We start from the raw sequence: 57,671 nt of genomic DNA on the forward strand, positions 1-57,671 counted from the left end.
GCATATAACTATATTGTGAATTTCTTTTTTGACAGGGTTAATATAATTTAAAATAGGTAAAGCTTGAAGGTTTGGCATGATTTTTATTATCAATAAATACTGCCTTTATAATAAAAATAATAAATTAAAATGTCAACGCACACTTGGTATCATACGTAATTTAAGGATATGTTTTGATACCGGAGCACATGCTTGCCATCCGTACTGTGTTTGTTGATTTTCGTTTCGCCTTAAACTGTAATATCAATTATATAAATGGTTATAATGATCCGCAGTGGTGATTGTTAAACCGTTGAATCAACGTGGTCACCCATTTATCGCTTTTTAATTGATCTCAAAGGTCATAGAACCACAGTTTATTCAGGTTTATAAAATCATCAACAACAGAGGTGCTACCCTTTTTAGTCGGTGTGAGTTCTACTCCTAGCATGTAGAATTTCAATGGGTAGTTTTTAGGTAAACCACCAAATGCCACTTAATCATAAAGAGTAATTTTCTAGTATCTGTTTATTTTCACAGTGCTTAAAAGCGAGCACTTATGATCTTTAAATTGAAACAATTCGTGACGCTTATGGATTTGGATGATAAAAGTATCAGATTAGTAAAAGTCATCAGTCGTGGATATCAAAATTAGCCAACATAAAAACACTCTATCGTTTGACCGAATCAGTCGAGTGCTTAGTTTCATCCATTCAAACTTAAATGCTCAGTTGACGTTAGAAGACATAGCGAAAAAAAGCTGTTGGTCTCGCTGGCAGCTTCAAAGAGTGTTTCAAGCTGAAACAGGAATGACAGTTGCGAACTATGTTCGAGAGCTGAGGTTAAGCCAAGCAGCGGAAGCCTTGCTAGACACGTCTGAGCGAATTATTGATATTGCTTTAAATTTGGGCTTTAACTCTGAAATCAGCTTTAGCCGCTCTTTTAAAAACATGTTTGGTGCTAGTCCGAGCCAGTACCGAAAAGCAGGGCAACGAGTCGGATTAAAGAAACCAATTGGTATGACGAAGAGCTTTGAACCTATCGCTTCTAGTGCGTTACGTTTTGTTGAAGTTCGAATTGATACCAAGGAAGCGTTCGTCGTTAAAGGGCTTAAAACGGAAATTAGTGGGCTGTTCTCTTTGTCTCCTGATTTTGCACAAAAAGTGCCTCAATTATGGTCTTTACTTGAATCTGAATTACGTAGTGAAGATAAAGCCAGCTTAAGTGCAGTTGGAGTTATCGATATGACTCAAGCTAATTTTGATGGTACAAACATAAGGTATTTGGCTGGAGTTGAACAACAAACGTTGATTCCACTGGCACTTGGTATGGCGCTCGATGGCTCAATTTCGAAACAATTAGAAATCATGACTGTGCCTGCACAAACTTACGCGGTTGTTAAACATAAAGGAATAATCAGCGATTTACCTCATACTCTGAGCTGGTTTCTTTTGAATTGGTTACCAAATTCCGGTTACCGAGGCGTGGACGGGTATGAGCTAGAAATATACCCGAAAGATTTTGATATCGTAGGTACTAACTCAGAGATGGAATACTGGGTGCCAATCATAAAAGTGTGATTGGCTTGTTTTAGTGCAATTGGTATGTATCAGTGGTAAGGGTCTTTCTACTGATCTAGCTTATCATCAGTTTTTCTTTAGCTTGTTTCGTTTACTCGTTTTTATTCGTATCTTTTTCACCTATTCACCTATTCACCTATTCACCTATTCACCTATTCACGTCTTTACTTAGTCCTGCATTATCGATAAATGATGCTTATTTAATGAGCGTTTAATAAATTCTCCGTCAACATGCACCAAATTGTTAATTATCTTCGTTCTGAATACATACAATGCAAATGAGATTTATTACTATTTGCATAAAGTTTGGTATCGAGGGAAACATGAAGATCAACACTCGTTTTAAGTATTCATCGCTTGCATTAGCACTGCTCAGTGCTCTTTCTACTCAAGTTCAGGCTGAAGAAGCATATTCATCGGCTGAAAAGAACATTGATACAGTGACAATTTTAGGGAAAGCATATCGAAATACCGCGACTAAATCGGCTTTAGAGCCAGAAGAAACACCGCAGGGTATTACGGTCATTGACAGTGAACAACTTGAACAACGTGGTGTGAAGTCTTTAAACCAAGCGCTTCGTTATGCTCCGGGTGTTGTGACAGAGCAAAAAGGCACATCGGTGACGATGTACGATACATTTTCAATTCGAGGCTTTAGCAATAACCAAAGTTATTATGATGGCTTAATTTTACCATTCCTGACGGGTTGGAACTTACAGCCACAAATTGACCCTATTGCCTTGCAACAAGTGGAGATCTTCAAAGGTCCTACGTCTGTACTTTATGGAGCTATGCCCCCTGGCGGTATGGTCAATATGATCGCTAAATCCCCGCAGGCAGAAGGCTCGACAAGAGTTGGCTTATCGGCAGGTACTAACAATTTAACGGAAGTTTCGATAGACACTTCCGGGCAAATAGGAAACAGTGACTTCTCGTATCGTTTAGTCGCTTTGGCTCGTAAGAAAGATAGCCAAGTGGACCACGCTGAAGAAGAACGCTATGTGATTGCCCCTTCTTTAGATTGGCAAGTATCTGACAAGACACTGATTAACTTTAATCTATACTATCAGAATGACCCATCAATGGGGACAAATTCTGCAATGCCGCTAGAAGCGATTAAGTTCCATGAACCATCAGTTTCAATGGGAGATAAGAATTGGAGTACATTTGATCGTGAAGTCATAATGCTTGGCTATAAGGTCAATCATGAGATAAACAACAACTGGACCTTCCTGCAGAATGCTCGATATGCCGATGCTTCGTTAACTCAAAAGAATACCTACCATAGAGCAACGAATTTTGACTCGACTACTGGTCAATTAATTCGAAACGTTTATAGCACAGAAGAAGATTCTCAAAGTTTTACTATCGATAATCAAATCACTGGTGCGGTTATGTTGAGTGGACTTGAACATAACTTATTGTTTGGTGTGGACTATATGAAGCTGTCGGGAGACTCTCTGTATAAAGAATACACAGCTAATGCCGCATTCTATGGGTTTGATGCGTACAACCCTAACAATGACTTGTTAGACCCGAGCCAGCTCCAAGAAAATTACAAAGAAACTCACGATATCACTACTCAGCAGTTGGGCTTCTATTTCCAAGATCAAGTGAGATACGATTCGCTAATCTTACTTGCTGGTGGTCGCTATGACCTATTTGAAGCTAGTGATGATAAGAGCAGTGTACTCCCAGCTTATGATGGCAAAGATGAAGCGGATCATGACCAGTTTTCATATCGAGTTGGCGCATTATACGAATTGGATAATGGTTTCTCCCCATTTGTTAGCTATGCCACTAGCTTTGAGCCAGCAGCAGGGTCAGACATTAACGGCAACGCTTTAAAACCGCAATTGGGTGAGCAAGTAGAAGTAGGGGTGAAGTACTTATCGCAAGATATGTCACAAGAGTTAACGGCTTCGTACTTCCATATTACAAAAACAGATGCTATTGCCGCTGATCCGTCGGATCCTTCATACCGAGCAAAAATTCAATTAGGTGAAGTAAGGTCTCAAGGGATGGAGCTTGAAGGTCGTTGGTCGGTGACTGAATCATGGGACATGAATGCAAGTTATACCTATCTTGATATGGAAATCACGGAAGACTCTAATCAGAGCTTAGTGGGCACTACTCCAATTTATGTACCTGAGCATGCTGCAAACCTTTGGAGTAACTACTTTGTTTATGGTGGTGCTTTAGATGGCGCAAGAGTCAGCGCGGGCGCACGTTATATTGGTGAAATGCAAATGGATGCAGCGAATACGCAAGGTAAGGTACCATCTTACACAGTTGTTGATGCATCGATTGGTTATGATTTAGGTTCAGCAAGTGATTCTTTATCTGGCGCTACAGCTAACCTGGTTGTTACAAACTTATTCAATGAAGAATACTATACCTGCTATGACCAATCTAACTGTTGGTTTGGCGCTGAGCAATCAGTTGAACTTAATGTAAATTATGAATTTTAGTCAACTTTAACGAATTCATAATGTATTAATCAGTTTTCAGTTCGCAGGAAATTTAAAGCAGCCAATTTGGCTGCTTTTTCTGTTCTACCATTTGGTATCCGAAATTAGCTTTTATAGGCTCACCAGTATTAAATATTTTGTCTAATACAATGCTTATATAACACTTCAGTAAAGGATGAGTAATAGGTGAGTGAGCTAGTATTGATTAGATTTATAATCGTTAAATAAATCGCACCACAGAATGTTAAATACAGCTCAAAATTGAAAGCAGGTAGGCAGAGACTTCGACCTTAGTGAGATAAAGTAGCGCCAGTTATCTGTTACTGAAGTGGCAGTCATGATGCTTTGTTTCGATTTTGGAGTTTGAAATGACAGAAAAAGAAAAAATGCTCGCGGGTCTTCCTTACGATGCTTGGGATGAAACATTACTAAAAGACAGAATGAATGCCAAGGCTGCGTGTCATCAATTCAATTTGGCTGATCCCGTAAAATTAGATGAGCGAATGGCAATATTAAAAGAGCTAGTATCGTTTGACGGCCAAGCTCATATGGAGCCTAATTTTTTCTGTGACTATGGATACAACATCAAAATAGGCAATAATTTCTATGCCAACCACAATCTGACTATTGTTGATGTGTGTGAAGTATCTATCGGTGAGAATGTAATGTTTGGCCCACATGTAATGATCTCAACAGGCACGCATCCTCTTGATCCAATCGAGCGTCAAAAAACAGAATACGGCGCGAAGATATGTATAGGTAACGATGTGTGGGTTGGCGGGAATGCTTCTATTCTACCGGGTGTTACGATTGGTAATAATTGTGTAATTGGTGCAGGTAGTGTCGTAAATCGAGATATACCTGATAACAGCGTAGCGGTTGGAAACCCATGCCGAGTAATCAAATCGGTATAAGCTGTTCTAGAAGATAGAAGATAGAAGATAGAAGATAGAAGATAGAAGATAGAAAAATGGCACTCGCAATGAGTGCCATTTTTTGTATCAAACTTAATTTCATCAATGAAAGCAAAATCAGTTGCAGTCGGTAACTTTAGCTAGGCTTTGCAATACTTTCTAACTGAAGTACAGGAGCCGCATCAATATCTTCGGCGTTCATCATTGAAGATACACGCTGCATTGAAGAAAGAAGCAAACTTTGTTCCCATGCATCGAGATTCTGAAATTTGTTTACAAAGCTGTCTTGTAACGGCTGTGGTGCATTGCTCAGTAGCTCTTTACCTTTTTCCGTTAGATTCGCATGTACTTTACGACGATCTGATTCACTACGAACGCGCTGCACATAACCATTATGTTCTAAGCGGTCGATAATTGTAGTCGTAGTCGCTTGGCTCACATTCGTATGGTTCGACAATTCTTTGATTGTCACATTATGCATTTCTTGGATAGCACGCATCAAAATAAGCTGAGGACCTGTTAATCCATATTCTTTGCTTAGTTTTTTTGAATGTAAATCGATAGCTCGAATTATCTGGCGGATAGCGACCAGAATTTCTTCATGTTTTTCCAAGAGACAGACCTTTGTATAAATGCACAATTGATGGGTTTACAACGTTCGCTTCGAAGACGTGAATAATGAGAAGTGTTGGAACTTTTCAAAACGGTAAGACGATGATGTGCTGAGCTGTAAACTTTAAGATAATTTTATTAATTTCCGCATTGTACTTATGTTCATACTATTCTCAATCTTTTCTATGCACCAATCACCATCTCACTCCACAAGACAGAACAAAACAATGTAATGTAAATGTTATGTCACTCGAATAATTCCAGCAGAACGGCATTCTAAGTATTCAAATTGATTAACCATATGTATGGTTTTTAAGCTTAATGTCACAAATATCAATAAAACAAGGTGTTCATACATTTATAAATGAGAGGTCAGACCGTATTAAATTTTTGATTAAATCTAATCTTATGTTGATTTTAATCCAATCAAACAGAAGGTTATATGATAAATAGAATAATAAAACTAAGTGGAATGGCGGTATTTCTCTCTGCCAGCGCACAAGCGCAAATTCAAAATGGTAACTTTGAATCATGGGAAGGGAACACACCTGCAGGATGGTCGGTAATTGATTCTGGAGTTGCAGTATCACCAACTTCTGAACAAATTAAGAATGGTCTGTTAGCTGCAAAAGTGACAGTGAATACCGGCAGTCAAAGTAATACAGACTTCTTACAAACGGTGAATGTCGAGCAGGGTAAAACTTATAATTTCTCAGTAGGGGTTTACCATACTGAAGGAAATGTAAAAGCGAGATTGTATGTTGACGGTTACCAAGGCTACTCCAACAACGGAACAAAAAATCAATGGCAAGATGTTAGCTTTAGCTACTCTGCTACTGCAAATAAAGATATTCAAGTTGGTCTAAGGTTTTACGATGTATCCGGTTTTGATGGCTCAGAAGTCGTCTATGTAGATAATTTCCAGCCAACGGAAAGCATTACGCCGCCTGTTACCCCTGGAAGCTGTTCTGATACCAGTGTGACACTTACTTTAGTAACTGATGATTATGCGTCTGAAACAAGCTGGGCAGTAAAAACATCGGCAAACCACACTCTATACACTGGTCAAGATTACAGTAATAACACCACTAATAATGCCGAGATGTGTTTACCAAATGGTGATTACACCTTTGAAATTACCGATTCGTATGGCGACGGAATCTGCTGTACTGCGGGCAATGGATCATACAGCTTAGCAACTGCTAGCAAAACTCTGGCTTCAGGCGGTGAATTTAAATCAAATGAAATTGTAGCATTTTCAATTGGTGGTTCGACTACGCCACCTGTTACTCCACCAACGTCAGGCTTAGGTGAGTACTACAAAGCCGCTGAAGGTAAGACAGGGTATGAGCTTAAAACTGCGCTCTACAACATTATTAATAATCATAATGGACAAGGGTACGGGGCAGTTTGGACGCTATTAAAAGATGCTGATATTGATACCTATTTTGAAAATGACGGTTCAATTTTAGATATGTACTCTGAAAAACCATCAGGTAATGACAGCGTACAATTTACAAAAGTCACTGATCAGTGTGGTCAATATCAAGCTGAAGGTGGTTGCTATAACCGTGAGCACTCATTCCCTAAAAGTTGGTTTGGCGGGAAAGTTGAGCCAATGAACTCTGACGGGCACCACTTATTTGCAACAGACGGCTATGTGAACTCTAAACGAAGCAACTGGCCATTTGGTGAGGTAGGTACAGCAACCTATACTTCAAGTAATGGATCTAAAGCAGGGAGTGCGGTTTCCTCTTTAGGTTATGCAGGTACTGTATTTGAACCTATTGATGAATTTAAAGGTGATTTCGCACGTGCGTATTTCTATATGGCTACTCGCTATGAAAACGAAATCGCGAGCTGGGAAGGAAACTCAACCAGTTCAGATGCTGTTTTAGATGGGACGAATACTACGGTATTTGAACCTTGGTTACTGGCGATGCTAAAACGCTGGCATACTGCTGACCCAGTTAGTCAGAAAGAACTAGACAGAAACCAAGCGGTTCAAGATTTCCAAGGAAACCGAAACCCATTCATCGATCATCCTGAATTAGTGACTTCAATTTGGGGTAACTAAACCGTGTTGATACAGAGTCGGTTATAGCTTTAATCAGTTAGAGCTGAAATCGAACTTAGCTTTAATCAACTCTGTTTAATGCATATCGAGTGACTCGAATATAATAGCCCAAACTAGTTGGGCTATTTTTATGCGAGCTCATAAGCGCGGGCTTTATTTTGAGCCATAAGCCATAAGCCATAAGCCATAAGCCATAAGCCGTGTACTAAAAGCCTGTATAGCGAAGAAACATTGAATATAAAGTTAATACTTCGCATTAAGCCGTTTAAAATGGTTCGGTTAAGATAGAAGAGACTTCTCTTCTTGCCGTTGAAGGAGTGCGATCTGCTTTACCTAAGCGGAATAGCATTTGAACTGTGTCTGACGGCTTGATACCAAAATGCTGTTTGAACTCAGATTGGATAGGCAACATATCTTGATACTCCTGCAAAATCTGACTCATAGGGTGTTGAGCAATGCCCAAAGCCGTCGCGGTAAGGTTAAATCGGTTGTAAAGACGGCCTAGTTCAATTTGGGTCTTTCGGCTGTTATCAGACGTCGATAGCCAAGCATAATGTTGAGTATTCGCAACGGCATTTTTAACTGACTTAACACCTTCTTTACCAAACGAGGCGGGATCCGACTCTGCTTTGTCTCGGCTAATAAAAAAGTTTTGGGCGATTAACTTCTTAATGCCAGTTACGCCATTCTGCTCTAAGCCAAACCCATCCCTATACGTTGATATTTCCTGATCATTGAAGCGAAACATTGCGATGGTTTCTAAACTTCTTTCTTTATTTTGCTCTTCTATCTCCATCGAGTTTACCAAATAGTTTGCCATAGCTTCGTTATCAGTCGGTGTGTCGATAAAGCGTAATGAAACATCGCTGTTCTCTATAATGGCTCGCAATGCGCTTATCTGGTTAGCGTTAAGTTTTTCATCGCGATAAGGCGTTTTTGTTGATTGACGAATCAGTAATTGAGCAAACAAAGGGTCTGGCTCTATTTGATCACTCTTTTCAAGTTTTATGTCGGCTACAGGCAGTGACGCAATACTTTGGTTGTCATATTCGCCTTCAGGGAAGTAATCAATGGTGGCTAGTATCCCGATTTGGCTGGCTGCAATCACAAGGCTTTCAATAAAGGTCCCTTGCCCGATATGAATTTGCCTATGAATAGGGTCGGTTTGTGGTAGTAATCGTTCTTGATCGACAAACAATCTGATCGTGTCTTTGCCTATGAATGCGACTTTCCATGGCTGTTTGTTATGAGGGTTTGGGCAAAGCATGGCGTAGCTGATCAGCGTTTTTCTTAAATCATCTTGCTGATGAGATGGTCTTAAAGGGCTTGATGATCCATTAGTGAATTGAGTCATCATTAATGGCGTTGCCGCCAGAATGACTGAACCTGTACCAACGACTTTAATAAAGTTTCTTCTGTTCATGACTTTGCCTCTTTCCATTGATTTGCTAAAATACATTCCGTGGAATAAACATTACATTCCTAGGAATGTATTTTCAAGGGGTTTTATCCGTATGTCTCAAAATAAGCAGCAGCTTGGAAGTAAGTTATTTATTTCTTTAGGAATTATTCATCAGTTAACTGACGCTTGGTTAGCCAAGGCTTTAGGACCACATAACCTTACACAGTCTCAATTTAATGTTTTGACGCATTTTTCACGTCATCCTGATCAAGCACAAACCGTTAGTCAGCTTTCCGATGTGATGCAAATGAATCAGCCTGGCTTAACAAAAGTAGTGAATAAATTGTTTGATATGGGGTTGGTCGATATTGAAAAAGATGCCGATGATGGTCGAAAGAAGTGGATTAAGATCAATCAATCGGGGTTAGAAAAAGTCAGTGTGGCTTATGCGAGTTTCTCGCCAATGATGGAGAGTTGCTTTGGTGGTTGGGAAGAAGAGGAAATGTCAGACACTTTGGAGAAAATCAATAAACTAAAAGGCTGGCTGGACTCTCATCGAGATTAAAGAGTCACAATTGGTTACTCAGAAGTTTCGTGGCTAAAAATTTTAATAGCGCCAGTAATGAAAAAGCCCACGTGATGGTGAGTCACGGGGCCGTGTCATTGCTAAATACTTGTTAGTTGCTACATATTAGTATGTGAAACATTAATCGATGAAATACGCATGAGTAATAGGCTATTTATGATTTATTAAGCTGCTGTGTGTAGCTGAAAATTGCCCGTTAACGCATTGTAGAATTCACTGTTATCCAGAATACCGACTAACTGGTTATTTTCTACTAGCAGGATAGGGTGATCACTCAGTTGTTTGAGTTTAATAGCATCACGCATACCAATCTCAGGGCTCGCGATGACAAGCGTTGAATTATCAATCGCAGTAAGGTCGTTTTCAGTTTCATTCCATTCAACCATAGTAAGCTCTGGTTGACCTTTAAGACTCAATTGACCTTGGTTTTGGTTAATCCATAAATCTTTAGAATCGCAGATCTTCCAGCTGTCATTTTCTTGCTTCAAAGACTGTAAAGGTTGCATTAATGAACGACCTTTTAATACGTTGAGTGGGTTAGTATGCGCCACAAAATCTTTTACGTATTCTGTCTTCGGTGTAAGAACAATCTCTTCTGGTTTACCGTGCTGAATCAGTTTTCCTGACTCCATGATGGCAATGTTGTTGCCAATCTTTAAGGCTTCATCCAGATCATGGCTAACGAATAGAATGGTTTTATTCAACTTACTTTGTAGTAGAAGCAGTTCATCTTGAAGTTGAGCTCTAATTAAAGGGTCAAGGGCTGAGAAAGGCTCATCCATTAGTAGAATGTCGGTATCCATAGCAAAGGCTCGTGCAAGGCCTACACGCTGCTGCATACCACCAGACAGTTCATGGGGATACTTCTTTTCCCATTCAGCAAGACCAACCATTTCAATTTGTTCACGAGCTTTAGCACGTCGTTCATCTTTTGCGACGCCTTGCATTTCTAAACCAAATGCCACGTTATCAAGTACCGTCAACCAAGGCATGAGTGCGAATTTTTGGAAAACCATCGACACACGATGGGTACGCAAGTGGCGCAAAGTTGTTTCATCACACTGAGCTAGGTCAACATGGTTATCGCCATCTTTAATTTCTAATTGGCCACGGCTTATTTCATTTAAACCATTAACAGCACGCAGTAAGCTCGATTTACCAGAACCCGATAAGCCCATCAACACACAGATTTCACCTTCTTGTACTGTTAGGGAAACATTATCTACCCCAACGACTTGGCCGGTTTCATCTATAATTTCTTGACGCGTTTTACCTTGATCAAGCAGCTCTAGTGCTTGGTTTGGTTTGTCACCAAAGACCACATCTAGGTTGGTAATAGTAATGGCATCTACTGCTGGTTTATTTTCTTCTTGAGAAACCTTAGATTCTTGAGACATCATTACGCTTCCTTCTGGTTTGGAGTTTTACATAAGCGATCAAGAATGATGGCTACAAGAACAATGGCTAATCCCGCTTCAAAACCTTGCGAAATGTTTACGGTATTTAAAGCTCGTACTACCGGTTTACCAAGACCGTCTGCCCCAACAAGTGCAGCGATAACAACCATAGAAAGTGACAACATAATACATTGAGTCACGCCAGCCATAATGCTTGGTAAAGCCGCTGGAAGTTCTACTTTCAATAGTAATTTCATACGGCTAGCACCAAAGGCTTTTCCTGCTTCTATTAACTCTTCTGGTACTTTGGTTACGCCTAGATAAGTTAAGCGGATTGGTGCGGCAATCGCGAAAATAATGGTTGAAATAAGCCCCGGTACAATACCTAAACCAAACAATACCAGCGTTGGAATAAGGTAAACAAAGGTTGGTACAGTTTGCATTAAATCAAGTATGGGTCTTAACACGGTGTACAGCCATGGTCGGTGTGCTGCCATGATGCCAACTGGAACTCCAATTAATACGGAAATCGTTGTCGCTGCAAATACGAGGACAAAGGTTTCCAGCATTTCTTGCCAGTAGCCGAGGTTTAAAATCGTCAACAAGGCCGCAATGATGAAAATAACCAATGAAGGCTTGCGGTGTAAGTACCACGCAATAGCTGCGGTGATTATTATTGGTAGAGCGGGTGGCATCCACTTAAAAACATCGACTAAAAATAGAATAATGGTTTCTAAAAAAATAGAGATGGCATCGAAGAAGCCTGCTGCGTTGATTGTTAACCAGTCAACACCAGCTTCCATCCATTGACCTACAGGGATCTTGTTGTCCGTAATAAAATTCACAATGTCGCCTTTTATTATTGGTTGGGCATACCCACTAAAATTAGCCTTTATCATTTTTTACTTACGTAATCTCTGACCTTCGACTTTCTAGTTGGTATTGCCCACCTTTCTTATTTGATTTTGATATGTTTAGTTAGAAATTTTTCTAATTTGATTCTGGTGTTATTACGCTTTTACTTGCTCTAAGTAGTCAGCGACTGCTTTTGTTGCTGCGTCACCTTGCAGTGATTTCACGTTTTCTAACCAAGCTTCAACTTGTTGTGGGTTTTTGTTCAACCATTGTTGTGCTGCTTTTTCTGGCTTCACATTTTGGTTAAGAATGGCTTCCATCAACTCGTTTTCCATTTCTAGGCTGAACGTTAGGTTTTTAAGAAGTTGACCAACGTTTTGACACTCTGAAACGTAGTTTGCACGTACGTTTGTGTAGACATTAGCGCCGCCATAGTTAGGACCGAAGAAATCATCACCGCCAGATAGGTATTCCATTTCAACATTGCTGTTCATTGGGTGCGGTGCCCAACCTAGGTAAACGATCCATTGGTTACGACGAACAGCACGTGAAACTTGAGATACCATTCCTGCTTCACTTGATTCAACAAGGCTGAAGTCTTTAAGACCAAATGCGTCAGAGTCGATCATTGATTGGATTAAACGGTTTCCATCGTTACCTGGTTCAATGCCGTAGATGCGGTCTTTAAATTTGTCTGCATGCTTAACCAGGTCATCAAAGCTTTTTACGCCAGCGTCATAGACGTACTTTGGTACTGCTAGTGTGTATTTTGCACCTTCAAGGTTCGCTTTTACGGTTTCTACTGTGCCTGCTTCACGGTACTTAGCGATATCGCCTTCCATAGTTGGCATCCAGTTGCCAAGGAAAACATCAATGTCGCCGTTTGCCATTGAAGAGTAAGTAACCGGAACTGAAAGAAGGTCGGTTTTTGTTTTGTAGCCCATGCCTTTTAGCAGTTCAGAAGTAACCGCTGTTGTTGCGGTGATGTCTGTCCAACCTACATCGGCAAAGCGTACATTTTCACACTGTTGTGGCTCAAGGTTTTGGCTCGCAGAAGCGTTAAATGCGAATGAACTGATTGCTAATGTAGTAAGTGTCATCTTCGTTATAGACATAATAATTCCTTGTAATGAATCCTTTGGTTGCTCTTAAGAGCAATATTTCTGACTTTATGTGTCGCTATATTGTTTTTATATAAATGGTGTTTCTAATTTTACCGAGCCGATTATTCTTGCCTGAGCCTGAGCCTGAGCCTGAGCCTGAGCCTGAGCCTGAGCCTGAGCCTGAGCTAATTATCAAAACTAAGTCAGGCTATCGACTTCTCTTATCGGTTTACTGATTCGTTGATTTTCTTCCCATTCTGGAGCTATCCATACTGGTACTTCTTCTGTTTTTAATAACTCACTGCCTAAAATCATATCGGCTGCTCGTTCCGCTACCATGATGGTCGGCGCGTTGAGGTTTCCGTTTGGAATAGTAGGGAAAACAGAAGAATCTACGACTCGTAGTTGGCTTATTCCACGAACGCGGCACTCTTCATCAAGTACAGCCATTGGGTCGGTGTCTGCGCCCATTTTGCAGCCGCAAGAAGGGTGGTAAGCACTTTCTACGTTTTGTTTAACCCACTCATCAATCGCTTCATCAGATGTGATGTTGATTCCCGGTTGAATTTCTTCACCACGGAATTTGTCCATTGCAGGTTGAGATAAAATCTCTCGTGTTAAACGAATGCAGTCACGCCAGTCTTGGCGATCTTGTTCGGTAGAAATGTAATTGAATACGATTTTTGGTTTTGCATGAGGATCAGCAGAAGTGATAGCAACGGTGCCTCGGCTTTCTGGTTTGTTTGGTCCAACATGCACTTGGAAACCATGACCATCAAAAGCAGCTTGACCGTCATAACGCATCGCCGCTGGCAAGAAGTGGTATTGGATATTTGGCCACTTTAGCCCTTTACGAGAACGAATGAACGCACAAGACTCAAAGTGATTGGTTGCCCCAAGACCTTTGCGCGTTAAAATCCACTCTGCGCCGATTATCCCTTTACTCACTAAACCAAGTTTACTGTTTAGAGTGATATCCTCTTTACAGTGGTATTGGAAATACACTTCTAAGTGATCTTGTAAATTTTCACCAACACCAGGAAGGTCATGCACGACTTCTACATTTGCAGCATCGAGCACGGCTTTTGGACCAATACCGGATAGTTGAAGAAGTTGAACAGAACCGATAGAGCCAGCACTTGAAATGACTTCTTTATTTGCGTGAACGGTTTGCACTTTGCCTGATTTTTCAAACTCAATCCCCACGGCTTTTGTCTCTTGGGAATCTTGTGTTTGAAGCAGAACCTTTCTTGCTACGATGCCTTTCATGAGGGTTAGGTTAGAACGCTTTAATGCGCGGCGAAGATACGCATTCGATGTTGAAGCTCGAACGCCTTTATCAACCGTCATATGCATCGGACCAAAGCCTTCCTGCTGATAACCATTGTAGTCTTTTGTTTCTGGGTAACCCGCATCTTTACCCGCATCGATAAATGCTTGATAAAGTGGGTTTAGCGCCATGTCGTTACCGTTACATGTCCCTAATGGACCATTGCCACCACGGTATTGATCTGCACCTTTGCTCCAAGTTTCGGCTTTACGGAAGTAAGGCAGGCAAGCTTGATAATTCCAACCTGTCGCGCCATTTTCCTCCCATTCATCGTAGTCACAGGCGTGACCTCGAACATAAACCATGCCATTTATTGAAGAACTGCCACCCAGTACTTTTCCGCGAGGGCAGTGAAGCTGTCTTCCATCAAGACCAGATTCTTGCTGCGTTTCAAATTGCCATGCGTACTTTTCAGTATTCATTGGGTAAGAAAGGGCTGTTGGCATTTGAATAAAAATGCTCTTGTCTGTTCCGCCAGCTTCCAATAATAAGACGCTGTGTTTACCGCTTTCCGTTAGCCTATCCGCTAGCACGCAGCCAGCCGAACCCGCACCGACGATAATATAATCGTAGCGTTGTTCCATGATGTATTCTCCGTGATGTCTAGCCTAGAACGCTAGATATTCGACTTTGAAATGAACTTTGAAAAATCATTGGGCAAAGTGAATTACCCAATGACGTTTGAAGCTATGATTAAGCGTAAGGGCTCGCGTAATCACCAAGTTCAATTAAAATACTTTTCGTTTGCGTATAATGCAGAAGAGTCTCTGGTCCGTTTTCACGACCAATACCTGAATCTTTATATCCTCCTACTGGCATTTCAGCAGGGGAGTCACCCCAAGTATTTACCCAACAAATACCTGCCTGCATTTGGTGGATAACGCGATGCGCGCGCGCGAGGTTTTGGGTGAATATGCCAGCAGCAAGCCCATATTTGGTGTCATTCGCTCTGCGGATCACTTCGTCTTCATCAGTAAATTTGAGTACCGACATGACAGGGCCGAAAATCTCTTGCTGAACGTGTGGCATGCTGTCTTCACAATCGGTGAATACCGTTGGTACAACAAAGTTGCCGCTTGCTAAACCACTCTCGGTCACTTGATAGCCACCAGTAAGAAGCGTTGCTCCAGATTGTTTTGCTTGCTCAATCGCTTCTAGAACTTTGCCTAGGTGCTCTTTAGATATCAACGCACCAATCTGGGTGTCCATATCCATAGGCTGACCAACAATGAGTTTTTCAGTTCGAGTTTTTAGCTGGTTGATGAATTGGTCATAAATTGAATCATGAACAAACACTCTCGTACCATTGGTACACACTTCACCCTGAGTGTAGAAGTTAGCAACCATAGCCGCTGAAACTGTATCGTCTAGCTTTGCGTCATCAAAAACGACCATTGGTGATTTTCCACCAAGTTCCATCGTCACTGACTTAAGTGTTTTTGCACTGTCTGCCATTACGGCTTTGCCAGTGCCTGTTTCACCTGTGAAAGATACTTTTGCTATGTCTGGATGCGCAGTCAGCATTTGCCCAACTCTATAGTCACCTTGAACTACATTGAATACACCATCAGGTAGCCCTGCTTCAGTGAATATTTCAGCAAGCTTGAGGGCGGTAAGAGGGGTTTCTTCAGAAGGTTTGAAAATCATGGCGTTACCAGCTGCCAGAGCCGGCGCTGATTTCCACATTGCAATTTGGATAGGGTAGTTCCATGCACCAATGCCAGCACAAATTCCTAGAGGTTCACGTCGAGTATAGAAGAATTGGCTCTCACCTAGGGGTTGCTGGTCACCTTGCATTGCAGGTACTAGGCCTGCGAAATATTCGATAACGTCTGCACCTGATGCAACATCCACTTCGATGGCTTCTTGCAAAGGCTTCCCTGTGTCTGCAACTTCAAGGGCTGCAAGCTCATCGTTTCGTGCTCTAAGTATCTCTACTGCTTTCAGCAAGATTCGGCTTCGTTCGATGGGGGCCATTGCTGACCAAATCGCAAAACCATGCTTAGCTGATTCGATAGCGAGCTCAAGATCTTGTTGGGAGGCTTGCCCCAGAGTTGCAATAACTTCTCCGTTTGCAGGATTAATGCTAGAGAAAGTTTCTCCAGAAGTTGCCTGAATATTTTTACCGGCGATGTATAACGAGTTCATTTCCATTTGAGAGTCTGACTTAGTAATTATTATTAGTGGTTATTGAGTGTTTGTGTACTGTGTCTTTCGGTTATTTGAGTATGCTTTCTAGCTCAGCTATTACGGCTAGTTATGTTGCTGGCGTAAAAAGTCAGCTGCTTATCAAGATAATCGTTGATGATGGCATGGGCTTTATTGGCATCAATACCTTCAGGGTTAAGCGTACCCCGCAGCCAAATGCCATCAATGAGTGATGCAATTCCGTGAGCGACTAATTCAGCTTGCTCAGGAGATAACATGGATTTCAGTTCAATTTTTAGGTGAGATAACAAGCGCTTTTCATTAACTCTTTGTAAACGTTTTAATTTTTCGTCATGCATCGAATAAGACCAAAACGCTAACCAAGTTTTCGCCACTTGATTCTCAGCTTGATACCCCTCGAAATTGCCATTGATGATGGCATTAATACGTTGTTGATGAGCGTCAACAGGAAGAGCTTTTAGCTGAGTGGTGATGGTATTAGACAGCTGCCTTAGGATCTCACGCATGGTTTCTTCCAGCAGACCGTGCTTACCACCAAAGTAGTGATTGATTATCCCTGTAGAAACTCCAGCCTCTTTACTGATCAAAGCGATGCTTGCGGCGTGTAATCCAACGCGATCAATCACTGCCATTGTCGCTTTTACAAGCTGCGGTTTCCTTATGTCAGGCATCCCAACTTTGGGCATTACAAAGTCCTTTTATTTTTTATTGAACGTTCAGTTAATTATAAAATGACAGGTATTTAGTTAGAGTTCAAATCATTATTTTTGCAATATTAGCCGGGAAAGGTTGTTGCTATAGTGTTAACTTCTTTTAATACAACAAGTTATGTTTAATTTGGTTCTTTTCATAAAAAACCGAAAGGTTTGAGGTGTGATGTTTATTGCTCGAATGAATTGAGCAATTGCAATCAGTAAGTAAGTGTTGATTGTCGCGAGATGGAGGTGGGCACAGTGAGTGAGTTGAAGTGGAGAAGGTGGTTTTTGGATATTTATCCTGATAAACCCATTTATATTCCCAATAAGCTTTGAAACCTTAATGTAGCAATTAATTAACATTTAACCATAAAGGGTTATGCTTATGATTTATAAAATAAAGACAAATCTTCAATGTTTAAATAAATCATGTTGTTTATTTTATATATAAATATACATAGTCAAAAAAATGCCACTCAATGCCCCCCTCTGTTAGTAATTAATTATATTGTTAAATTTGTCATTATAGATATGAGGTAATATATATCACAAGCATGTCTTCCTAACTATTTGTTCAATTCAAGTTATTGATTTTATTGATTTTTTTTATTTTTTAGCTTATTTCATTTAACATTTTTATTTGTGCTCTAAAAGTAACAAAAAGTGATCATTGTAATACTATTTAATCTTTTATTACTTTGGTTTACAAAAACTATTGAATATCACTCGCCAAAAAACTAACATGCGCTTGATGTTATTAAGCAAGTTGTGCTTGCGGTATTTATAATAAATAAGGAAAGAAGGTATGTTTACAACGTTATTTGTTAAAACAAAGGTTGCTCTAGAAAACTACAAAAATGATGAGCAAGGTGTAACGGCAATTGAATATGGTCTAATTGCCGCTGCTATCGCTGGTGTTGTTGCTTTGGCTTTTGGTAATGCTGATAGTGGTATTGCCGGAGCACTATCTGATGTTTTCAATACAATTATTTCATCACTAGGCGGTACTGAAGTTTAATTAAACTAATGTTAAATAATCTCGAGTGGCTAATTATTTTAGCTGCTCTATTTATTTATGTTAGTGCGACTGATGTGATTTCAAGGACTATTTCAAATAAGGCTTGCTTAGCTATAGCTGCAGGTTTCTTTCTCTATGTCATTGAAACCGGAAGTTGGTTTAATATTGTCCATAGTGTGCTGATATTAGGATTCGGTATCATTCTTAGCCAATTAAAGTTATTAGCTGGCGGTGATACAAAATTATTTGCAGCGTACTCATTAGCGATACCAAGTGCTCACCTACTTAATACCATAATTTTAATCTTGTTAATTGGCGGGGTTGTTAGTGTTATCTATCTGTTATGGGTAAAGCTGGAAAAAAAAACGAATCGCGGCGTGCCTTACGGAATTGCAATTAGTTTAGGCTCATCTTTAGGAATATTAGCTTCCATTTAGGAATCCAATGAAAAAAACTCTGACACTGGCTATCGCAGTTTTGGCTATTCTTTTCGGTTTATATGGCTTAGCCGGAAATCTTGCAAGTGATAAAACGCAAGTAACGAAAGAAGCTAAGAAGCCAGCAGAACTCAATCTTGTAATTTGGCGTTTGAATCAGCCTGTTGAAGCTGGACAACTCGTTGAACGAAAACATTTTTCTGTAATTAAACTGCCTGAAAGTGAAGCGAATTCATTAGGAATTTTAGTGGATGTAGAGCTGAATTTTGAAAAAGGTGCTGTATATCAGGATGACTTGATCACTGAAAGTATCTTTTTCAAAGAGTCAATTATCAACCCTTCAGATGATGGTTATGTGGATTTAACAATAGCTAACAATCGCGTGCCTTATGCTATTAAAGTACCGCCAGAATCAGTAGTGGGTGGCGTTATTACCCATGGTTCTATGATTGATGTTTTATCGCTCTCTTTACCATCAACCTATTCTCTTGAAGCTTCCGAAACCTCCTCAAGCCGTAAGCGCAATATGTTTGTTACTCCTGTATTAATGAATGTCAAAGTACTTAAAGTAGACAAGCAAACCATTATTGGTACGCGTAATCAGGCTGATACAACAGAAGTCAGTTTGATTTTAGAGCTGACCAGAAAGCAGGTTGCGACATTAACTGTTGCAAAAAGAATTTCAGAAATTGAAGTACATAAATCAATTGGCGAATATAAAAAATCAGATTTACATGCTGATGCTGGCGATGTCCTGAACAATTTTAAGTCAGTTGTAGAATATCGTGCTGAAAAAGTAACCATTAATTAGAGACAAAGTTAAAATGAAATCTATTATGTCCATTATAGAGAAGTTAGCTTTATTCATGATTCTAGCTTCTTTGTCTCATACTGCTTTTGCTCAGCGGATTACCAATATTGATCAAGGCGGGATGATCACAGTCACTGTGTTGAGTGATATTGAGTCTGTTTTTATCTCAGATTCGAATATTGCCGATTATCAAGTTATCGATAAACGCAAAGTTGTTGTGTTTGGTAAGAATGTAGGAAGAACTTCTCTCGCGGTATACGGTGGCGAAGGTAAGACATTGGCTTCACGAAAGTTGTGGGTGAATACTTCTTTTGATGTGGTTCAGCAGCAAGTTCAAATGCTTTACCCGAATATTGAAGTCTCCATTACTAACATTGGAGATAAGGTCGTACTGAGTGGTGTTGTTCCAACAGAAAAAGTAAAAGATGGAATAAACCAATTAGTTGGTACCTACCTAGATAAAGAAAAGCAAGAATTCAAAATGGAATGGAAATCGGATGATGACGATTACGAAATCGAATTCATGAAGCGTTTTCACTACAACGGTATCGTGAACAATATCGAAGTCGCAGTCGCAAAACAGGTCAATGTAAAGCTGTCTGTTGCTGAAGTTTCTCACTCATTTCTTGAAGAATTTGGTATTGAATATGGCAGTACTGGCGCAGGTACGGGCATATTCTTAGATCAAGTCACTAGTTTTAGTGCTTCCGACATTGTTTCCGTGATCACTGCAATCGGTAATGACACTGTTGGTCAAGTACTCGCAGAGCCAAACCTTTCTGTTATTTCCGGCGAAAGTGCCAGCTTCTTGGTGGGTGGTGAGCTACCGGTTGTGACCGTTGTAGATGGTACAACAAATGTAGAATATAAAGAGTTTGGTGTACGTTTAGATTTGATGGCAAAAGTGCTGTCTGATGATCAAATTCTATTATCACTGATGCCAGAAGTGAGCTCACTTGATGCTCAGTACAGCAATGAAACCTACGATCTACCTGCTTTAAAAACCCGTCGAGCCCGTACTACTGTTCAACTGGCTGATGGTAAAAGCTTTGTGTTAGGCGGTCTATTGAGTACAGAAGATAAAGAATCACTGAGTAAAGTTCCATTGGTCGGGGATATTCCTTTACTCGGCGCTTTGTTCCGTAAAACGGGTACGGAAAGAACCAAAACAGAGTTGATTATTGTCGCAACAGTTAACCTAGTTCAGCCTATCGAACCTGCTTTAATTCAACTTCCAACAATGAAAAAAACCTCAACACTGCAACGTTTTTTCTATGTAGAAAAAGGTTACCAAACCAGCTCAGAAAAATGGGCGAGTGAGATTATGGCGACAGGAGGCTTTAAATTATGATTTTTGACCAATTCAGATCATTTAAAACGATAAAGCTGCGCCTAGTTATGAGCGTTCTTCTTGGTTTGATTCTTAGTGGCTGTGCTGAGCGAATTCAAGAGCGTGAAGGTAAAGCTCTTCATCTTGTTCCATTAACTTATAGTTTGTCACTCAGCGCTCATAAAAATGGTGCTTCTACTGCTAAACAAGAAATAGAAGTCTTTGTTACTAAAAATTTTGAAGTAATAGAAGCCAAAGGCATGCTGGCCGAATGGCATAACTTACAGGGCAAGCAGCTATCGAATTATGCACGAACGTTTGCGAAATCATTAGGTATCGATGCAAATCGTATCAGCATCCAACGTTTTGAAGTCAGAGAAGATGAACCAGTCACTGAATTTGATCTCCGTTTGACCTTTACAGACTACCAAGTGATTACCAATCTTTGCGAATATCCAGAAGTTGGTAAGTTTGGGTTTTATGAATCGAATTGCTACACCGATAATGCTCGTTGGCAGTCTATGGTGAACCCTGAAAATATGCTGCCTAAAGCTTCTAACACACAGTAGTAGGTCATTAAAATGTTTGATTTAGTCGATATTCTAAAAACGAAAAGTGACGCTAAACCTGTTACTCAAGAATTGATTACAACTGTGCTCTTTTATCAGACTCAGGAATGTATGGATCTGGTAGAAGAAGCTTTTCGATTTGAGGGGCTCGTTTCTCCTTCAATGCTTGAAAATTCGGATCAAAATATTCAGCAACATATCCGTGACTCTCAAATTTCAGTGGTCATTGTTGAGCTCAACCAAAGCTCGAACGTATCAAAAGATATGGAGCGTATAAGCCACCTGTTGCCAAATGAAGCTTCTGTCATCGTGATTGGTAGTGAAGATGCAATTTCAACAATACGAAACCTCAAAGGCATGGGCTTTTACTATGTCTTTTGGCCTATTCCTAAGCAAGAATTAATAGATTTCGTTCGTAACGTAGACAGTAACCGCAAGCGAAATAGCGGTCTTGGTAAAGATAGAACGGCGAAAAAAGTAGCGGTTTGGGGCACGAAAGGGGGAGTCGGTGCCACCTTAATGACGGCTGAAATTGCTTATGAACTTTCTACAAAGAAAAACAGTTCATGCCTTATCGTTGATCACGATTTTCGAGGTGGGAATCTAGATATCTTTTTGAGTTTAGATAAACACGAAAAGAAGCCAGTTACGCGAAGTTCCATTACGGCGAGTTTAGACGCGACTTACGCTAGCAGTATGGTAAAAAAAATAAGCGGTATGCTATCGGTTCTTTCAATCGAATCTGAAGAATTGAATGAACTTGAACTGAAAGAATACGCTAGAACCTTGTCTGATCAGCTATCAGGTCAATTTAACTTTATTCTTGAAGATTTGTCTCGTTCTTCAAACTGCAAACAAGATCTTAATTATATCTCTGAGCATTCAGACATATTGTTGCTAATGATTGAACCTACCGTTTCTAGCCTACGCGAAGCTAAGCGTGTACAGAAGCATATGGACATTATGTCTTCTAAAACGAGAACGGTTTTTGTGCTCAATTATACGATGCCTGAGAATGCAGCGACCATAACCGAAGTGGATATTAAATCGTATTTAGGGAAGTCTGCGGATGTAGTGTGTCCAAATGATCCCAAGCTAGGAAAAATGGTTTTAGACAAGAAACATATGTATGAAATGAATTCACCTGTAGGGCGAAGTGTTAATCGTATTACGCATTTATTATTAGGTCAGAATGAGCAAAAGCAGAAAAAATCCATCATTCATCGTTTGCTTAAGCGAGGCGTATAATGGATTTCGCTCAGAAAGCTTATGTCGAGATCCGATCTCAAATATTTGATGCTTTGGACGCCGAAGCGGTAAATTCACTCTCGAAAAGTGCTTTAACTAAGCAACTCGGTAATGCCGTTGAAATGCTTGTTGAGAAACTAGGTTTGTCTGTCGCTACGATAGTAAGAGCCGAGTATGTTCAAAGCTTAGTTGATGAGTTACATGGGTTAGGTCCACTGCAAGCACTGATGGATGATGAAAGCATCAGTGACATTATGATCAACGGTCACCAAAATGTATTCATTGAGCGAAATGGACTGGTTGAAAAATCTGCGGCTATGTTTATTGATGAGCAGCAGCTTCAGCAGATTGCCAAGCGTATTGCGAGCCGAGTAGGACGTCGTGTAGATGAATCCTCTCCAACTTGTGATGCTCGTTTAGAAGATGGCAGCCGTGTGAATATTGTTATTCCTCCCGTTGCAATTGATGGCACTTCTATCTCGATTCGTAAGTTCAAAAAGCAATCCATTAACTTTTCTCAACTTGTTGATTTTGGTGCAATGAGCCCTGAAATGGCAAAGATATTGATGATTGCAGCCCGGTGCCGTTTAAACATTCTCATTTCAGGTGGTACGGGTTCCGGTAAAACAACCATGCTCAATGCATTGTCCCAGTTTATCTCTGAGAAAGAACGGATTGTGACGATTGAAGATGCGGCAGAGCTGCGTTTACTTCAGCCACATGTGGTTCGTTTAGAAACAAGAACCGCCGGAATTGAAGGCTCAGGTCAGATAACCCAACGAGACCTGGTGATCAACTCACTTCGTATGCGCCCAGATAGAATTGTTGTGGGTGAGTGCCGTGGCTCTGAAGCATTTGAGATGTTGCAAGCCATGAATACAGGTCATGATGGCTCCATGTCGACACTGCACGCCAATACTCCACGAGATGCGCTCGCAAGGGTTGAAGCGATGGTAATGATGGCGACCAGTAATTTGCCTTTAGCCGCGATACGCAGAACCATTGTAAGTGCAGTAGACATTGTTATTCAGATCAGTCGCTTGCACGACGGTAGCCGTAAAGTGATGAGTATTACCGAGGTGATTGGTTTAGAAGGTGATAACGTTGTTTTAGAGGAGATCTTTAAGTTTCAACCTTCTATGAGCCAAGATACTGGAAAGGTGACAGGTAAGTATGTCACTGCAGGGTTGATGCAACGTTCTGTTTTAGTAGAAAAGGCTCGTTTCTTTGGGCTAGAACAGCAGCTTAATGAAGCGTTCTCTGTCGGTATTCCTGCATGATCTATTGGCTTGCATTGATTGGTGGTGGCTTAGCGGTAATGATCGCTTATTGGCCAAATAAAAATAAGGCAAACCGTCATTTTTATTTAGAAGAAGCGGCACAGACATTGCGCGTTGAGTCTATTGAAGAGGCACAACAAGCGGTCGATCTTGCTTCTTTGTCAGACCGAAAGTTACATGTTCGATTATTGCAAAAACTGAATAGAGTGAAACGCCAAGTAGGCAAGTTAGCGTCTATCAAGATTGTGGCTTATTTAGTTGTGCTGGGTGTTATTGCTTCTGCTCTAAATACTTATCTGATTCGCGGCAATATTCTCTACGTGACCCTAGTGTGTGAAGTAGTAGGAATGTTACTTGGCTATAGCTGGCTACAAAAACGTGAAAAAAAACAATTTGATGAAGCTTTTCCTGACGCATTAAACATGTTAGCGAGTGCGGTCAGCGCTGGTGAAAGTATCATGCATGCCATCATTTACGTTGGTAAATCATTAGAAGGTGAAGTCGGACAAGAATTTAGACGAATGGGCGAAAGGTTACAGTTAGGTGAAAGCGCTGACTCTGTTTTTCGTAAATCTTGTAGCCGTTTCCCTTACCCTGCTTTTCATTTTTTTGTAATTACTTTACGTGCCAATATGCAAAGAGGGGGACAATTAAAAGACGTAATAAGTCGATTGAACCGTTTGATGTTTGACAGCCGTGCCGTAGAAAAAAAGAAATACTCTATGACGTCAGAAGCTCGAATGTCGGCGAAAATCGTGGCCGCAATTCCTATGATATTTCTTTTTGGCTTGCAATTTGTTAGTCCGGAAAACTATGAATTTATTATGTTCGACCCTGCTGGGAAACCACTGCTTTACTATCTGATTGCGAGTGAATCTATTGGTCTTACTATTGTCTGGTTGCTAATGAGAGGGGCGCAGAATTAATGTCAACTCAAATGAACCTATTTATTGTTCTGATTACACTATCTTTTGGCGTTGGAATCATTGTTTATTTGCTATTTAGCAATTACAGACGCAAGCAAACATTTTATAGCTACTTAACACATGAAGATAATAAGCAAGAACCATTGGAAGAAAATAATACGAATGTTTTTAATTCATTAATATCTCAATTTACGTCGAGTGAAGAAGAGATAAATAAAAAATTCGCAGATGCTGGTCTAGAAGGCTTTCGATTCAAGCGTTACTACATGCACATAAAGTATGGTGTATTTTTAATTGGGGCGATTAGTTTCTATTTTCTATCAACGTTTAATGTTGTAGAAGCGAATACAGTACTGATCGCTGGCGTGGTGTGGTTTATCTTTTGTGTCATAGCACCAGACAGCTACCTTGCCTATATGAAAAAACGCTTAATTGCGCATACTTCAAGCCAATTGCCGTATTTATTAGATCTCTTGGCAATATGTGTACAAACAGGTATGACTTTGGAGTCGGCACTTAGCTACCTTGCTAATGAAATGAAGGGCTTTGATAAGAACTTAGCTAAGTTATTAGCAAAAACTAATGAACGTTCTAGAGTCGTTGGATTAGAAAGGTCGCTTGATGAATTGTACTTACGGATCCCAAGTCCTGAGATGCGCAGTTTCGTGATGACTCTCAAACAAAGCTTGCAATACGGGTCTTCAATCTACTCCGTTTTAACGACGTTAGCTGCCGATATTAGAGCGGTAAACATGCTTCATGTAGAAGAAAAAATCGGTAAGTTAGCCGCTAAAATGTCGATACCTCTAATTCTTTTTATCATGATGCCAATTGTTTTTATTATTGTTGCTCCTGGAATTATGAGGTTGATGGCTGATGCTTAAGAATATGTATCTTATTGTGGCTTTATTGTTTATTAATGGCTGCACTTCAGGCGGTACGCCTCAACCTGAGCCTTACAAAGCGACCGCTAGTAACCGTGAGTCTATGTTAATTCAGAGTAGCAATCATAATCAGCTGATCGAGCTTTATAAACAGCAATTACAAGTGGCTGAAGATGTTGAAACTCGGATTAAACTCGCCAATGTTTATCAGGCTTCGGGTGATTTTGATTCGGCGCTGTTTGTTTTAGAAAGTGTTGATGATTTGGAGACTAATACTTCAGCGCTAAAAATTAAGGCCAAAGCCAAATATCAATTACGAAAGATATCGAGTTCTCTCGCTTTGACTAAAAAAGCACTAGAGCTTCAACCAAAAGATGGCGAATTGCATAATTTGCTTGGTATTTTGTATTCTGAGCTAGGCGACTTTAATGCGGCAGAGGCTTCGTTAAACCAAGCACGCCGTTATTTTTATAATGATATAGCAGTCAAAAATAATTTGGCTACGGTTTATATGCTGCAAGGGCATTACGATAAAGCTGTTAATTTACTTACCCCGCTTTACCAAAATAAACCTGAAAATGAAATGGTCCGTTCAAACCTAGTCATCGCATTAGTTAAATCTGGTGATTCTTACCAAGCGAAAGCAATACTAAAGCAGCATTACAAACGTAAAGATCTAGACAGTGTTTTAAAGGCGATTGAAGCAAGCAGTAAAGTTATCCGAAGCGGACATTCTCTTCCCTTAGAGTCCAATTATGAATATTAAATCAAATACATTTTCGCGAGTAATTTTAAGAAAAAAACAGCGTGGTGTAGCGGCGATCGAATTTTCATTAGGCTTTATGGCTTTTTTTCTGATGTGCATGACTTGGGCTGAAATTGGGTATATGGCGCATATATCGTCAGTGACGGATGTCGCTATATCTGAAGCGGCTCGTGAAGCTAAGTTAGTTTCTCCAAGCTATGACGCTAATGGCAGATTAAGCTCTAATTCATCCAATGAATTTATGACAACATTTAAAAATGTAATCACGCAGGAGAGTGCTCAATACGGAGGTCTTGTCGACAGTAATAACTATCGATTTACCATCCAATATTTAAAAAGCATTCAAGACCTAGGTGACTATGTTGGTGACTGTCGGGGTGAGAGTGACACTAGCTCTGAATTAGAGTGTGGTTCATCGGAAGCTAGCGCAATTGCGGTTTATGCCGTTGAGTATGATTTTGAACCAATGTTAAGCCAATTCATTGCCGTTCCGGGCATGTTCAGACGTGAGGTTATTGTTGTACAGGAGTATGAGCGTGATGCATTCGATTTCTAAACAGAAAGGCAACTTTTCAATTGAGTTTGCTCTTCTTGGCGTTGTATTCGCGACCTTGATGATCTTTACGTCAGACTTAGTTATCAAACTCTCCATGCAAGGTAAATTAGATAGGCTTTCATATTCAGCCGTCAATATCTTAAAAGAACGTACACAGCTTTATTCACCTAATAACTCTGAGATAACTAATGCCAGCGCGTTAGAGTTACACCAAATAATTGCTCAGTCTTTACAGCGAACAACCGGCGATTATTCAAATGCAAATATGAGTTCTACCTTTGAGTCTTTGACATTTTCAGATAACACGACTTCTGCTTTGACCACGATAAATCAAAGTGGAGGGTGTTCACTTGCTCAAACTTTACAAGATTATGATGCTCTATCGATGATCACAAGCTGGGGGCGCAGAGCGTCTCTATATCGTGTGACTATTTGCTATGAAACAGATAATTGGGCTGGTGAATTATTAGATGCGAATTTCACGACCATACAATCCTCTTCCATTATGATGGGGCGCTAATATGTTACCTAGTTTAAGAAAGCAAAGTGGGCATGCTGCATTGCTGTTTGCTTTGATCATTCCAGGGGTATGGGGCTTATTTACATTAGCGATTGATGGTTCCCGAGCATTACAAAATAAAGCTCGTTTAGGAGATGCAGCAGAAGTATCAGCTTTGGCTCTTGCAGCTAGAAATAGTGAAAATGAACAAGAAAACAGAGCTCTTGCTACTTTGTATATTGATGCTTACTTAGARGATAAAGAAAGCATTCAATCAATTAATATTGTTAGAACAGAATGTAAAGCGAGTTCTCAGACGGACTGTGACGGTGGAACTCGTTATAACGAATATGCCATTGATATTGTGACAACCCATAATTCTTGGTTACCGACAAACGGTGACTTGGTAGGATTTGGTGAAACTTATGATGTGAGCCATGACAGTATTGCACGTAAGTACCAAGGGGATAGCATAGACATTTCTTTTGTTGTCGATTATTCGGGTTCCATGAATGAGAATTGGAAAGGGAAAAAGAAATATAAAGCGGTACGAGAGATTGTTAATTCAGTATTAGATGAGCTCGATAAATACCAAGACACGGCTTTAACGTTGAATCGTGTTTCTATCATTCCTTACTCTGAATATACCGACAAACTAGGGTCCGATGGCATTACTGAATGCAGAGATAATCAGTTGTTACAGCAGTGCAGAAACCAATGCTACAGCACTTATAGTCAGTGTTACTCCAGCTGTAATAGCTGGGATTGGAATTGTAGGAATAGATGCACTTCGACATATTATGATTGCGAAGACGATTGTTATGACCATTATGATAACCGTGGAACGATTGAGTTTATTGATGAGTTGCATTATGCCAATACTAATAGCAACACGGTTGATCCGACTGTAACTGTTAATAATATTTGGAATAATCAAGCTGATAATAGAGACATGGTTTGTAATTTTGATAAGTACGACAATGATTCTTATCCATTTTTTAACTTGAGTTTCACCGATAACTTTACCTCCATAAAAAACAGCATGAAGAACTTTAGACCGGATGGTTGGACAGGTTCCTATCAGGGAATCATCAAGTCTGCTCAGTTTTTCGGTGACTTGACGGATCCTAACCCTAGGCAATTAATGGTCATACTCTCAGATGGGCTAGACAAAGTGGGGAATGGAACATTTAGATACGGGACCCCAACTGCAAGCTTGGTCAATGCGGGTATGTGTACTGAGATAAAAGCTGAGCTAAACAGTAGACAAACTAATTCAAACCGACCCGTTAACTTCCAAATGGCGTTTGTTGGTTTTGACTATACCGTTAGTGATAATCAAGCTTTAGCGAATTGCGTTGGTATCGAAAATGTTTATGACGCAGCAGATCCAGATGAATTACTCGATATCATTCTTAATTTAATTTCAGAAGAAATAGGGCACTTAAAGTAGGAAATATGAAAATGAAACGAACTCTTATCCTAATCACAGCTTTGGGTCTGGCAAATACAGCATTTGCTTCGACTTCTTCTGAACTTTTTAATTATTACTGCGCGAAGCCGTCACTGGATAAAGCGGTGAGTGTTGAAGCCGGTGACGTGGTTACCGTTATCCCAAAAGCGGGAAGCATGAACCTAGTCGTGGCCTATGAAAATGATACTAACATTGAGCTTTCAGAGTTGATTGCTAATCAATTTAAAGTCGATAAAGATTGCTCTGAATTTCTTATCGCAAATGGACACCTTCAAAACGCCTCACAAGGGGATGTGCTAGCAAGGGTGTACTTTGATTTTGATAGTTCTACGTTGTCTAAACAATCAAAATACATACTAGATAAAATCATTCGAATTGCGCAGCACACGGATAATGACTTTTTACTTGAAGGTCACACTGATGCAAGAGGAAGTGAAAATTATAATTTCACACTTGGTCTAAAGCGAGCACAAGCGGTTGGGACACTTTTAGATGAAAGTGAAGTTAATACTTTGGCTTCTTCTCAAGGGGAAAGCAGCCCTGTAGCGAATAATACGACTCAGGCGGGCCAAGCTAAAAATAGACGAGTTGAGATTATTCTAAATTAAGTGAATTATTATAGTAGAGAGAAAAATGACTGAATACTAAGGTCATTTTCTCTCTGTTAGTTCATCGAAAGTTACTTAAAGATAGAAAGTTACTTAAATAAAAACTCCTGCTGGCTTTCAACCCACTGCGGATATTGCTTCACTATTCTTGTATATAAAGCACTCTCATAATGGGTCTTCAACCAACGACCAACACCTGAATATTGAGACTGAACAAACCACTTCTTTTCAACTCTTGAAAACTGACTGACAAAAGGCATTAATGCGTAGTCAGCAAGGCAAGGCATCTCACCAAATAAATAGGCGTGCTTTTTCAAGCGCTTTTCTAAGTCGGAGATGAGTTCTTCACATAGGTTTCTACGTTGCTCTAGGTCATCATTATGGTATCTAGCGGATGCTCTATATTGTTCTAGAAGAGGTATGAAATGCGTATCGCTTTGACTGACTAATTCTATAATTTCGCTTGCTATTAAAGGCTCATCCAAACGAAGTAAATTGTGCGGATCACTATTGGATAAAGCCCATAACATAATATCTAGGCTTTGCTCTATCACTTCTCCATTATCTAGAACGATCACAGGCACAGTGCCCTTTGGTGAGGCTTCTAATAACTCCTTGGGCTTATTGCGAGTAACAATATCTCTTAGCATTACGGATTGCTCTGCTAGCAGTAATCCCATTCTTGCCCGCATCGCGTATGGGCAACGGCGTAATGAGTATAAAGTGGGTAGCGACATCATTCCCTCTAGCGGTTTGGTTTATTAAAGTAAGTGGTAAAACAGATCTGCCTTTTAGCATATCTAATTACGGATAAAATTATTCACTATATATTTAATTTCAAAGCCTATTTGCTAAATAATTAATGTGATTCAAGTCAATAAAAGCTAGATCTGTGGTAATGAATAGGTGATGTCGTTAGAATACGCGCTCAAAAAAATTATAAGTTAAGCAAGTGAGCGGTTTCAAATGAGCAGAAAAATTGAGTTATTAGCCCCTGGTGGCGATGTAGAAGCAATTAAAGCGGCCATCGTTGCGGGAGCAAACGCGGTTTATTGTGGTTTAGACACCTTCAACGCTCGTAACCGAGCATCCAACTTATCATTAGATGAATTGAACGGTGTAATTCGCCTTGCTCATGAATATGGTTGTGAAGTGTTTTTGACTCTGAATGTTGTACTTTTAGAGCATGAAATTAAGAGCATCAGCAAGTTGTTAAACCAACTGGTGAATACCAAACTGGACGGCATTATTGTTCAAGACTTGGGTTTATTTGATCTAGTTAAGAAGCACTTTCCATCACTAGATGTCCACGCTTCTACTCAGCTTACAACACACAATGAAGGTCAGATTAAGTTCTTGTCTAAAATTGGCGCTACTCGCGTTAACCTTTCTCGTGAGCTGAACCTACCTGAAATCAAAATGCTGACAGAAGTCGCACATGATCATGATGTACTAACGGAAGTGTTTGTACATGGTGCTTTGTGCATTGCTTTCTCGGGGCAGTGTTACTCAAGCTCTGTAAGTGTGGGTAATTCAGGAAACCGTGGTCGTTGTAGCCAAGCATGTCGCGATGAATATGAAATCACGAATGCTGGTAATAAGTTCCCGCTTAACTTAAAAGATAACTCTGCTTATTACGACTTACCGGAATTGGTTGACGCAAAAGTAGATTCTTTGAAAGTTGAAGGGCGTATTAAAGGCGCGCACTACGTTTACACCGTGGTTGATACATGGCGTAAACAGATTGATAGCTTCGTTGAAAGCGGCCTATTGATCGAAGATGATTCGAACCTACATAAAGTATTCAACCGAGATTTCACAAACTCTTTCCTTAAGGGCAACTTAACGAAAGATATGTTCATTGATAACCCTCGTGACAACAGCGTCAATTATGCAGTTGATAAAGCCGCATCCGAAACTGATTCTATTTCAGTGGTTCAAATCCAAGAAGTGACTGACAACTTATACAGTTCTAAGAACGAGCTTGGCGAAGAGATGCGTGAAAAAATTCAATATTTGGATATTCGCAAAACTTCACTAACGTTAGCCTTTACTGCAAAGCTTGGCCAGCCTTTTAAAGTGTCTGTTATTTCAGATAAAGAAACGTTTGAAGTGACATCGCCATCTATTCTTTCAGCTGCCGGTGAGAAAGCCATTACTACTGAGCTTTTAGAGAAACGCTTTAAGTCTGTGAAAAGTGCTATTCATAGCTTAGACAACTATGACTTTGAGCAGTTAGATGCGGGCTTAGCGATTCCACTAAAAGAAGTGACTGCGTTGAAAGAAGAAATTGATTTCATCTTAAATGGCTCAGTTAAAGTGATTAAGCACGTTGAAGTTCCAGCTTTGCCTAAATACCCTAAAGTAAATGACACTCCAACGTTATCAATGCTTATTGCGGATGTTGAAGATTTACATTTATGTGATGTGACTGAAGCCGATATTTACTTCAAATTGCCAGAAAGCTTTAAGAAACGTTGTAATAAATACATCGATATCCTTGCTGAAAATCCTCGTTTGATTCCTTGGTTCCCAGCGGTATTGATCGGTAAAGATTACGATGAAGCGGTTCGTATTTTAGAAGAAATTAAACCGGCACGCATCGTCACGAACAACACTGGTATTGCTTATAAAGCTTACGAGATGGGAATTGAGTGGGTCGCAGGACCATTCATGAATACGACCAATTCACATGCATTAGTGACGCTGAAAGAAGAGCTTAACTGTGCGGGTGCATTTATCTCAAATGAGATCAATAAAGGTCAAATTCGCCACATTAGCCGCCCAGAAAACTTCAAACTGTTTTACAGCATCTATCACCCAATCTTGATGATGACGAGCCGACAGTGTTTCTTCCAAAGAACGGTAGGTTGTAATAAACCAAGTATCGAAGCTGGCTGTATGCTGAAATGTGAGAAAGCAACGACTATCACAAACGTGAAAGGCATTTCATTTGCGGTTGATAAGCAGAAAGGTGGTTACCCAAGTATTTATAACCATGAGCAGTTCTTGAATCATGACGCCGTGTCAGACTTCTCAGGTTTATTCGATGAGTTCTTTATTGACCTGACTAACATTGGTGCAGGCTCAAAAGAAGTACAAGATAAAGTCGAGTTAATTAAGCATTTCGAAGGATTAATTAATGGTGTTGAAGGTTCAGAGCAGAGCTTGGAAAGCATGGTTGAAGTTCGCACTAATGCTCAGTATGTACAAGGTCTGTAATGTCTTAAGGTTGAGTTTAGCTCGATACTAGAAAGCCACATACAAGTTGAATACTTATATAATTAAAGCACTGGATGTTCCCCATTCAGTGCTTTTTTATGTTTTTGATAGCCAGCCATTTTCAAACTATTCAAAATACTCAAATATTGAGCTCAACGATTCACTTGTCTACTCAGCTTTCTTTTATTGAGTCACTAACCCGTTCATTTCTTGAATGGCACTGTGCAAGCGAATCGACAATAACGCTTTCTGGTTTGATGCAAAGTCAAACATCACGATAGTTGCATTTCCAACTGTGGTTACCTTTTGCTGTTTACTGCTGACAATGGTGTATTCCATTGTAAATCGATCATCCTGAACATCGGTGATTTTTGATCCAATCAACAAAGTATCAGGATAGGTGACAGGTCGAAAATATTTACAGTAGGTATCCCCCAGAACAGGACCAATTTTGGTCACTGCCATTTCTTCCATTAGCTCGACGTGTTTAAAGAAGTCCAAGCGTGCTGTTTCGAAATACCGAAAATAAACGGCATTGTTGACGTGATTCAGAGCGTCCATTTCACCCCAAGCGACAGGGATTTCAGTAATCACAGGGTAGTCAGCTAACAGTGTATTCATAAAGATCCTTCTTAATTATTCGTTTATCCACTTTTGGGATAAATCCTCGTTGGAATAAAAACTCTACATCCTAGTTAACAAACGTGCAACATGCGTGAGTTGGATTTATGAACTTACGAGAAATATGTTTTCACATTCAACCGACATCTAAATGAATTTTAAAAAACCAAGTAACTAATGAAAAATGAAATAGATCTCTGTTTTTCATGGAGCTGGTGGGCTTACTAGCTATAAAAGTGCATTGGTATATATAGGTGGAGCTGTTCGGATTTTTGAGTTTAATCTAAATGAATATTATTTGTATTTAGCATATTGCAAGTGTATAAATGCGTCTCTGTTAATGGTTTTATTAATTTCCTTACATTTTACCAATTGACGGTCGGTGAGTTGATTAATGGGTAAGTGGTTAAATAGGTAAGTGGCTTAAGGTTGAAGGTATGCTAGAAGCAAAGGAACTCGGTTTTAGGGTCGGAAATAAACAACTGTTGAATAACTTTAATGTGTCTTTTGAACCAGGAAAAATTTATGCGTTGGTCGGGCATAATGGTTCTGGTAAGTCCACTCTACTCAAGCTATTAGCTAAACAGCAAGATGCAACATCCGGAAATGTTTTGTTAGAAAGCAAGACAGTAGCGAAATGGTCAGATAAAGATTTCGCAAAAAACATTGCTTATTTACCCCAACATTTACCTGCAACCGACAGCCTTTCTGGTAAAGACTTAGTGAGTTTTGGTCGCTACCCTTGGCATGGCTTGTTAGGGCGACTTTCAAGCCAAGATAAGCAGTATGTTGAAGAGGCAATGGAGTTAACTGATACCGCTCAATATGCAGAACGCTTGGTTGATACTTTGTCTGGAGGGGAACGTCAAAGAGTATGGTTAGCTATGCTTTTAGCTCAGCGCACCAAATATCTATTACTGGATGAGCCGTTATCAGCATTGGATATAGGTCACCAAGTTGAAATGCTGACATTGATTAAAAAGCTGAGTGAGTCTCTAAACTTAGGTGTGATCATCGTTATCCATGATATCAACATGGCAGCTCGCTTTTGCGACCATATTATCGCGCTGCACAGTGGTGAATTACTGATTGAAGGTATGGTGGATGACGTTTTCCAAGAGTCCGAATTACAGTCGATTTATGGTGTTCCGATGCACATTACTCAGCACTCTGCTGGTTATCCTGTGGCTATGCCGGGTGATTTGGAGCCTGCATGATGTTGACCACTTTTCGAAAGTCTTATCTACATCGTTTATTCATTATTAGCGCACTTATTTTTACGCCACCAGCGTTGACCAATGAACTATCATCGGTAGAAAGCGAAGAACCTCCACGAATCGTTTCGATTGATTGGACTCATACCGAGACTCTACTGGCGCTGGGGGCAACACCCGTTGCCGTTGCTCAAACGTCCGATTATAACGCTTGGGTTAAATCACCTGAAATTCCAAGTAATGTGCCAGATGTGGGGTTGAGAACACAGCCAAACTTTGAACGTATCCATGAACTTAAGCCTGACCGAATATTACTTTCTCCGATGTTCTCGGCTTTGGAGCCTCAACTAAGCCAAATAGCTCCAGTTACAAATATAGGTTTATATCGCAGTGGTGATGTGGATTGGACGATGTTAGAGAAGATCACTCGTGAAATTGCTCAGATTGCAGAAAAAGAGTACCAAGCTGAGCAGCTTATTGCTGAAACAGATGCAGAGCTAAGGGTGTTGGCTGCTAGTTTACCTAAGGGAGCTCCTCCCTTGCTCATAGTTCAATTCATGGATTCCAACCATGTTCGAGTCTTTGGTCAAAATAGCCTTTATAAAGCGTCCGTCAATAAGCTTGGGCTTGAATCTGCTTGGAAAAAAGAAACCAATACTTGGGGATACAGCTTAGTCGGCATTGATCAATTAATCGGTGTGGAAGGGCAAATTGTTGTTATTGAACCCATGCCAGCAGGAACAGAAAAATACCTCAAAAAGAATGAGTTCTGGAAATACATAGTGAAAGAATCAGGTTATCCGACTATACAGGTACCGCCGGTATGGAGCTTTGGTGCCATTCCTTCAGCTACAAGATTTGCTCACTTCATTTCGTCTGCTTTGAATCAAGGAAAAACGATGGAACAGGAGGGGAGACTATGAGAACCATAACTCTTGGCATGTTTTCACTTTTAATTCTCTCGACTCTAGTTTTGATTGGTCAAAACCTTTCTGTTTCACAATTTGGTTTAAGTCAGCTATCGAGTTTATGGGCAGCTGATTTTAGCTCTCCTGAATCAGTAAAGTTACATTTATCGTGGTGGCCAAGGCTATTCACCACATTATTATCGGGTGCGGCTCTAGCTGTCGCTGGTGTATTGATGCAGCAAGTTTTAAGAAACCCGCTAGCATCACCTTCAACTTTAGGTGTCGCAAGCGGCTCTAGTTTTTCTCTTATGCTCGCAACACTTTATGCGCCTTGGTTATTGGAGTGGTCATACTCACTGGTAGCCCTTGTGGGTGGTGTCGCTACGATGGGGCTAGTATTTGTTTTGTCTTGGCGGCGAGCGCTTTCTCCAACGGTGGTCATTGTTTCTGGCTTAGTCGTGAACCTTTATTGCGGGGCTATCAGTACAGTCTTGCTAATGATGAATCAAGATAAGCTCAGTGGGCTAATGATTTGGGGGGCAGGGTCTCTCATTCAAAGTGGTTGGGAAGACGTTCAATATCTCGCTCCACGCCTAACGATTGCAGTGTTGATTGCCTTTATTTTTGTGAAACCTTTAAGTTTGCTACAACTTTCAGAACAAGGAGCGAAAAGCCTTGGGGTTTCGTTACCTAAATTACGCGTCGTGTGCTTAGGTTTAGCTGTCATGCTAACGGCTTGGGTGGTGAGCGCCGTTGGTATTATTGGGTTTATTGGTTTGGCTGCCCCTGCTCTTACTCGTTTAATGGGTATTCACCGTTTAGTTCCTAAACTGTTAGTGTCAATGTTACTAGGTGGGCTGCTTTTAAGCTTAACTGATCTACTGATTCAACAGCTACCGGGTTTGATGGCAATGTTCATTCCTACTGGTGCCGCAACGGCTGCATTAGGGGCGCCATTATTGTTATGGCTATTGCCAAAGCTCTCGATGAAAAGCCAATCTCAGACACAAACAATTCTTACTCGTCACAATGAAGTGACTCCGCGTTTAAGTAAAAGAACTGTGGCAGTTTCAAGCCTTTTGATTGTTTTTGCTCTTATTATATTCAGCCTGTTTTCGTTACAAACTGAAGGGTGGCGTTGGCTGTTTTTAACGCAAGATTGGGCATTGCTAGAATGGCGGTTACCTCGGCTGATTGCAGCCGCAATAGCTGGGGGAATGCTAGCGGTAGCGGGAACAATCGTTCAACGCTTAAGTGGTAATCCGATGGCGAGCCCTGAAGTGATTGGCATCAGCTCAGGAACCGCTTTAGGTTTGATTATTGCTATTTTGGCTGGTTTCGGCGGCAGTGTCATCGGGCTTTATACAGGTGGTTTGATTGGTGCGGTATGTACGCTAGCGATTATTGTCCTACTGAACCAAAAGTCAGGTTTCCAACCAGAGCGAGTGCTGCTGACTGGTGTCGCAATCACTGCGTTAATGAATGCCGTACAAAGCTTTGTATTAGCGGGAGGTGATCCAAGAAGTTATCAAGTATTAGCATGGTTAGCCGGTTCTACTTATTACGTAACTGAAGAGACGCTCTTTCCTTTAATGCTATCTTCTGTTGTCTTCGTTTCTCTAGGGTTTATTTGTGCTCGCTGGCTAGATGTTTTACCACTCGGTCAGGCTAGTGCTAAGTCATTAGGGTTAAATGTTTCACGCTCTCGAGTGCTGCTATTGGTTCTGGTTGCTTGTTTGACGGTGAGTGCCACTTTAGTTGTTGGACCTTTAAGTTTTATTGGTTTGATGGCGCCACACATGGCTAGATTACTAGGTTTTAGCCGGGCAAGAGAGCATTTAATTTGTTCATCTCTCATCGGTATGGCGTTAATGCTATTTTCCGACTGGCTTGGAAGGCAGTGGTTATATCCTCAGGAAATTCCGGCAGGGCTAGTAGCATCGATTATCGGTGGTATGTATTTGATGTGGGGACTAAGGCGATATTAATTAGCCTTAAATTTATCTACGACTAAAAGCTCGGATAAAGAAGATAAGGCGGCTCAAGTAGGTGGAGCCGCTTCTTTTTGTATTAATGTAATTAGATCGTACGCAAAACCGTGCTCACACTACACACGTGTTAGCCATATACTGACAATAATAATGTGTGTCCTACGCGTCCAATTTGTGAGTCTGCTCTGTCAGTTGCCGACATGCAGTTGATGGAATTCTTGTTATTATTAATGCATCTGACCATTTTTAACCTAGCTTATTAATCAATGAGTTAAGATGCCATTCATATGCAAAATGTTTTTATAAAATACATATCTAAAATGTTTCATTTTTGAAATAAGATTGATACACTCCGCTTAATTATTAACACAAATGATATTTATTATCGTTTGTGTTTTTGTTTCTTTTAGATCGAGATTGTATTAAGGAAAGTATATGAATCGGCATTTTATGCGTACCCCAACGGCGTTTGCAGTTGCTTTAGCGGTATCGTCTGGGGTCTTAACGTCAGGGATGGTTCAAGCTGAAGAAGACGAAACGGTTGTAGTGCTAGGGCATCAACTTGAAGATAGCTCAATCGGTCCAGATTTTAGTTATGTTGGGTTAAGCAGCCGTACAGCAACAAAAACGGATGTGGCGATTGGAGAAACTCCACGTGCAATCTCTATTGTGACTCGAGAGCATATGGATGATCGTGCCTCGATAAGCATTGCCGATGCATTGCAATATACGCCAAGTATTCAAGCGAATTACTTTGGTGAAGACAACAAGCAAGATTGGTTTGTTATTCGCGGCTTTAAGCAAGCAAACAGTGGCTTATATCAAGATGGTACTCGTCTGTACTCTTCGGGTTTTTATAGCTGGCAAATAGACCCATTTGGTTTAGAGCGAGTAGAAATTTTACGTGGTCCAGGCTCTGCTCTTTACGGTCAAACACCTCCAGGTGGTGTTATAAATGTTGTCAGCAAACGACCACAGTTTGATGGTGGTTCAGGTCAATTTTCGGCTGAATTTGGTACAGACGATCGCAAGCAGCTCAGTTTAGATGTCAATTCAGAAGTGAGTGATAAAGTTGCATTCAGGCTGCAAGCTTTGACCCGTAAAAATGGTAGCCGTGTCGATGGTGTTGAAGCCGAACGCATTTTTATTGCCCCTTCTTTGGCTTACAAATTCACCGACGATACTCAAATTACCCTGTTAACGAGTTACCAGAAAGACGATTCAGTTCCATACTTGCAGTTCCTACCTATGGAAGGAACCCTGACTTCAAACCCTAATGGCACAATCAGCGATAGCACAGCGCTAGGTAATACTGATTGGGAAACGTTTGAACGTGAACAGTTATCCATTGGTTATGAGTTCGAGCATCACTTTAATGATCGCACTTATTTCATGCAAAACACTCGTTTTAGCCAAATGGATATCAATTTACGCCAAATGTATTACTCGCAATATGTGGGTGACACAGCACTGGCTCCGTATGATCCAACTCGTACTTCTATTATTCGCCAAGCTTCTACGGAAGAAGGAACCTCAAACGCATTCAATATTGATAACCGTTTGATTCATAATTTCAAAACGGGTGTAGTGGAACATACGTTATTAGCGGGTATCGATTATCAAAGTATAGATATCGACAGCAAAGATTACGCCGCTGACCCTATCATAGGTGATGGAAATAGCATGCTGCCTATCCCTGGAGTGGGGAATGTTCCAAATCCTATCTTCAATGTATTTAACCCGTCATACAGCAGTAATGTTGCCCTGTTGAACCCTGCAACTTTTGCCGAGTTGGATGAGTCAGATCGTCAGACAACGAAAACGAAAAATAATCAACTTGGTTTGTACTTACAAAACCAAATGATGATTGCTGATAAATGGGCTGTTCAATTGGGTGTTCGTTACGATGATTCACGTAACAAGACACATAACACTACGACAGGCGCTAAAACCAAAGTCGATAATGAAGAGTGGACGACAAACTTTGGTGTGGCTTACTTAATGGACAGTGGCTTCACGCCTTATGCAAGTTATGCTCAGTCGTTCAATCCCATTATTCAGCTTGATAAAAATGGTGACCCTGCGAAACCAGAACGAGGTCAACAGTACGAAGTCGGTTTGAAGTACCAGCCACGTAGTTTCAACGGTTATTTCAACATTGCAGCATTTGAAGTATCAAAAGAAAACTTAGCACGCCAAGTGGGTGGTCAATTGACTCAAATTGGTGAAGTTCGTAACCGTGGGGTAGAGCTTGAAGCTGTGGCGAATGTCACTGAAGCCTTAACTCTGATTGGTAACGTATCGTTTATCGATTCGGAAATAACAGAAGATGCTAATAGCAATTACGTAGGCAATACGCCTTCTCAAATTGCTGACCAACTTGCTTCTGCTTGGGCTAATTACCGTTTCTTAAATGGTCCTTTAGATGGATTAACTATTGGTGCTGGTGCTCGTTATGTCGGTGACTCTTATGCAGATAATCTAGAAACCAACAAAGTGCCTTCTTATACTTTATTTGATGCCACCGTTAGCTACCGAATTGAAGATTACAAATTCCAAGTGGCTGCGAAAAACCTGGCAGACAAAGAGTACATCGCAACTTGCGATTACTACTGTTTCTACGGTGACCGCCGAAACGTTATCGCAAGTATCACGTATGACTGGTAATCAGGCTTAGGTCTTCTGGATTAGAGATTTAGGTCTTGGAATCGAAACGATAAACACTCTGCCAATTTGGCAGAGTGTTTTTGTTTTTAATGGGTTAATTGTGTGGGGAGAGATTAGTAGTTAACGGTTCATCGATTTAAACTGAAGCTCGACTAACCTTTGGTAAAGTTCGCAGGTTTCAAGGAGTGATTGGTGGTCTCCTACATCGACAAGTTTACCTTGGTCCAATACGGCTATTTGATCTGCATGCTTAATCGTCGACAGGCGGTGAGCAATAATCAATGTGGTTCTGCCGCGCATTAACTCATCCAAAGCTTGTTGGACATGGTGCTCACTTTCGCTGTCTAGTGCGCTGGTGGCCTCATCTAAAAGTAAGATATTAGGGTCCTTCAAAATGGCCCGTGCAATCGCAATTCGCTGACGCTGCCCTCCAGAAAGTCGGACTCCACGCTCACCAAGGAAGCTATCATAACCTTCTGGTAAATTAAGAATAAACTCATGCGCGTGGGCTTTTTTAGCGGCTTCAATCACTTGTTCATTTGTTGCTTCAGGGCTGCCATAACGAATGTTGTGATAAACATCGTTACTGAACAAAGCTGGCTGCTGTGGCACTAATGCCATTTGCTTTCTTAGCTCATTTGGTTCAAAACGACGAATATCAATACCACCTAATGTCACTCGACCAAGCTGCGGATCATAAAAGCGTTGCAGTAATTCAAACAAGGTTGTCTTACCGGCTCCTGATGGTCCAACTAATGCTAGCACTTTTCCTTCTTCTGCTTTTAAAGCGAGATGCTCTGTAGCGGCTTGATCAGGACGCGAAGGGTAGTGAAATGTGACATCTTCAAAGGCAACTTCTGCTGTTAGTTGATTAGTTTCAGTTGAATTTTCTTGGTTTGAATCAGTTTTGATTGAACCAACTTTTGTTGAAGTAGCTTGGGTCAAGTCAGATCCTAGCGATATCGGGTTTTGGACCGGAGCAATAATATGGCTTTCAACGTGAAGTATCTCAATGAGCCTTTCTGTTGCCCCAGCAGCGCGTTGTAGCTCACCTAAAACTTCGGAAATAGTACCTAAAGAAGAAGCTACCATAATTGCGTAAAAGACGAATGCCCCCAGATCACCACCAGACATAGTGCCGTTAATGACATCACTTCCGCCGACCCATAGCATGCCTGAAATAGCACTAAACACGATGATGATGACACCTGAAATCAAGATAGCGCGTTGTTTTACGCGTTGACGCCCAATTTCATAGGCTTTTTCTACTTCAGCCGAGAAAGACGCTTTTTCCTGCTCTTCATTACTATAGCTTTGCACCGTTTTGATGTGTTCAATCGCTTCGCCAGCATAAGAGCCAACATCTGCCATTGAATCTTGGCTTTTTCTGGAAAGGGTTCGAACTCTTCGCCCATAAACCAATATTGGGATCAGAATGAAAGGCACAGAAGCTAACACGATGAGAGTCAGCTTAATATTGGTGGCAAACAACATGATGATGGCGCCAATACACATTAAAGCACTGCGCATTGCCATTGAAAATGAAGAACCAATAATGCTTTGTAGTAAGGTCGTGTCGGTTGTGATCCGAGACATAATATCGCCGCTGCCATTTGTTTCAAAATAGCTAGGATGAAGAGTGATCACATGATTAAACACTGCCAGCCTAATGTCGGCGCTGACTCGTTCACCAACTGAGGAAACTAGATAGAATCGAAAGAAAGTGCCTATTGATATGAGAACGGTCACGAGCAAAATAAATTGAATCGCGCTGCCTAAGTCTTCTAATGATTGTTCAGTAAAACCTTGGTCGATCAGAATGCGAATACCGTGACCAACGGAGAGCGTTAAACTTGCGGTAAAGATTAACGCGACTAACGCTGCTGCCACTCGACCTTTATAAGGTTGTATGAATTTAATTAATTCAAACAGTATTCCTAAGCTTTTTTTCTCGGGTTTATGTTCTTGGCTAATACCTGTTGATTCAGAAGCAACATTGTCTTGCATAATTGAGCCTTGGGTCATTTTTCATTTGAAACAAGGAGCTATTAAAACATCTTTTTGACTCTACCTCTGAGTATCCTGCGGCATTCTGCCTAAATTATTCTACTTCACGTTTATACACACTAAGCCTTGTCTGTTTATTTATGCAAAGGTCTTGGGGTTTGTCAGAGTGTTTTAACGAATGGATTGAAAGAGGTGCTGATTTATAAAATGGCGAGCAAGCGATTGCTATTTTATTCAATCTAGTAATTTCAGTGGTTTAGAACTTGCTCAGATCAGACCAGTCATAGAATCTAAAATACCCTTCCATTTTGTTACAAAAATTCAACAAAATAGTTTTTTATACATTTTTCTTGCATAAAACATCAATATGAATAGAATAACTGACAAATGACAATTAATGCAGTAATCCGGCATGAGTATTCAAGTAAAAAGCATCAATAAATCGTACGGTGAAACACAAGTTCTTCACGACATTAGCTTCAATTGCGAAAGCGGTGAAACCTTAGTGCTACTCGGCCCAAGTGGCGCAGGTAAAAGCTCGCTATTACGTGTATTGAACCTGTTAGAAACTGCAGACAACGGCAATTTACACATTGCGAATCAAAGCTTTGACTTTTCAGCGGAAGTGCCAGAAAAGCAGGGGCTTAAATTACGTCGTAAAGTTGGAATGGTTTTTCAGCAATACAACTTATGGCCGCACATGACTGTAATGGAAAATCTGATTGAAGCCCCAACTAAGGTCGCAGGCTTAGATAAAGAAGAAGCTTTAGCTCAAGCTGAAAAAATCCTGACTACGCTCCAACTTTCAGATAAAGCGAACGCATGGCCATTACAACTTTCTGGTGGTCAGCAGCAACGTGTCGCTATTGCTCGAGCATTAATGATGAAGCCAGACGTGTTGCTTTTTGATGAACCAACTGCAGCACTTGACCCGGAAATTACCAATCAAGTCGTTAAAATAATTAAAGATTTAAGTGGTACAGGTATCACTCAAGTCGTTGTAACGCACGAAGTCGATTTCGCCAAAAAAATTGCTAGCCATGTTTTGTACCTTGAAAAAGGTTACATCGTTGAACACGGAACGAGCGATTCCTTTATTAATCCGCAAACCCCAGAGTTTGCCGAATATTTAACGCATTAGATCTATTTACGCATGAGATTTAGTTAAACCAATCAAACTATAAGAATGGCGTCTAGCCAACTATTTACAGATCATTCGGAGTCACACCATGAAAAAGATTTTACTAGCTTCACTAATTGGCCTTGTTTCAGCTAATGCAGCCGCTCAAGACGAAATTAAATTCGCAATGGAAGCGACTTATGCTCCGTTCGAATACATGGACGAAAATAACCAAATCCAAGGTTTTGACGTTGACTTAGCCAATGCGCTTTGTGAAGAGATGAAAGCAAAATGTACATTCCATAACCAAGCATTCGATAGCCTAATTCCTGCTCTTAAATTCAAACGTTATGATGCGGCTATCTCGGCAATGGATATTACTGAAGCTCGTTTACAGCAAGTTAACTTCTCAGATGCGTATTACGACAATTCAGCCGCTTTCATTTCAATTGAAGGAAAAGTGGTGGATCAAGCGGCTTTATCAGGCAAGCGTGTAGGTGTTCAAAATGGTTCAACTCACCAAAGTTACCTGCTTGAGCAAATGTCTGGCGTAACAGCCGTGCCTTATTCTAGCTATCAAGATGCATTCATCGATATGAAAAATGGTCGTATTGACTCAGTGTTTGGTGATACAGCCGTGGTTGCAGAATGGTTTAAGAAGCAAGACAACCTAACGTATGTTGGCGAGCAAGTAACTAACCAAGATTATTTTGGTAATGGCTTTGGTATTGCTGTGAACAAAAGTAATCCAGAGTTAGTAGCTCAGCTAAACGCAGCACTTAAAGCTGTGAAAGCGAATGGTGCGTACGAAGAAATCTTTAACAAGTACTTCGGTAAGTAATATGGCATTAACGGGTTACTCTTTAGGGCTCGTAGAAGCAAGTTGGATGACTATTCAGCTTGCCTTCACTAGCTTATTAGTTGGTTTAGTTCTAGCGGTTTTATTTGCTGGGGGCGAGATGTCTCGTCGAATTGCAATAAAATGGCCAACGACTGCTTTCGTAACGATAGTGCGTGGACTGCCTGAAATCTTAGTTGTGCTCTTTATTTACTTCGGTTCAACTCAAGTGCTTTTTATGATGACGGGAGATTTTATTGAAGTTAGCCCGTTTCTTTCTGGTGTAGTGGCGCTGTCTTTAATCTTTGCTTCTTATGCATCTCAAACGATTCGCGGCGCACTTAAAGCCGTTAGCAAAGGTCAAAGAGAAGCCGCGAGTGCTTTAGGTATTTCCCAAGCTCGTTCTTTTTTTAGAGTTGTTCTGCCACAAGCAGTGAGACATGCTTTACCTGGCTTAACCAACCAATGGCTGGTTCTACTTAAAGATACAGCGCTGGTTTCACTGATTGGCGTGACCGATTTACTTAAGCAAGCACAGCTTACATCTGCAGCTACTCATGAAGCATTTACTTGGTATGCAACGGCTGCGGCTATTTACTTGATAATTACTCTGATCACTCAAAGGGCGGTAAAGGTCATTGATAGTAAATTCTCGATCCAAGGGCATAGTTCAGGTAAAGGGGCTTTGGCATGAATGAACAACACTTGAGCCAGATGCTTGAAGGTTTGGTGACAAGCCTTCAGCTAACAGGTGCTTCGTTATTAGTTGGTTGTATCTTGTCATTGCTTATGACGGTAACGCTGATTTTACGTTTACCGGTTATTCATTGGTTTACTCGCGGTTTGATTACTCTATTTACGGGCACTCCGTTACTAGTGCAGATCTTTTTGGTGTATTACGGACCGGGTCAATTTGATTGGATTCGTGAAAGCTTTTTATGGGCTTGGTTAAGCCAACCTTGGTTCTGTGCCATGTTAGCGTTAGCTCTGAATACGGCGGCATACAGTACCTTACTGTTTAGAGGCGCATTTAACGCAATTCCTGCTGGTCAGTGGGAAGGATGCCGAGCATTAGGAATGGATAAAGTAGCGACTCTAAAAGTGTTATTGCCTTATGCATTGCGTCGTGCTGTTCCTGCTTATTCCAATGAAGTAATTTTAGTTTTCAAAGGGACTTCTTTGGCAAGCACGATTACCATTATGGATTTAATGGGGTACGCGCAGCGTATTAATGGCCAAACTTACGATACCTTAGCTGTATTTGGTGTAGCCGGTGCTTTTTACTTAGCTGTAAATGGAGTGTTGACGCTGATTTTCCGTCAAGTAGAAAAGAAAGCTTTAGCTTTTGAAATGGTTTAATCGCCAAGTCAGTTCGTTTTTCCGTAAATCTAATTTGTAAGTCTGAACTAATTCGTAAGTATAAATAAAAACGCCGTTACTTCTATACATACCAAATAAGGAGCTTTCCTGAATATTGGTGCTTGAAGTGACGGCGTTTTTGTTTCTGTCTTTGTACTACTAATTCGCTCTATGAATTAGATTTTGTATTATCAGTGTTTTTTGTATTAGCCACATCTGAAGCGGCTTTCGTTTCTGCTGATCCTTCGACTTTTGGATCTTGTTCTTGAACGGGAACCTTCCAATCCCCGCCTAATGCTTTGTAAACCGCGACTGTCGTTTGAGCAGTCTGAAGCTTGGCTGCTACCTGTCTGTCTTGCATCATTCTTTGCTGCCTTTGCGCATCAAGAACCGCTAGGTGATCCGCTAAGCCAGCTTTGTACAAGGCCTTTGCTTTTTCAACTGCGTTATCGACTGCACGAGTCGCTTCATCAACACGTTTTTGATTTTCTTGGCTACGACCATAAGCAAATAAGGTTGAGTCGACTTCTAGAAACGCACTGTCTACCGTATGCTGGTAACTCAGTGCTGCAACTTTAAACCTCGCTTCATTGAGCTCAACCATTGCTTCACCGCGACCACCATCGAACACATTCCACTGAATACCCGCAGCAGCAGCCCAACCAAATGAATCGCTGCTGAAAAGATCATCAAAACTGCCTGCACTTACACCCGGTGTACCCGTTAAGAAAAATTTAGGGTAGCGGTTAGCAATACTCGCCCCTAAGTCTTCATTAATTGCAGCCATTTCTCGCTCAGCCATTTTGATATCTGGTCGGCGAGTTAATAACTCAGAAGGTAACCCTGTTGGAATGACATCTGTGAGCGTTGGTAATTGGTAATCACTCTCTAGACGAGCATTGATGTTACCAAGTGATTCACCGAGTAATACTGCCATTCTTTGCTTGTGTACTTGTTCTGCAATCTCGAGTTGAGGTACCACGGATTCAGTTGCGGCTAACATCGCTTTTGCCTGCGCTAAGTCGAGTTCTGAGCCGTAACCACTTCTTACTACTTTAGAAACCAGATCTAAGGTCTTCTTTTGGTCTTCAATATTTAATAAAGCCAGTGCTTTACGTTCATGTGCTCCTCGGTATTGAAGATAGTTATGGATAAGATCCGCAGTTATCAAAGTCGTGAGCCCTGACTGAAATATTTCAGCCTGCTCTACACGGATAGTGGCGGAGTTGACTCGTTTATCAACTCTTCCAAACAGATCCATTTCCCAAGCAATACTTGCCCCAAGAAAACCGCCGTCATGTTGAGCCTCCATTAAAGACATTCCTGTCGCTGATTCAACTTGATCGGATGCACCAAATACAGGACCAAGTAGAGAGTCATTTTCACTCAGTTGGTAGTTATAGTAACCACCACCAAGACTGACGGTTGGAACTTTGAAAGACTCAACAACGCTTTTATATGAATTAGCCATATTGATTCTTTCTGCGGCTAATTTTATGGGTATGTTGTCTTGCTGAACATCTAGCACTAATTGGTTCAATACCGGATCATTAAATTGAGTCCACCATTGATTATTCTCAATGTTTTGAGCTGCCGTATTTTCATTTGACGGACTGTATAAATACGTTTCAGCCATTGTGGTTTCAGGAGCTTGGTAATCTGGTCCTACCGCACAGCCTGTTAATAGCAAAGCGAGCATGATAGGGGCGATTTTAAATGTTGGCTTAGATAGCATTTTCATTTTTGAACTCCTTATTGGGCTGCTTGTTGGTTTGTTTTAAGGCTTGTTTCTAAGCTTTTGGAATCAAGATCTTTAGCGTTGTTGTTCTTTGTACCTTGATTATTTGCCTTTTTATCTTCTGCTTTGTAGAACAATTGATACAAGGCTGGCATAACAAACAGGGACAGAACTGTCGCAGCTGCTAATCCGCCAATGATCGTTGCAGCCATCTGGTCGAATAGTAGGTCGGTTAAAAGCGGAATCATTCCAAGCGCAGTGGTGAGTGCGCCCATTGAAATTGCCATTGTTCGGTTTACCGTTGCTTCCTTAATGGCTTCTGAAAGTGACTTTCCATAGCTACGCTCAAGTTCAATCTGATCCATTAGAACAATGCCATTTTTGATGATCATGCCCGTTAAGGTTACTGCGCCAATTAACGCCATAAAGCCAAATGGTTTATCCAGTAGCAATAGGCTGAATGTTGCGCCAGTAGCTGCCAGTGGAAGAGTAGTGAAAATAATGACAGGCTGCTTAAAGCCGTTAAACATAGCAACCAAGATGATGACCATGAGTAGCATTGCTTTAGGCAGTTGCTTCAAAATATCACTGACGGCTTTATGCTCGTCGTAATACTCGCCGCCCCACTCAAGGGAATAACCTTCAGGTAATTCAATCGCTTCTATTAGAGGCTTAACTGAGTTTCTTACTGCGGCTGGAGTGGTATATCTACCCACACCTGCTTGAGCAGTGATCGTTTTTACGCGATCTCTACGCCAAATCATGCTTTCTTCAGTAACAAGCTCGAAACCATCCACAACTTGACCAAGGGGTACACTGTGCATTCCTAATATTGAACGAACAGGCAGCGTTTCAAGAGACTCTATTGACTGTGCAGTGCCGCGAAGTTGAATAGTGATCAGCTCGTCATTCAGATTCATTCGACCTAGAGGCATACCTTCAGATGCTCGTTTCATTGCAAAGGCAATATCAGCACGGTTTACACCTGCGTGGCGCATCTTATCTTGGTTAATGACTGGAACTAAAACTTTACTCTTCTGGCGCCAATCATCACGGACATATTTAGCATCTGGATGAGCTGAGAAAATAGTTTTTGCTTGTTCAGCTAAGTCATGTAGAACTTTTTCATCAGGTCCTGAGAATCGAGCTTCAACACTGAACTTATCAGCAGTTGCTAGCTTCAGGCTTCTGAACCTTGGGTTTGCATTCGGAAACTCTTTAGCAAGCCATTCATCAGAGCGAGCGATAAGTGGGCTGAGTGACGGATAGTCGGTAGCATTAATAAGAATCTGACCGTAAGCAGGGTCAAATGGTTCTGGTTCAATCGTTACCGAGAACCTAGGTGCTCCTGCGCCAACATACGTTGAAATACTTTCGACTTCAGGTTGCTCTAATAGCCATCCCTCTATGCGCTTCATATCATCTGAGGTTTGCTCTATTTTGGCACCATTAGGTAGCCAGTAATCAAGGAACAAAATCGGTCTGTCAGCTTGAGGTATAAAGTTAATCGCAATATGTGGAACCGCAAATGCAGTGAATAGAATCAATGGGATAAGTGCTGACAATGCCTTTAAAGGATTGTCGACTGTCCAGCTTACACTGCGTTTGTAGATGCTGTTTTTCTCTTGTTTTTTTTCTTTAGATGGCTTGATGAACATCCAACACATTAATGCCGTAAAGGTCATTGCCACAAACCATGATAGCAACAGCGAAGAGGCAATAATCAGGAAGACAGAACTGGCAAATTCAGCGGCATCAGTTTGAGAAAAAATAACTGGGCTAGCCCCCATGATAGCAATGACGGTTGCACCAAAGAGTGGGGTTGCTGTTTCTTTAACTGAGTCAATGGCTGCCTTGGTACGATCAACCCCTTTATTGATTTTACTTATCATCATATCGGTGATCACAATCGCGTTATCCACCAACATACCGAGCGCAAGGATGAAGGTACCCAGCGAAACGCGATGTAAGTCGATACCCGATAGATTCATGTAAATCAAAGTAAGGAGTATGGTTAGTAATAGGCTAGTACCAACAATTGTGGCGCTTTTCAGCCCCATAAAAATTGATAAAACAATGAATACAATCGCGACACTTTCAAGTAGGTTACTTACGAAATTATCAATCGATTTTTGAACTTCTTCAGGTTGATTAGCAACCGTTGCAATCTCAACACCAAGAGGCAGTTCAGACTGATATTGAGTGACGATTTCATCTATCTGATCTCCCAGTGATACGACATTAATACCAGAAACAGGGCTCATAGCTAATGTAACAGCGGGTGAGCCATTGTAGCGGTTTTCTGTCATTGCGGGTTCTTGATAACCCATCGAGACTTCAGCTATATCACCTAGTCGAATTAGACCTGTACCAATTTCACTGACTCCACCTTTAAGGACAAGGTTTCTTATGTCATCTAGGGAACGAAATTCACTGGATTGTTGAATACGGATACGTTCTTGCCCAACGGCATATTTTCCAGCTTCGAATGTGGTATTTTGAGTATTTAGCTGGCTCCATACTTGCGCGATAGATAAACCATACTGAGCCAATCTTTCATCAGGAATGTCAATATGTACCACGCGTGGCTGAACGCCATGTAGTTCGACTTTCTTTATGCCATCCACGGTTTTAATTCGGCGTTGTAATTCTTCAGCATATAGACGAAGTGACACAGGAGAAGCATCTTCACTATGGATAGAAAATAACATGCCATAGACTTCTGAAAACTCATCTTGAACAATACTAATTTGAGCACTGGAAGGGAGCAGCATTTTCATGTCTGATACCTTACGTCTCAATAGATCCCATTCCTGTGGCAGCTCTTGAGAGTTTAAAGACTCTTTTAGGTCAACAAAAACCATCGACATTCCCGGTCGAGAAAGCGATCTCAAACGGTTTAATGTCCCGATTTCTTGTAATTTGGTTTCAACGGTATCGGTCACCTGTTGTTCTACTTCTTCAGCAGAAGCTCCTGGGTAAATCGTAACGACTACCGCGGTTTTAATGGTGAAGCTAGGATCTTCTAATTTCCCTAAATCAAAGTAGGAATACAGTCCAGCAATTACACTTAAAACTGTAAAGAAGAGAACAAAGGTTCGTTGTTTAATCGCAAAATCAGCTAAATTAATCATCATTCACCTATATGTCTTTGACTTGAATAGAATTAAGCTCTTGCCCTTCGTAAAGGTAAGCAGCACCACTTATGACAACATGATCTCCCAGGTTCAAATCACCTTGAACACATACAGATTGGTCACTGAATGAAGAAACATTGACTGTGACACCAGAAGCATGTGCATCCTTAACGACGTAAACTTTGTCAATACCTTCCTTAGAAACAAGTGAAGAGTAAGGTAAACAATGGTTAGAGTTTGCTTCACCGAGTTGAGTTGAAAGTGTTACGGCTTTGCCTGGTAATAAACCATGTTCGGATATGCCTATACCTTGGTCATTTTGGATGTTCAGTCGATAAGTGACGGAGTAGGTCTGTTTGATTGGGTGTGGGAGTGACGAAATCTCTTCTGCGTACCCAATAAGCGGTGTATCGGATTGGTACCAGCTAATGTTGGCACTTTGACCTGATTTAAATTGGTGGATGAGGTTTTCAGGCACATCAATCTTCACTTCTAGCTCATCTGGCTTATGAATGGTAAAGACCGCGATGCCCGGTAGCACTTGTTCAAATTGATCAAAGTTTGAAGCGGCAATGACACCATCAAAAGGTGCTAAAAGACGAGTGTATCGAATCATATCTTTTGCTCGACGTATGTTCTGCCCAACCACTTTTACGGCAGATTCACTTCTTTCATAGCCGCTGATTGCTCGGTCTAAGTTGACACTAGCAATCGCATCATCAGCAATGGCTTGTTTTACTCTTGCGAGTTCCGCTTTTGCGAGCTTATGCGCTGATTTTGCTTCTAAAGCACGGGCTTGGAGCTCTTCTAAAGCAACGTGGTAGTCGTGTGGGTCTAACTGCGCAATAGGTTGACCTTTTTTAACCGTTTCGCCTGTTTTAACGAGAATATTTTGAATTGTCCCCGGCACTCGAAAAGCAACCCCTGCGGTTTCTGCTGATTGCAATTTACCGGTAAAAATTTTGGTAGATAAATGAGCGCTGTCTTTAAGTTCAACAACATGAACAAGACGGTTTAGTTTTTCCGTTGAGGTTTGATCAGCTGCGGTTTGTGGTTCTAGCGAATTATTGCAGCCAACAAGAGAAAATAGAGTGGCTGCTAATACAGTATATTGATGAGGGATAGTCATAGATTGCTCCTATAAATAAGTGGAGCAATTCTATCGTTACAGCGCTATAAGATAATCAGGCCTAGTTGAATAACACTGTCTCGATAAGTGAGACAATGATTATATTTTTGGAAGTTCTTGTAATAAAAAGTCGATCAAAAGTTGGCTGGCATGACTTAGAGCTTTTCGCTGTGGATACAGCAACCATGCTTCTTCAGTTTTGACTTCTTTTTGAGGAAATAGATTAATTAAGGTTCCATCTTTGAGTTCTTGTCGAACGAGAAGCTCAGGTAATAGTGAAATACCACGATGACGGCAGGTTGCACCTTTTACAAAACCGATACTATCACTAACGACTTTAGGCTCCACTTTGATGACTTGATCAAGTATTTCCCATTGCTTATCAATGTCTCCACTAGGCCAGCGAAAACAGATAAATTTATGGCTGACGAGCTCATTTAGATTGGCAGGTGATCCGAACTGTTCGAGGTAAGTTGGACTAGCAACGAATATACGCTGAAGGTCCATCACTTTACGAGCGACTACGTTTGTATCGTGTAAACGACCGCCATGCATCGCCAAATCCAGCCCTTGTCGATACATATCAAGGAATCCGTTGTTTATACTCCTAATATCGAGTTCTATCTCTGGATATAGATCTTGGAACTTAAACAGTGAGGCTTGAATAATGTCACCTGTTTCTGGCAATAGACCAATTTTCACTCGCCCGTGGGGGATTTCTAATAGATTAGAAGCAACTCGATTGGCTTTTTCTAAAGCGGTAAGCGCTTTGGTTAACTCGTGATAATAAAGCTCGCCTGATTTAGTTAACGACAGGCTGCGAGTCGTTCTAAAAAACAATTGAATACTGAGAGCTTTTTCCAAATCATTAATGCGACGGCTGACGTTGGCTCTTGGTAAATCCAGTGCGTTTGCTGCTGCAGTGAAATTGCCTAGCTCAACGACAGTCGTAAACAGTTTTAAGTCTTCAATTTTCATAGTTTTTAGGAACTTTCGTAACTTGCGAGAAAGGCAAATCCTATCTTATTTTAGCGGCCTCGACCATCAACCATAACAACAATTGTTTTAGTGATAATGCTTAAGTCCGTTTTTATCCACGATTTAACAGAGCATAGGCTGAGCGCATAGCTGTGGTCAAAACCTACTTTGCGTCTTACATCCTCAATACAGGTGTCATAGCCTTGGTTTACTTGAGCTAAGCCGGTAATACCTGGAAGTACGCCATAAGTTCTATCTGCAAAGTATGGAATTTCAGTCTCTAATTTATTGTAGAAAGTAGGGCGTTCGGGTCTTGGACCAATAAGTGACATCTCTCCTTTTAGTACGTTAAACAGTTGTGGTAACTCATCGAGTCTTGTTTTTCTTAGGAAGTTGCCAATGGGGGTGATTCTTGGGTCATTTTTACTGGCCCACACAGCACCTGAACGTGTTTCAGCATCTTGGTACATGCTACGAAACTTCATTATTTCAAATAACGCCATTTTATCGGGCGTCGATTTTCCTACTCTTAGCTGGCGATAAAAGACAGGACCTTTTGAAGAAACTGCAATCGCAAATGCAATAATAGGGAAGAGAGGTAGAAAAATCACAAGTGCGACTAGGGCTCCCAGAAAGTCAAAAGTACGTTTAGCGTGCGAAATTTTATTCTGGTACAGGCTATTTTTGTTTAGGTAAAGATTAGTGTTCATCATAATAAGTCCTTAACGACTGACGCGTGCCCAAGGTGAATTTTCAAAGCCCAGCAGGTAACGAAGCCCGCCAACAAAGTTTGCATAGTGCCCAACCACTAAATAAGAAATCAGTGAAATTGGCTTGGCACTTAAGTGCTGTGGAAGTAAGTAACCAATAATTCCTATGCTATAAATCATTATTTGTAGGTAGAACAGAATATCGAATACAAGGTGGTGACTTAATAATGTCGAGGTGACGAAGCAGATGATCATTAAGTAAGGAGTCAATAATCTTAACCCTTTCCCTGAAAAGAAAGCGAAAGCCGTACCTCCAAACTTTGGATTGAATAAACCAAATAACTCAATAACTTGTTGCATGTTACCAGCTGAGATTCTTAGCCTTCTTTTGAAGTCATTACTTCTGTTGGTTTCTTCCAGTTCTAGCGCAATCATCTTAGGCTCGTAGTCGGCTAGATAACCCTTTATTACTATCTGCATTGGCAGAATGAAATCATCATTGATGGTGTTGGTTGGCAATTGGTCGAACAATTCTGTTCTAAACAAATAGAATGCGCCATGTGCTCCTAAGCTTGAACCCAGCGATGCTTCTTGTTCTTTGACTGCGGTTTGGTAAGCCCAGTAAGTACTCTCACCTTGGTTTCCTGTTGGATACATACGGTAAGTTGCGTTTACCACGCCTACACGGTTATTTGAAAAGTGGGCACTGGCAATTAATAAAGAATCCAGCGAGATCAAAGCTGATACATCGCTAAGTGCTGTGATATCGCTGTCTATCTGGCAAATTTCTTCATTAACAAGAGCAACTTTTCCACGATTTTTACTGTGGTTATGAATTTCAAAATGGACATCACAGCAAATAGCTTCTTGGATTGTCATTTCAGCCATTTGTACTGTGTTATCTGTACAGCCATCACAGGCAATAATGACTCTCAGTTTTTCGTTTGGATAATCTAATGAAGCGAGATTTCTTATTTTCTCTGCTATCCACTGCTCTTCATTATAAGCCGGTACTAGGATAGTGATACTTGGTAGAACTCTATCACTTCTCATTTTCTTGTAGCTTCTTGTGCTTTCCTTTACGCCGTCGCTTGGGTGTTTTTTTGAATACCAACGCAGCAATAAAGGGTAGCCGAGGTGATGATAAATAATGAACACACCAGAAAAAATGCACGTCACCACTAATAGAATATCAATCATGCGTAAGCTCCATTTGCTATGTCATTGTATGACTCAACCATGTTACGAACGTCGAAGTTCTTTAAAATGAACTGTCTTGGTCCTTGGGAAAGGTCATTGTTATTTTTGTTATCAGCTATTGCCTGTAACAAAGCATGTGACAAGTGAGGGATATGGTTTCTTTTAACGAGATGACCAGTCTTAGGACAAAGTGTTTCATTTACCGCTCCAACGTTCATCGCGACAGTAGGAATATTGCAAGCTTGAGCTTCGAGCGTTGATAAAGGTAGCCCTTCATGGCGTGATGGCAGACAAAATACATCTAATGAGCGGTAGAAGTTCACCATATCATCCACTAAGTCTAGAAAGATGACTCGTTCAGAAACTTGCAGTGTTTTGGCTAGCTGTTCTAATTCCTCTTTTTGCGAACCTTGCCCTGCAAAAACAGCAACAGCATTGGTTGGAATAAGAGTTAACGCTTTGATTAATTGATCCTGCCCTTTAACAGTCTCGAGACGACCAGCACAGCCAATGATGGTTTTGTCGTGTGGGAGTGAAAAGACATCTCGAGCGGCTTCTTTTGAACTAGGCTTAAATTTTTGGCAATCAATACCATTTTTGATGGTAGTGATGTTTGCATAAGAGAAAGTCGATTTCAGTTGGTTGTAAACACAAGTTGCATCAGCAACTAGGGTCGGTTGCGCAGCTTTAAGTGCCATATCTTGAATTCTACGACGCTTAGTATTATTCAAATGCCATGCATCATGTTCTGTATGAATGCGAGCAGGAACCCCTGTGATTTTTGCAGCATATCCAGCGTACAAAAGAGGACCAATGTGGTGAGTATGGACAACATCGGGTTTTACACCCTGAAAGGCCTTCATAAGAGTAAGAATGAGGTTAAGCTGGACTCCTGGTGCTTTATCTAAAAATACAAGCTGTGATTGGAAAGGCTCTAGCTTTGTCCAATTCTTCAGTGCTTGTTCGCGAGTGCCTTCAAGGCTGACAATAAGAACTTGGTCTTCTTTCTTTGCAAACTGAAGTAAATCGAGTGTTAACGTTTCCAAACCACCTGGTGCCAGGTGTTGAACTACGTGTATGATCTTCTTTCCTTTAGGCTGTGTTTTCATAAGCTAAGTCCCTTTAAGTATCAATAATTAGATTTTATTTTTGTACTCTTTATTAAGGTTAAGCATGGACCGTGCCAGTTATTTTATTGTTAAATATCAATTGTTTATGTTTAAATTTCTTGTTTTGTCATTTTCGTTTTAATTTAAGAATCAAAATGGAATCAACCTGTGTTCTTTTCGCAACTGTGAGTTTCAAGAGTGGAGCAATAAAAAGCGCCAGCTGTAAACTGACGCATAGTAAGAGGGTGTAAATAGGAAGCAGAAGGTTTGGTTAATTCATTTTTGGTATAACAGTGAGCACTGGCGCATTTAAAATATCCTCTATCTCACTTTTACGTTTAATTGATGAGTCGAATAGTTCGAATATAATCGCTAGACCTGCGCCAAAGCCTAAGCCAGCCAATAGCCCTGCAATAACGAATAACACACTAGGTAAGTTGGAGCGAATACTAGGTGTAAAAGGTAAGTCTATAATTTTTACTCGCTTGTTTTGTTCAAAAAGACCGAGTGATCCTGTTAATTGGGCCATTTCGTATCGTTCCATTAATTCATCATAAAGTTGACGTTTAATCTGAACATCTCTCTGAAGTCGGTACATGACCTTCGCATTTTCCCCAAAGTTATTGGCTTTATTCTCTAATTCGAAAATCATTTTTTTCAGGCTTTTCGTTTCTTCTTTTAACGATTCATATCTCGCGCGAACTAATTGCAGGCTGTGAAGTTGTGTAACTAAAAGGGGCTGTGTATCGCTTAATTTTGTGAGTGTATTACTGCTGGCAATATCCCAAAGCTGATCACTATTCAGCGTTGGCTGTTTCATTTTGAGAATCGCAGTTCTCTCGTTTTCCAGTCTTTCCAGTTCTAACACTTTGGCTTGTACTGCGCTGTGTTGGTTTGTGTATTTAGCTTGAAGTAACGTTAGATCGCTTCGGATGTCTATGATTTGATCTTCAAGTTTGCCTATTACAGGGTTAGTTTTAGATAGCTGCTGATCTATTGTACCTAGGCTTTTTTCAACACCCGCGAGTTCTGCTTGTTTCTCTGCTAAATTTTGTTTCAGAGATGCTAAGCGGTTTAAACTTTGGCTTTGAATCTCAGGTGTGGATTGAGCGTTGTTATTTTTGTAGTTAGCAAGTGCTTCTTCAGCGGCTTGCAGTTCTACCTGCCTTTTCTCTATATGTATGCTCAAAAAGTCACTTGAGTCTTGTATGGATGAACGTTCCGGCGCGAGTAGTTGTTCAATGAAACGCTCACTGACGGATTGCAGTGTGTCTTTCATACCTTCTGAAGTGTTCGAAGTTAGGCTAATTTTTAAAAAGTCTTTACCTAGCTGCGTTACGGATAATCGGTTTGAAAGGTCACTGATGATTTCTTGCTGTTCTCTTGCTGACATATCTGAAGAAATAAGCTCAAGCTCAGTCGCGACGGAATAAAGCACATGTCGGCTATGTAGTAGTGTTCTTAGCGCATTAATCCGGTCTTTTAGCATGGTCGAGACTGCAATGTCTTCCAAGAAAGGATTCATCTTTGCAGTTTCTTGGATCAGCATGCTGGTATGAGCATCGTATTTAGGTGGGGCCATCTTACTCACTCCAAACCCTACAAAAGGTAAGATCATAATAGGAATAAGAATTACGTAACGCTGACGCCAAATAGCACCAAGAATGATTAATAAACGAAGTTTTAGATTACTCATAATAACTCCAACATCCAATTGACAAATTTACCTCGTTGTTGCCAACTTTCTTGTTGAACAACATCACTAGGGATTAATTTTAAGTCTCTTTTCTTCTGTAGAGTATGTACCATTTCCTCAGCATTATTAACGGTTGAAACGTAACCTTGATAGGTATTCAACGCAGGAAACGGTGTTGAAATAATAGGTGTTTGAGCCGCTAAATATTCCATTAGCTTCAAAGGGCTACAAGCTCGTATCTGCTCATTATCAACAAATGGAAGTAAGCTTACATCCCAGTGTTGTGAGTATCGCGGAAGTTCGGAATGTGCCTTCGGACCCAGATAGTAAACATTGTTATAGCTTGGTAACTGTAATGTAGGGAGTTCATTAGGGCCGATGAATACAAAGTCCCACTCAGGCAGGTTTTTAGCTACCGTATCCAATAGTTCATAATCAAGCCATTTGGACA

At 40.7% G+C, this 57,671-nt stretch carries 47 protein-coding genes and 1 pseudogene (1 of these 48 running past the window's edge); 28 read left to right on the forward strand and 20 right to left on the reverse strand.

All coding sequences use genetic code 11. The features are described from left to right. Positions 1–617 precede the first annotated feature (617 nt). The 3 genes from L4C37_RS19060 (at position 618) to L4C37_RS19070 (ending at position 4,944) form a co-directional block, all read left to right on the forward strand. Positions 618–1,559 carry an AraC family transcriptional regulator gene (locus L4C37_RS19060; protein WP_137372743.1) on the forward strand — a complete coding sequence of 314 codons (942 nt, stop codon included), beginning with the start codon at positions 618–620 and terminating at the stop codon, positions 1,557–1,559. A gap of 323 nt (positions 1,560–1,882) precedes the next feature. After that, positions 1,883–4,030, forward strand: a complete 2,148-nt coding sequence (locus L4C37_RS19065) for a TonB-dependent siderophore receptor (protein WP_429769433.1) — start codon at positions 1,883–1,885, stop codon at positions 4,028–4,030. A 368-nt stretch (positions 4,031–4,398) separates the two neighbouring features. Continuing rightward, a complete protein-coding gene (locus L4C37_RS19070; RefSeq protein WP_273293717.1) occupies positions 4,399–4,944 on the forward strand; it encodes a sugar O-acetyltransferase in 546 nt (181 codons plus the stop codon). 136 nt (positions 4,945–5,080) lie between these two features. Here L4C37_RS19070 and L4C37_RS19075 read toward each other — a convergent pair whose 3' ends face one another. Then, the gene (locus L4C37_RS19075; RefSeq protein ID WP_137372746.1) at positions 5,081–5,557 is read right to left on the reverse strand and encodes a MarR family winged helix-turn-helix transcriptional regulator; all 477 of its coding nucleotides are present in this window, start codon (positions 5,555–5,557) and stop codon (positions 5,081–5,083) included. Positions 5,558–5,998: 441 nt separating this feature from the next. Here L4C37_RS19075 and L4C37_RS19080 point away from each other — a divergent pair, with 441 nt between their 5' ends. Next, positions 5,999–7,633 (forward strand): endonuclease, encoded by a 1,635-nt coding sequence (locus L4C37_RS19080; RefSeq protein WP_429769435.1) that lies wholly within the window; start codon positions 5,999–6,001, stop codon positions 7,631–7,633. Between the two features lie 265 nt (positions 7,634–7,898). Here the strand turns inward: L4C37_RS19080 and L4C37_RS19085 are convergent, their stop codons facing one another. Further along, a complete protein-coding gene (locus L4C37_RS19085; protein WP_429769437.1) occupies positions 7,899–9,056 on the reverse strand; it encodes an Acg family FMN-binding oxidoreductase in 1,158 nt (385 codons plus the stop codon). Between the two features lie 91 nt (positions 9,057–9,147). On the opposite strand from L4C37_RS19085, the gene L4C37_RS19090 reads away from it, so the two are divergent. Beyond that, positions 9,148–9,600 (forward strand): MarR family winged helix-turn-helix transcriptional regulator, encoded by a 453-nt coding sequence (locus L4C37_RS19090; RefSeq protein ID WP_429769439.1) that lies wholly within the window; start codon positions 9,148–9,150, stop codon positions 9,598–9,600. Between the two features lie 185 nt (positions 9,601–9,785). Here L4C37_RS19090 and choV read toward each other — a convergent pair whose 3' ends face one another. From choV to betI, 6 genes are all read right to left on the reverse strand, one after another. Continuing rightward, the gene (gene choV / locus L4C37_RS19095) at positions 9,786–11,021 is read right to left on the reverse strand and encodes a choline ABC transporter ATP-binding protein (RefSeq protein ID WP_429769441.1); all 1,236 of its coding nucleotides are present in this window, start codon (positions 11,019–11,021) and stop codon (positions 9,786–9,788) included. Beyond that, complete coding sequence (gene choW, locus L4C37_RS19100) at positions 11,021–11,863, reverse strand: choline ABC transporter permease subunit (protein ID WP_137372748.1); 843 nt, start codon at positions 11,861–11,863, stop codon at positions 11,021–11,023. Before choW ends, choV begins: the two co-directional genes overlap by 1 nt. A 165-nt stretch (positions 11,864–12,028) precedes the next feature. After that, positions 12,029–12,988, reverse strand: a complete 960-nt coding sequence (locus L4C37_RS19105; RefSeq protein WP_429769443.1) for a choline ABC transporter substrate-binding protein — start codon at positions 12,986–12,988, stop codon at positions 12,029–12,031. 186 nt (positions 12,989–13,174) lie between these two features. Next, complete coding sequence (gene betA / locus L4C37_RS19110) at positions 13,175–14,890, reverse strand: choline dehydrogenase (RefSeq protein WP_429769445.1); 1,716 nt, start codon at positions 14,888–14,890, stop codon at positions 13,175–13,177. Positions 14,891–14,999: 109 nt separating this feature from the next. Next, positions 15,000–16,460, reverse strand: a complete 1,461-nt coding sequence (betB, locus tag L4C37_RS19115) for a betaine-aldehyde dehydrogenase (protein ID WP_429769447.1) — start codon at positions 16,458–16,460, stop codon at positions 15,000–15,002. Between the two features lie 86 nt (positions 16,461–16,546). Next, positions 16,547–17,161 carry a transcriptional regulator BetI gene (betI, locus tag L4C37_RS19120; protein WP_137372752.1) on the reverse strand — a complete coding sequence of 205 codons (615 nt, stop codon included), beginning with the start codon at positions 17,159–17,161 and terminating at the stop codon, positions 16,547–16,549. Positions 17,162–17,975: 814 nt separating this feature from the next. Here betI and L4C37_RS19125 point away from each other — a divergent pair. From L4C37_RS19125 to L4C37_RS19190, 14 genes are read left to right on the forward strand one after another with little or no spacing between them, the layout of a single operon-like run. Then, a complete protein-coding gene (locus tag L4C37_RS19125) occupies positions 17,976–18,188 on the forward strand; it encodes a Flp family type IVb pilin (protein ID WP_429769449.1) in 213 nt (70 codons plus the stop codon). An 8-nt stretch (positions 18,189–18,196) separates the two neighbouring features. Next, positions 18,197–18,625: an A24 family peptidase gene (locus L4C37_RS19130; RefSeq protein ID WP_429769451.1), complete on the forward strand. Its 429-nt coding sequence runs from the start codon at positions 18,197–18,199 to the stop codon at positions 18,623–18,625. 7 nt (positions 18,626–18,632) lie between these two features. After that, on the forward strand, positions 18,633–19,436 hold the full coding sequence (gene cpaB, locus L4C37_RS19135; protein ID WP_429769453.1) for a Flp pilus assembly protein CpaB: 804 nt from the start codon (positions 18,633–18,635) through the stop codon (positions 19,434–19,436). A gap of 25 nt (positions 19,437–19,461) precedes the next feature. Next, entirely contained in the window at positions 19,462–20,787 is a 1,326-nt protein-coding gene (locus L4C37_RS19140; RefSeq protein WP_273296627.1) for a type II and III secretion system protein family protein, read from the forward strand. Then, positions 20,784–21,335: a hypothetical protein gene (locus tag L4C37_RS19145; protein WP_273296628.1), complete on the forward strand. Its 552-nt coding sequence runs from the start codon at positions 20,784–20,786 to the stop codon at positions 21,333–21,335. The genes L4C37_RS19140 and L4C37_RS19145 overlap by 4 nt, the downstream gene beginning before the upstream one ends. Before the next feature lie 12 nt (positions 21,336–21,347). After that, the gene (locus L4C37_RS19150; protein WP_429769456.1) at positions 21,348–22,583 is read left to right on the forward strand and encodes a CpaE/TadZ family protein; all 1,236 of its coding nucleotides are present in this window, start codon (positions 21,348–21,350) and stop codon (positions 22,581–22,583) included. Further along, positions 22,583–23,863 carry a TadA family conjugal transfer-associated ATPase gene (locus L4C37_RS19155; protein WP_137372759.1) on the forward strand — a complete coding sequence of 427 codons (1,281 nt, stop codon included), beginning with the start codon at positions 22,583–22,585 and terminating at the stop codon, positions 23,861–23,863. The genes L4C37_RS19150 and L4C37_RS19155 overlap by 1 nt, the downstream gene beginning before the upstream one ends. Further along, positions 23,860–24,789 carry a type II secretion system F family protein gene (locus tag L4C37_RS19160; RefSeq protein ID WP_273296630.1) on the forward strand — a complete coding sequence of 310 codons (930 nt, stop codon included), beginning with the start codon at positions 23,860–23,862 and terminating at the stop codon, positions 24,787–24,789. Before L4C37_RS19155 ends, L4C37_RS19160 begins: the two co-directional genes overlap by 4 nt. Next, positions 24,789–25,673: a type II secretion system F family protein gene (locus tag L4C37_RS19165; protein WP_429769458.1), complete on the forward strand. Its 885-nt coding sequence runs from the start codon at positions 24,789–24,791 to the stop codon at positions 25,671–25,673. The genes L4C37_RS19160 and L4C37_RS19165 overlap by 1 nt, the downstream gene beginning before the upstream one ends. Further along, positions 25,666–26,439 carry a tetratricopeptide repeat protein gene (locus L4C37_RS19170; RefSeq protein ID WP_429769460.1) on the forward strand — a complete coding sequence of 258 codons (774 nt, stop codon included), beginning with the start codon at positions 25,666–25,668 and terminating at the stop codon, positions 26,437–26,439. Before L4C37_RS19165 ends, L4C37_RS19170 begins: the two co-directional genes overlap by 8 nt. Then, positions 26,429–26,995 (forward strand): TadE/TadG family type IV pilus assembly protein, encoded by a 567-nt coding sequence (locus tag L4C37_RS19175; protein ID WP_273294077.1) that lies wholly within the window; start codon positions 26,429–26,431, stop codon positions 26,993–26,995. Before L4C37_RS19170 ends, L4C37_RS19175 begins: the two co-directional genes overlap by 11 nt. After that, positions 26,979–27,515 carry a tight adherence pilus pseudopilin TadF gene (gene tadF / locus L4C37_RS19180; RefSeq protein ID WP_137372812.1) on the forward strand — a complete coding sequence of 179 codons (537 nt, stop codon included), beginning with the start codon at positions 26,979–26,981 and terminating at the stop codon, positions 27,513–27,515. Before L4C37_RS19175 ends, tadF begins: the two co-directional genes overlap by 17 nt. Position 27,516: 1 nt before the next feature. Continuing rightward, a complete protein-coding gene (locus L4C37_RS19185; RefSeq protein WP_429769462.1) occupies positions 27,517–28,947 on the forward strand; it encodes a TadE/TadG family type IV pilus assembly protein in 1,431 nt (476 codons plus the stop codon). An 11-nt stretch (positions 28,948–28,958) separates the two neighbouring features. Continuing rightward, a complete protein-coding gene (locus L4C37_RS19190; RefSeq protein ID WP_429769464.1) occupies positions 28,959–29,576 on the forward strand; it encodes an OmpA family protein in 618 nt (205 codons plus the stop codon). An 89-nt stretch (positions 29,577–29,665) separates the two neighbouring features. On the opposite strand, the gene L4C37_RS19195 is transcribed toward L4C37_RS19190, so the two are convergent. Then, a complete protein-coding gene (locus L4C37_RS19195; RefSeq protein WP_429769493.1) occupies positions 29,666–30,313 on the reverse strand; it encodes a glutathione S-transferase in 648 nt (215 codons plus the stop codon). Between the two features lie 229 nt (positions 30,314–30,542). Here L4C37_RS19195 and L4C37_RS19200 point away from each other — a divergent pair, with 229 nt between their 5' ends. Next, entirely contained in the window at positions 30,543–32,798 is a 2,256-nt protein-coding gene (locus L4C37_RS19200) for a peptidase U32 family protein (protein WP_137372765.1), read from the forward strand. A gap of 183 nt (positions 32,799–32,981) precedes the next feature. On the opposite strand, the gene L4C37_RS19205 is transcribed toward L4C37_RS19200, so the two are convergent. Beyond that, positions 32,982–33,419, reverse strand: a complete 438-nt coding sequence (locus L4C37_RS19205; RefSeq protein ID WP_137372766.1) for an acyl-CoA thioesterase — start codon at positions 33,417–33,419, stop codon at positions 32,982–32,984. Positions 33,420–33,856: 437 nt separating this feature from the next. Between L4C37_RS19205 and L4C37_RS19210 the strand changes: the two genes are divergently transcribed. The 4 genes from L4C37_RS19210 (at position 33,857) to L4C37_RS19225 (ending at position 40,199) form a co-directional block, all read left to right on the forward strand. Then, positions 33,857–34,636 (forward strand): ABC transporter ATP-binding protein, encoded by a 780-nt coding sequence (locus L4C37_RS19210; RefSeq protein WP_137372767.1) that lies wholly within the window; start codon positions 33,857–33,859, stop codon positions 34,634–34,636. Then, positions 34,633–35,556 carry an ABC transporter substrate-binding protein gene (locus L4C37_RS19215; protein WP_429769467.1) on the forward strand — a complete coding sequence of 308 codons (924 nt, stop codon included), beginning with the start codon at positions 34,633–34,635 and terminating at the stop codon, positions 35,554–35,556. The genes L4C37_RS19210 and L4C37_RS19215 overlap by 4 nt, the downstream gene beginning before the upstream one ends. Further along, positions 35,553–37,529, forward strand: a complete 1,977-nt coding sequence (fhuB, locus tag L4C37_RS19220; RefSeq protein ID WP_429769469.1) for a Fe(3+)-hydroxamate ABC transporter permease FhuB — start codon at positions 35,553–35,555, stop codon at positions 37,527–37,529. Before L4C37_RS19215 ends, fhuB begins: the two co-directional genes overlap by 4 nt. 453 nt (positions 37,530–37,982) lie before the next feature. Then, positions 37,983–40,199: a TonB-dependent siderophore receptor gene (locus tag L4C37_RS19225; RefSeq protein WP_429769495.1), complete on the forward strand. Its 2,217-nt coding sequence runs from the start codon at positions 37,983–37,985 to the stop codon at positions 40,197–40,199. A gap of 120 nt (positions 40,200–40,319) precedes the next feature. Here the strand turns inward: L4C37_RS19225 and L4C37_RS19230 are convergent, their stop codons facing one another. Then, a complete protein-coding gene (locus L4C37_RS19230; protein WP_429769471.1) occupies positions 40,320–42,206 on the reverse strand; it encodes an ABC transporter ATP-binding protein/permease in 1,887 nt (628 codons plus the stop codon). Between the two features lie 412 nt (positions 42,207–42,618). Between L4C37_RS19230 and artP the strand changes: the two genes are divergently transcribed. From artP to artM, 4 genes are all read left to right on the forward strand, one after another. Next, a complete protein-coding gene (artP, locus tag L4C37_RS19235) occupies positions 42,619–43,347 on the forward strand; it encodes an arginine ABC transporter ATP-binding protein ArtP (RefSeq protein WP_372266743.1) in 729 nt (242 codons plus the stop codon). An 88-nt stretch (positions 43,348–43,435) separates the two neighbouring features. Further along, positions 43,436–44,167, forward strand: coding sequence for a lysine/arginine/ornithine ABC transporter substrate-binding protein (locus tag L4C37_RS19240; protein ID WP_273294069.1), 732 nt, complete (start codon positions 43,436–43,438; stop codon positions 44,165–44,167). A 1-nt stretch (position 44,168) separates the two neighbouring features. Continuing rightward, on the forward strand, positions 44,169–44,858 hold the full coding sequence (gene artQ / locus L4C37_RS19245; RefSeq protein WP_429769497.1) for an arginine ABC transporter permease ArtQ: 690 nt from the start codon (positions 44,169–44,171) through the stop codon (positions 44,856–44,858). Next, complete coding sequence (gene artM / locus L4C37_RS19250) at positions 44,855–45,523, forward strand: arginine ABC transporter permease ArtM (RefSeq protein ID WP_429769473.1); 669 nt, start codon at positions 44,855–44,857, stop codon at positions 45,521–45,523. The genes artQ and artM overlap by 4 nt, the downstream gene beginning before the upstream one ends. A 259-nt stretch (positions 45,524–45,782) precedes the next feature. Here the strand turns inward: artM and L4C37_RS19255 are convergent. The 9 genes and pseudogenes from L4C37_RS19255 to L4C37_RS19295 form a co-directional block, all read right to left on the reverse strand. Next, positions 45,783–47,258, reverse strand: a pseudogene (locus L4C37_RS19255) (efflux transporter outer membrane subunit); the annotation flags it as partial. Positions 47,259–47,275: 17 nt separating this feature from the next. After that, positions 47,276–50,395: an efflux RND transporter permease subunit gene (locus L4C37_RS19260; RefSeq protein WP_429769499.1), complete on the reverse strand. Its 3,120-nt coding sequence runs from the start codon at positions 50,393–50,395 to the stop codon at positions 47,276–47,278. 7 nt (positions 50,396–50,402) lie between these two features. Continuing rightward, positions 50,403–51,527 carry an efflux RND transporter periplasmic adaptor subunit gene (locus L4C37_RS19265; RefSeq protein WP_429769475.1) on the reverse strand — a complete coding sequence of 375 codons (1,125 nt, stop codon included), beginning with the start codon at positions 51,525–51,527 and terminating at the stop codon, positions 50,403–50,405. A gap of 99 nt (positions 51,528–51,626) precedes the next feature. Beyond that, on the reverse strand, positions 51,627–52,505 hold the full coding sequence (locus L4C37_RS19270; RefSeq protein ID WP_137372774.1) for a LysR family transcriptional regulator: 879 nt from the start codon (positions 52,503–52,505) through the stop codon (positions 51,627–51,629). Positions 52,506–52,555: 50 nt separating this feature from the next. Beyond that, on the reverse strand, positions 52,556–53,215 hold the full coding sequence (locus L4C37_RS19275; RefSeq protein ID WP_372266786.1) for a sugar transferase: 660 nt from the start codon (positions 53,213–53,215) through the stop codon (positions 52,556–52,558). Between the two features lie 12 nt (positions 53,216–53,227). Further along, positions 53,228–54,415: a glycosyltransferase family 2 protein gene (locus L4C37_RS19280; RefSeq protein ID WP_429769477.1), complete on the reverse strand. Its 1,188-nt coding sequence runs from the start codon at positions 54,413–54,415 to the stop codon at positions 53,228–53,230. After that, positions 54,412–55,524 carry a glycosyltransferase gene (locus tag L4C37_RS19285; protein ID WP_273295727.1) on the reverse strand — a complete coding sequence of 371 codons (1,113 nt, stop codon included), beginning with the start codon at positions 55,522–55,524 and terminating at the stop codon, positions 54,412–54,414. The genes L4C37_RS19280 and L4C37_RS19285 overlap by 4 nt, the downstream gene beginning before the upstream one ends. A gap of 271 nt (positions 55,525–55,795) precedes the next feature. Next, complete coding sequence (locus L4C37_RS19290) at positions 55,796–57,220, reverse strand: GumC family protein (RefSeq protein ID WP_429769479.1); 1,425 nt, start codon at positions 57,218–57,220, stop codon at positions 55,796–55,798. After that, positions 57,217–57,671, reverse strand: partial view of a glycosyltransferase gene (locus tag L4C37_RS19295; RefSeq protein ID WP_429769481.1) — the 3' portion only. 664 nt of this gene lie beyond the right edge of the window; only the last 455 of its 1,119 coding nucleotides appear in the window; its start codon lies off the right edge, out of view; its stop codon occupies positions 57,217–57,219. The genes L4C37_RS19290 and L4C37_RS19295 overlap by 4 nt, the downstream gene beginning before the upstream one ends.

The organism is Vibrio kagoshimensis (assembly GCF_050337535.1).
GTDB classification, from domain to species: domain Bacteria; phylum Pseudomonadota; class Gammaproteobacteria; order Enterobacterales; family Vibrionaceae; genus Vibrio; species Vibrio gallaecicus.

Coding starts and splice junctions, on each gene's coding strand:
- L4C37_RS19065 (WP_429769433.1), top strand. CDS start 1,883: ATGAAGATCAACACTCGTTTTAAGTATTCATCGCTTGCATTAGCACTG.
- L4C37_RS19070 (WP_273293717.1), top strand. CDS start 4,399: ATGACAGAAAAAGAAAAAATGCTCGCGGGTCTTCCTTACGATGCTTGG.
- L4C37_RS19080 (WP_429769435.1), top strand. CDS start 5,999: ATGATAAATAGAATAATAAAACTAAGTGGAATGGCGGTATTTCTCTCT.
- L4C37_RS19085 (WP_429769437.1), bottom strand. CDS start 9,056: ATGAACAGAAGAAACTTTATTAAAGTCGTTGGTACAGGTTCAGTCATT.
- L4C37_RS19090 (WP_429769439.1), top strand. CDS start 9,148: ATGTCTCAAAATAAGCAGCAGCTTGGAAGTAAGTTATTTATTTCTTTA.
- choV (WP_429769441.1), bottom strand. CDS start 11,021: ATGATGTCTCAAGAATCTAAGGTTTCTCAAGAAGAAAATAAACCAGCA.
- L4C37_RS19105 (WP_429769443.1), bottom strand. CDS start 12,988: ATGTCTATAACGAAGATGACACTTACTACATTAGCAATCAGTTCATTC.
- betA (WP_429769445.1), bottom strand. CDS start 14,890: ATGGAACAACGCTACGATTATATTATCGTCGGTGCGGGTTCGGCTGGC.
- betB (WP_429769447.1), bottom strand. CDS start 16,460: ATGGAAATGAACTCGTTATACATCGCCGGTAAAAATATTCAGGCAACT.
- betI (WP_137372752.1), bottom strand. CDS start 17,161: ATGCCCAAAGTTGGGATGCCTGACATAAGGAAACCGCAGCTTGTAAAA.
- L4C37_RS19125 (WP_429769449.1), top strand. CDS start 17,976: ATGTTTACAACGTTATTTGTTAAAACAAAGGTTGCTCTAGAAAACTAC.
- L4C37_RS19130 (WP_429769451.1), top strand. CDS start 18,197: ATGTTAAATAATCTCGAGTGGCTAATTATTTTAGCTGCTCTATTTATT.
- cpaB (WP_429769453.1), top strand. CDS start 18,633: ATGAAAAAAACTCTGACACTGGCTATCGCAGTTTTGGCTATTCTTTTC.
- L4C37_RS19140 (WP_273296627.1), top strand. CDS start 19,462: ATGTCCATTATAGAGAAGTTAGCTTTATTCATGATTCTAGCTTCTTTG.
- L4C37_RS19145 (WP_273296628.1), top strand. CDS start 20,784: ATGATTTTTGACCAATTCAGATCATTTAAAACGATAAAGCTGCGCCTA.
- L4C37_RS19150 (WP_429769456.1), top strand. CDS start 21,348: ATGTTTGATTTAGTCGATATTCTAAAAACGAAAAGTGACGCTAAACCT.
- L4C37_RS19155 (WP_137372759.1), top strand. CDS start 22,583: ATGGATTTCGCTCAGAAAGCTTATGTCGAGATCCGATCTCAAATATTT.
- L4C37_RS19160 (WP_273296630.1), top strand. CDS start 23,860: ATGATCTATTGGCTTGCATTGATTGGTGGTGGCTTAGCGGTAATGATC.
- L4C37_RS19165 (WP_429769458.1), top strand. CDS start 24,789: ATGTCAACTCAAATGAACCTATTTATTGTTCTGATTACACTATCTTTT.
- L4C37_RS19170 (WP_429769460.1), top strand. CDS start 25,666: ATGCTTAAGAATATGTATCTTATTGTGGCTTTATTGTTTATTAATGGC.
- L4C37_RS19175 (WP_273294077.1), top strand. CDS start 26,429: ATGAATATTAAATCAAATACATTTTCGCGAGTAATTTTAAGAAAAAAA.
- tadF (WP_137372812.1), top strand. CDS start 26,979: ATGCATTCGATTTCTAAACAGAAAGGCAACTTTTCAATTGAGTTTGCT.
- L4C37_RS19190 (WP_429769464.1), top strand. CDS start 28,959: ATGAAACGAACTCTTATCCTAATCACAGCTTTGGGTCTGGCAAATACA.
- L4C37_RS19195 (WP_429769493.1), bottom strand. CDS start 30,313: ATGTCGCTACCCACTTTATACTCATTACGCCGTTGCCCATACGCGATG.
- L4C37_RS19200 (WP_137372765.1), top strand. CDS start 30,543: ATGAGCAGAAAAATTGAGTTATTAGCCCCTGGTGGCGATGTAGAAGCA.
- L4C37_RS19205 (WP_137372766.1), bottom strand. CDS start 33,419: ATGAATACACTGTTAGCTGACTACCCTGTGATTACTGAAATCCCTGTC.
- L4C37_RS19210 (WP_137372767.1), top strand. CDS start 33,857: ATGCTAGAAGCAAAGGAACTCGGTTTTAGGGTCGGAAATAAACAACTG.
- L4C37_RS19215 (WP_429769467.1), top strand. CDS start 34,633: ATGATGTTGACCACTTTTCGAAAGTCTTATCTACATCGTTTATTCATT.
- fhuB (WP_429769469.1), top strand. CDS start 35,553: ATGAGAACCATAACTCTTGGCATGTTTTCACTTTTAATTCTCTCGACT.
- L4C37_RS19225 (WP_429769495.1), top strand. CDS start 37,983: ATGCGTACCCCAACGGCGTTTGCAGTTGCTTTAGCGGTATCGTCTGGG.
- L4C37_RS19230 (WP_429769471.1), bottom strand. CDS start 42,206: ATGCAAGACAATGTTGCTTCTGAATCAACAGGTATTAGCCAAGAACAT.
- artP (WP_372266743.1), top strand. CDS start 42,619: ATGAGTATTCAAGTAAAAAGCATCAATAAATCGTACGGTGAAACACAA.
- L4C37_RS19240 (WP_273294069.1), top strand. CDS start 43,436: ATGAAAAAGATTTTACTAGCTTCACTAATTGGCCTTGTTTCAGCTAAT.
- artQ (WP_429769497.1), top strand. CDS start 44,169: ATGGCATTAACGGGTTACTCTTTAGGGCTCGTAGAAGCAAGTTGGATG.
- artM (WP_429769473.1), top strand. CDS start 44,855: ATGAATGAACAACACTTGAGCCAGATGCTTGAAGGTTTGGTGACAAGC.
- L4C37_RS19260 (WP_429769499.1), bottom strand. CDS start 50,395: ATGATTAATTTAGCTGATTTTGCGATTAAACAACGAACCTTTGTTCTC.
- L4C37_RS19265 (WP_429769475.1), bottom strand. CDS start 51,527: ATGACTATCCCTCATCAATATACTGTATTAGCAGCCACTCTATTTTCT.
- L4C37_RS19270 (WP_137372774.1), bottom strand. CDS start 52,505: ATGAAAATTGAAGACTTAAAACTGTTTACGACTGTCGTTGAGCTAGGC.
- L4C37_RS19275 (WP_372266786.1), bottom strand. CDS start 53,215: ATGAACACTAATCTTTACCTAAACAAAAATAGCCTGTACCAGAATAAA.
- L4C37_RS19280 (WP_429769477.1), bottom strand. CDS start 54,415: ATGATTGATATTCTATTAGTGGTGACGTGCATTTTTTCTGGTGTGTTC.
- L4C37_RS19285 (WP_273295727.1), bottom strand. CDS start 55,524: ATGAAAACACAGCCTAAAGGAAAGAAGATCATACACGTAGTTCAACAC.
- L4C37_RS19290 (WP_429769479.1), bottom strand. CDS start 57,220: ATGAGTAATCTAAAACTTCGTTTATTAATCATTCTTGGTGCTATTTGG.